Source organism: Muriicola sp. SD30, assembly GCF_041205185.1.
Taxonomy (GTDB): domain Bacteria; phylum Bacteroidota; class Bacteroidia; order Flavobacteriales; family Flavobacteriaceae; genus Muriicola.
Genome location: NZ_JBGEWB010000001.1, coordinates 115,344 through 173,014 on the forward strand (window position 1 = coordinate 115,344; position 57,671 = coordinate 173,014).

Annotated in this window: 52 protein-coding genes and 1 tRNA gene (2 of these 53 cut by a window edge); 24 read left to right on the plus strand and 29 right to left on the minus strand. The window is 41.9% G+C overall.

The features are described from left to right. Positions 1–1,524, minus strand: partial view of a tetratricopeptide repeat protein gene (locus tag AB8P51_RS00480; RefSeq protein ID WP_369746807.1) — the 5' portion only. The gene continues 342 nt to the left of window position 1, outside the view; 1,524 of the gene's 1,866 nt are visible here — the first part of the coding sequence; the start codon lies at positions 1,522–1,524; its stop codon lies off the left edge, out of view. 305 nt (positions 1,525–1,829) lie between these two features. Between AB8P51_RS00480 and AB8P51_RS00485 the strand changes: the two genes are divergently transcribed. Further along, on the plus strand, positions 1,830–3,407 hold the full coding sequence (locus AB8P51_RS00485; protein WP_369746808.1) for a thiol-activated cytolysin family protein: 1,578 nt from the start codon (positions 1,830–1,832) through the stop codon (positions 3,405–3,407). An 833-nt stretch (positions 3,408–4,240) separates the two neighbouring features. On the opposite strand, the gene AB8P51_RS00490 is transcribed toward AB8P51_RS00485, so the two are convergent. The 7 genes from AB8P51_RS00490 to AB8P51_RS00520 all read right to left on the minus strand — a co-directional run bounded on the left by AB8P51_RS00490 (position 4,241) and on the right by AB8P51_RS00520 (position 15,192). After that, the gene (locus AB8P51_RS00490) at positions 4,241–6,991 is read right to left on the minus strand and encodes a hypothetical protein (protein ID WP_369746809.1); all 2,751 of its coding nucleotides are present in this window, start codon (positions 6,989–6,991) and stop codon (positions 4,241–4,243) included. Between the two features lie 71 nt (positions 6,992–7,062). Then, positions 7,063–8,301, minus strand: coding sequence for a site-specific integrase (locus tag AB8P51_RS00495; RefSeq protein WP_369746810.1), 1,239 nt, complete (start codon positions 8,299–8,301; stop codon positions 7,063–7,065). 241 nt (positions 8,302–8,542) lie between these two features. Next, positions 8,543–8,616 (minus strand) — tRNA-Asp (locus AB8P51_RS00500). A 173-nt stretch (positions 8,617–8,789) separates the two neighbouring features. Continuing rightward, positions 8,790–9,719 carry a DUF58 domain-containing protein gene (locus AB8P51_RS00505; protein ID WP_369746811.1) on the minus strand — a complete coding sequence of 310 codons (930 nt, stop codon included), beginning with the start codon at positions 9,717–9,719 and terminating at the stop codon, positions 8,790–8,792. A 78-nt stretch (positions 9,720–9,797) separates the two neighbouring features. Next, complete coding sequence (gene trxA, locus AB8P51_RS00510) at positions 9,798–10,115, minus strand: thioredoxin (RefSeq protein ID WP_369746812.1); 318 nt, start codon at positions 10,113–10,115, stop codon at positions 9,798–9,800. Between the two features lie 98 nt (positions 10,116–10,213). Next, positions 10,214–14,596, minus strand: coding sequence for a DNA polymerase III subunit alpha (gene dnaE, locus AB8P51_RS00515; RefSeq protein ID WP_369746813.1), 4,383 nt, complete (start codon positions 14,594–14,596; stop codon positions 10,214–10,216). Between the two features lie 140 nt (positions 14,597–14,736). After that, the gene (locus tag AB8P51_RS00520) at positions 14,737–15,192 is read right to left on the minus strand and encodes a PA2169 family four-helix-bundle protein (protein WP_369746814.1); all 456 of its coding nucleotides are present in this window, start codon (positions 15,190–15,192) and stop codon (positions 14,737–14,739) included. Between the two features lie 280 nt (positions 15,193–15,472). Between AB8P51_RS00520 and AB8P51_RS00525 the strand changes: the two genes are divergently transcribed. From AB8P51_RS00525 to AB8P51_RS00545, 5 genes are all read left to right on the plus strand, one after another. Beyond that, complete coding sequence (locus AB8P51_RS00525) at positions 15,473–16,153, plus strand: 30S ribosomal protein S16 (protein ID WP_369746815.1); 681 nt, start codon at positions 15,473–15,475, stop codon at positions 16,151–16,153. 14 nt (positions 16,154–16,167) lie between these two features. After that, on the plus strand, positions 16,168–16,698 hold the full coding sequence (gene rimM, locus AB8P51_RS00530) for a ribosome maturation factor RimM (protein WP_369747677.1): 531 nt from the start codon (positions 16,168–16,170) through the stop codon (positions 16,696–16,698). Positions 16,699–16,732: 34 nt separating this feature from the next. Beyond that, positions 16,733–17,446, plus strand: a complete 714-nt coding sequence (locus AB8P51_RS00535) for a tRNA1(Val) (adenine(37)-N6)-methyltransferase (protein WP_369746816.1) — start codon at positions 16,733–16,735, stop codon at positions 17,444–17,446. Between the two features lie 135 nt (positions 17,447–17,581). Beyond that, positions 17,582–18,685, plus strand: coding sequence for an SRPBCC family protein (locus tag AB8P51_RS00540; protein ID WP_369746817.1), 1,104 nt, complete (start codon positions 17,582–17,584; stop codon positions 18,683–18,685). Between the two features lie 77 nt (positions 18,686–18,762). Continuing rightward, complete coding sequence (locus AB8P51_RS00545) at positions 18,763–19,941, plus strand: acyl-CoA dehydrogenase family protein (protein WP_369746818.1); 1,179 nt, start codon at positions 18,763–18,765, stop codon at positions 19,939–19,941. Between the two features lie 6 nt (positions 19,942–19,947). On the opposite strand, the gene AB8P51_RS00550 is transcribed toward AB8P51_RS00545, so the two are convergent. Continuing rightward, the gene (locus AB8P51_RS00550) at positions 19,948–21,000 is read right to left on the minus strand and encodes a phosphotransferase enzyme family protein (RefSeq protein ID WP_369746819.1); all 1,053 of its coding nucleotides are present in this window, start codon (positions 20,998–21,000) and stop codon (positions 19,948–19,950) included. A 20-nt stretch (positions 21,001–21,020) separates the two neighbouring features. Beyond that, positions 21,021–21,905 carry an NDP-sugar synthase gene (locus AB8P51_RS00555; RefSeq protein ID WP_369746820.1) on the minus strand — a complete coding sequence of 295 codons (885 nt, stop codon included), beginning with the start codon at positions 21,903–21,905 and terminating at the stop codon, positions 21,021–21,023. Positions 21,906–22,005: 100 nt separating this feature from the next. On the opposite strand from AB8P51_RS00555, the gene AB8P51_RS00560 reads away from it, so the two are divergent. From AB8P51_RS00560 to AB8P51_RS00570, 3 genes are all read left to right on the plus strand, one after another. Further along, positions 22,006–23,367, plus strand: a complete 1,362-nt coding sequence (locus AB8P51_RS00560; protein WP_369746821.1) for a Gfo/Idh/MocA family protein — start codon at positions 22,006–22,008, stop codon at positions 23,365–23,367. Positions 23,368–23,462: 95 nt separating this feature from the next. After that, positions 23,463–24,824 carry an oxygen-independent coproporphyrinogen III oxidase gene (gene hemN / locus AB8P51_RS00565; RefSeq protein WP_369746822.1) on the plus strand — a complete coding sequence of 454 codons (1,362 nt, stop codon included), beginning with the start codon at positions 23,463–23,465 and terminating at the stop codon, positions 24,822–24,824. Positions 24,825–24,842: 18 nt separating this feature from the next. Further along, positions 24,843–25,664, plus strand: a complete 822-nt coding sequence (locus AB8P51_RS00570) for a universal stress protein (protein ID WP_369746823.1) — start codon at positions 24,843–24,845, stop codon at positions 25,662–25,664. A 98-nt stretch (positions 25,665–25,762) separates the two neighbouring features. Here AB8P51_RS00570 and AB8P51_RS00575 read toward each other — a convergent pair whose 3' ends face one another. Continuing rightward, positions 25,763–26,212 carry an Rrf2 family transcriptional regulator gene (locus AB8P51_RS00575; protein WP_369746824.1) on the minus strand — a complete coding sequence of 150 codons (450 nt, stop codon included), beginning with the start codon at positions 26,210–26,212 and terminating at the stop codon, positions 25,763–25,765. Positions 26,213–26,326: 114 nt separating this feature from the next. Between AB8P51_RS00575 and AB8P51_RS00580 the strand changes: the two genes are divergently transcribed. The 10 genes from AB8P51_RS00580 (at position 26,327) to AB8P51_RS00625 (ending at position 34,973) form a co-directional block, all read left to right on the plus strand. Further along, positions 26,327–26,830 carry a cytochrome c gene (locus AB8P51_RS00580; protein WP_369746825.1) on the plus strand — a complete coding sequence of 168 codons (504 nt, stop codon included), beginning with the start codon at positions 26,327–26,329 and terminating at the stop codon, positions 26,828–26,830. Positions 26,831–26,841: 11 nt separating this feature from the next. After that, the gene (locus AB8P51_RS00585; protein WP_369746826.1) at positions 26,842–27,426 is read left to right on the plus strand and encodes a fasciclin domain-containing protein; all 585 of its coding nucleotides are present in this window, start codon (positions 26,842–26,844) and stop codon (positions 27,424–27,426) included. 35 nt (positions 27,427–27,461) lie between these two features. Next, a complete protein-coding gene (nosZ, locus tag AB8P51_RS00590) occupies positions 27,462–29,417 on the plus strand; it encodes a Sec-dependent nitrous-oxide reductase (RefSeq protein ID WP_369746827.1) in 1,956 nt (651 codons plus the stop codon). Positions 29,418–29,545: 128 nt separating this feature from the next. Continuing rightward, complete coding sequence (locus AB8P51_RS00595; RefSeq protein WP_369746828.1) at positions 29,546–30,190, plus strand: hypothetical protein; 645 nt, start codon at positions 29,546–29,548, stop codon at positions 30,188–30,190. Beyond that, positions 30,187–30,618, plus strand: coding sequence for a nitrous oxide reductase accessory protein NosL (locus AB8P51_RS00600; protein WP_369746829.1), 432 nt, complete (start codon positions 30,187–30,189; stop codon positions 30,616–30,618). Before AB8P51_RS00595 ends, AB8P51_RS00600 begins: the two co-directional genes overlap by 4 nt. Before the next feature lie 130 nt (positions 30,619–30,748). Next, positions 30,749–30,943, plus strand: a complete 195-nt coding sequence (locus tag AB8P51_RS00605; protein WP_369746830.1) for a hypothetical protein — start codon at positions 30,749–30,751, stop codon at positions 30,941–30,943. A 74-nt stretch (positions 30,944–31,017) separates the two neighbouring features. Then, entirely contained in the window at positions 31,018–32,253 is a 1,236-nt protein-coding gene (locus AB8P51_RS00610) for a nitrous oxide reductase family maturation protein NosD (RefSeq protein ID WP_369746831.1), read from the plus strand. Then, a complete protein-coding gene (locus AB8P51_RS00615) occupies positions 32,250–32,960 on the plus strand; it encodes an ABC transporter ATP-binding protein (protein WP_369746832.1) in 711 nt (236 codons plus the stop codon). The genes AB8P51_RS00610 and AB8P51_RS00615 overlap by 4 nt, the downstream gene beginning before the upstream one ends. Further along, on the plus strand, positions 32,953–33,735 hold the full coding sequence (locus tag AB8P51_RS00620; RefSeq protein ID WP_369746833.1) for an ABC transporter permease: 783 nt from the start codon (positions 32,953–32,955) through the stop codon (positions 33,733–33,735). The genes AB8P51_RS00615 and AB8P51_RS00620 overlap by 8 nt, the downstream gene beginning before the upstream one ends. A gap of 29 nt (positions 33,736–33,764) precedes the next feature. Next, on the plus strand, positions 33,765–34,973 hold the full coding sequence (locus tag AB8P51_RS00625; RefSeq protein WP_369746834.1) for a hypothetical protein: 1,209 nt from the start codon (positions 33,765–33,767) through the stop codon (positions 34,971–34,973). A gap of 175 nt (positions 34,974–35,148) precedes the next feature. On the opposite strand, the gene AB8P51_RS00630 is transcribed toward AB8P51_RS00625, so the two are convergent. Together AB8P51_RS00630 and ric are read right to left on the minus strand one after the other, a co-directional pair. Beyond that, positions 35,149–36,027: an alpha/beta hydrolase family protein gene (locus AB8P51_RS00630; RefSeq protein ID WP_369746835.1), complete on the minus strand. Its 879-nt coding sequence runs from the start codon at positions 36,025–36,027 to the stop codon at positions 35,149–35,151. A 69-nt stretch (positions 36,028–36,096) separates the two neighbouring features. Beyond that, positions 36,097–36,846, minus strand: a complete 750-nt coding sequence (gene ric, locus AB8P51_RS00635) for an iron-sulfur cluster repair di-iron protein (RefSeq protein WP_369746836.1) — start codon at positions 36,844–36,846, stop codon at positions 36,097–36,099. 659 nt (positions 36,847–37,505) lie between these two features. Here ric and nrdG point away from each other — a divergent pair. Both nrdG and nrdD read left to right on the plus strand, forming a co-directional pair. Next, positions 37,506–37,955, plus strand: coding sequence for an anaerobic ribonucleoside-triphosphate reductase activating protein (nrdG, locus tag AB8P51_RS00640; RefSeq protein WP_369746837.1), 450 nt, complete (start codon positions 37,506–37,508; stop codon positions 37,953–37,955). Positions 37,956–37,963: 8 nt separating this feature from the next. Further along, a complete protein-coding gene (gene nrdD / locus AB8P51_RS00645) occupies positions 37,964–39,856 on the plus strand; it encodes an anaerobic ribonucleoside-triphosphate reductase (RefSeq protein ID WP_369746838.1) in 1,893 nt (630 codons plus the stop codon). A 99-nt stretch (positions 39,857–39,955) separates the two neighbouring features. Here nrdD and AB8P51_RS00650 read toward each other — a convergent pair whose 3' ends face one another. The 13 genes from AB8P51_RS00650 to AB8P51_RS00710 all read right to left on the minus strand — a co-directional run bounded on the left by AB8P51_RS00650 (position 39,956) and on the right by AB8P51_RS00710 (position 52,444). Further along, positions 39,956–40,399 carry an Rrf2 family transcriptional regulator gene (locus tag AB8P51_RS00650; RefSeq protein ID WP_369746839.1) on the minus strand — a complete coding sequence of 148 codons (444 nt, stop codon included), beginning with the start codon at positions 40,397–40,399 and terminating at the stop codon, positions 39,956–39,958. A 184-nt stretch (positions 40,400–40,583) separates the two neighbouring features. Next, entirely contained in the window at positions 40,584–41,090 is a 507-nt protein-coding gene (locus AB8P51_RS00655) for a DUF1643 domain-containing protein (protein ID WP_369746840.1), read from the minus strand. A gap of 38 nt (positions 41,091–41,128) precedes the next feature. Then, positions 41,129–41,827, minus strand: a complete 699-nt coding sequence (gene deoD, locus AB8P51_RS00660) for a purine-nucleoside phosphorylase (RefSeq protein ID WP_369746841.1) — start codon at positions 41,825–41,827, stop codon at positions 41,129–41,131. 10 nt (positions 41,828–41,837) lie between these two features. Continuing rightward, positions 41,838–42,479, minus strand: a complete 642-nt coding sequence (gene deoC / locus AB8P51_RS00665; RefSeq protein ID WP_369746842.1) for a deoxyribose-phosphate aldolase — start codon at positions 42,477–42,479, stop codon at positions 41,838–41,840. Between the two features lie 12 nt (positions 42,480–42,491). Next, entirely contained in the window at positions 42,492–43,763 is a 1,272-nt protein-coding gene (locus tag AB8P51_RS00670; RefSeq protein WP_369746843.1) for an acetyl-CoA hydrolase/transferase family protein, read from the minus strand. 49 nt (positions 43,764–43,812) lie between these two features. Next, positions 43,813–44,520 carry a sulfite exporter TauE/SafE family protein gene (locus tag AB8P51_RS00675; RefSeq protein WP_369746844.1) on the minus strand — a complete coding sequence of 236 codons (708 nt, stop codon included), beginning with the start codon at positions 44,518–44,520 and terminating at the stop codon, positions 43,813–43,815. An 8-nt stretch (positions 44,521–44,528) separates the two neighbouring features. Then, positions 44,529–44,975: a FixH family protein gene (locus AB8P51_RS00680; protein ID WP_369746845.1), complete on the minus strand. Its 447-nt coding sequence runs from the start codon at positions 44,973–44,975 to the stop codon at positions 44,529–44,531. 31 nt (positions 44,976–45,006) lie between these two features. Next, positions 45,007–46,422: a cytochrome c oxidase accessory protein CcoG gene (ccoG, locus tag AB8P51_RS00685; RefSeq protein WP_369746846.1), complete on the minus strand. Its 1,416-nt coding sequence runs from the start codon at positions 46,420–46,422 to the stop codon at positions 45,007–45,009. 20 nt (positions 46,423–46,442) lie between these two features. After that, positions 46,443–47,387, minus strand: coding sequence for a cbb3-type cytochrome c oxidase N-terminal domain-containing protein (locus AB8P51_RS00690; protein WP_369746847.1), 945 nt, complete (start codon positions 47,385–47,387; stop codon positions 46,443–46,445). A 6-nt stretch (positions 47,388–47,393) separates the two neighbouring features. Further along, on the minus strand, positions 47,394–47,573 hold the full coding sequence (locus tag AB8P51_RS00695; RefSeq protein WP_369746848.1) for a CcoQ/FixQ family Cbb3-type cytochrome c oxidase assembly chaperone: 180 nt from the start codon (positions 47,571–47,573) through the stop codon (positions 47,394–47,396). Between the two features lie 3 nt (positions 47,574–47,576). After that, positions 47,577–49,778 (minus strand): cytochrome-c oxidase, cbb3-type subunit I, encoded by a 2,202-nt coding sequence (ccoN, locus tag AB8P51_RS00700; protein ID WP_369746849.1) that lies wholly within the window; start codon positions 49,776–49,778, stop codon positions 47,577–47,579. A 2-nt stretch (positions 49,779–49,780) separates the two neighbouring features. Beyond that, entirely contained in the window at positions 49,781–49,999 is a 219-nt protein-coding gene (ccoS, locus tag AB8P51_RS00705; RefSeq protein ID WP_369746850.1) for a cbb3-type cytochrome oxidase assembly protein CcoS, read from the minus strand. Between the two features lie 69 nt (positions 50,000–50,068). Continuing rightward, the gene (locus AB8P51_RS00710) at positions 50,069–52,444 is read right to left on the minus strand and encodes a heavy metal translocating P-type ATPase (RefSeq protein WP_369746851.1); all 2,376 of its coding nucleotides are present in this window, start codon (positions 52,442–52,444) and stop codon (positions 50,069–50,071) included. 181 nt (positions 52,445–52,625) lie between these two features. Here AB8P51_RS00710 and AB8P51_RS00715 point away from each other — a divergent pair, with 181 nt between their 5' ends. Both AB8P51_RS00715 and AB8P51_RS00720 read left to right on the plus strand, forming a co-directional pair. Next, complete coding sequence (locus tag AB8P51_RS00715) at positions 52,626–53,315, plus strand: Crp/Fnr family transcriptional regulator (RefSeq protein WP_369746852.1); 690 nt, start codon at positions 52,626–52,628, stop codon at positions 53,313–53,315. Between the two features lie 147 nt (positions 53,316–53,462). Continuing rightward, complete coding sequence (locus AB8P51_RS00720; RefSeq protein ID WP_369746853.1) at positions 53,463–54,365, plus strand: universal stress protein; 903 nt, start codon at positions 53,463–53,465, stop codon at positions 54,363–54,365. A gap of 1 nt (position 54,366) precedes the next feature. Here AB8P51_RS00720 and AB8P51_RS00725 read toward each other — a convergent pair whose 3' ends face one another. Together AB8P51_RS00725 and AB8P51_RS00730 are read right to left on the minus strand one after the other, a co-directional pair. Next, a complete protein-coding gene (locus AB8P51_RS00725; RefSeq protein WP_369746854.1) occupies positions 54,367–54,585 on the minus strand; it encodes a hypothetical protein in 219 nt (72 codons plus the stop codon). A gap of 77 nt (positions 54,586–54,662) precedes the next feature. Then, positions 54,663–55,862: a hypothetical protein gene (locus AB8P51_RS00730; protein ID WP_369746855.1), complete on the minus strand. Its 1,200-nt coding sequence runs from the start codon at positions 55,860–55,862 to the stop codon at positions 54,663–54,665. A 567-nt stretch (positions 55,863–56,429) separates the two neighbouring features. Between AB8P51_RS00730 and AB8P51_RS00735 the strand changes: the two genes are divergently transcribed. Continuing rightward, complete coding sequence (locus AB8P51_RS00735; RefSeq protein WP_369746856.1) at positions 56,430–57,587, plus strand: homogentisate 1,2-dioxygenase; 1,158 nt, start codon at positions 56,430–56,432, stop codon at positions 57,585–57,587. On the opposite strand, the gene hutG is transcribed toward AB8P51_RS00735, so the two are convergent. Beyond that, positions 57,579–57,671, minus strand: the 3' end of a protein-coding gene (gene hutG / locus AB8P51_RS00740) for a formimidoylglutamase (RefSeq protein WP_369746857.1). Its footprint extends 879 nt past the window's final position; 93 of the gene's 972 nt are visible here — the last part of the coding sequence; its start codon lies beyond the right edge, outside the window; the stop codon is at positions 57,579–57,581. The two genes, AB8P51_RS00735 and hutG, sit on opposite strands and share 9 nt — an antisense overlap.

Consider the following 57,671-nt stretch of genomic DNA (forward strand, 5'->3'; position numbering starts at 1 on the left):
AAGATTTTCTTTGATTTCCGCAATGAACTGACTTTTCTGAACTAGGTGTAAGGTCTGACTCGTCAATTCTTTTTGTTTATGTTCTAATTCCTTGGAAATTTTTTCTTTTTCAATGCGATTCTTTTTGATACGCTGTCGAAACCCAAAGACCAATAGCCCAGATAAGGTTAGAGCAGAGGCCATGCCACCAGCATAAAGTCCTTTTCTTAAATTATTTACCTTAGCTTTTTCATTTAAGGTTTTTATCTCTTCTTGCTGTAAAGCGATTTCCGCCTCTTTCTTTTCGGTATCGAATAGTATTCTCAGTTCTTCAATTTTTTTAAACTTTTCTGAATCTATTAGTGAATCATTGATTCTTTTGAATTGTTTATGTTGATTAAGTGCTAAACTGGTTTCTCCAATTTCCTCATTTGCCTTGCTACTAAGTTCGAGTGCAAATTTTAAAATTGATAGGTTTTCTGATTTCCTTGCATAATCGATGACCTCATGCAAAATAGCAATTGCCTCTTGCGACCTATTTAACAAAATATAAGCCTCAGCAAGTTTATTTTTTGCTGTGGCTACTCTTCTTAGGTGATTAATAGTTTCTCCTATTTTAATCGAATTATTCAAGAATTCAATACCCTGTAAAGGCTGCTTTAGTTGAATATAGGTAGAACCAATATTTGTTAAAGCAGCAACTTCTAGTGATTTTACATTTGCCTCTTGAGATTTCTTAATGCTTTTTTTAAAATATTCCAGAGCCTCCGATTCCCTTTTAAGGAGTTTTAACATGATACCAATATCATTAAGAGCTTGCGCTTGGTAATAGGTATCTTCATAATCTTCATAAATCGATAAAGATTTTATATTGTATTCTAAAGCCTTTTCATAGTTTTTTAAGTTATGTTCAAGTGTGGCCAAATGATTATAGCAATCAGCAATGCGTAATGAATCTCCAATTTTTTCAAAAAGATCAAGACTTTTAAGGACATATTTTAGTCCAATTTCGTAAAAGCCCATATTTTGATTTATGTTTCCCTTGAAATCATATGATAATGCAATTCCAACTGAATCTTTTAGTTTTAAAACATGTTCAAGATCTTTGTTGTTGATACTATCTGCATTTTTTAAATTGCCTTGTGCGAATTCTAATATGGCCAAGCCTCTATATGCTTTAGATATTTGTTTTCCATCATTGATTTTCTTCGCAATTTTAAGACTAGAGTTATAATAGAATTTTGCGGAATCAATTTTATCAAGATTGTTATAGACAATTCCTAATTGATAATTTGCCATCGAAAGCCCCAAATCATAATCTAGCTTATTAGATAATTCTAGTTCTTTTAAAGCAAAATGTTTTGCCTCTTCCGGATTTCGATACATATAATAATTAATTATGTTTTGAGCGGTATGGACTTTAAGGGTGTCAATTGGTTGTTCCTTAAAATGAGATAGCAAACTATCAATACTCATTTTGTTTTGTGCTGTTAAGCTAAAACTGCACATTAAAAATAGTATTAGGGCGTTTTCTACTGTTTTCATCTTTCGTTGTTTGTTTTGGTAAGATACTCATTATGTAAACTAACTAAACATGTTGTCTATTTATTCAAAAGCGACTGTCAATACAATGTCTAGAGATAAAATACACTTCGGTATTACTGAAATACTTGTCAGGTATTGTTTTTGTTGACCCTATGGGTTTTTAAATCTCTTGTGATATTTTGCTTGTTTATACTATAGTTAGTGGTCATGTTGATCATATGTCTAGTATTTGTCTAGCTCTGTTTTTAGGTTTCAGGTCTTTGTGCTTCTAGTTTTGGAGTGTTGAATCTTTAAAACAAGAAATTATGAAAACAAATCAATCACCGTTAAAAAGTATGTTAAGGCTAGTACCATTGGTTCTGCTATTTATTGTGTATGCATGTAGTAAAGATGAAGCTGGTGGCTCAGATGATGACGTATCTCAGGAAGAAGAGAGTATTAGCGAAGTTATTGCTAATTTATCTTACAACCCTGAAGAACTTTTAGGAGTAGTAGGTTCTGGAAGTACGAGTAGTGTAAAAACCGAAGTTAGTTCAGAAGATTCTCCACCTGAATTTTCTAATAATGTGACTAAGAATTGTACCACCACCACTTATAACCTTGAGACAAATTTTGAAGATGTAGCCATTCTTAAGCCAAATGCTGGAATTATATGGCCAGGCGCATTAGTTAAAATTGACAATACACTACGCGGTGGACTACCAACACCGGTCACTATTGAAAGAGCTCCGGTGAGTTTAAGAGTAGATTTACCAGGTATAGGTGAGAATGGAAACATTGATATTGATAATCCAAGCTTTAATTCAGTAGATGCTGGTATTGATAATTCACTAGAATGGTGGAATGCCAATGCTTATCAAGATGGCTATGTAAATGAAGCAAGTTCTTTTTCTGAGGCTAAAACTTCATATAGCTCAAAACAAGTCAGTCTAGAATTAGGGGTAAATGTTGAATGGGCATCAACGGATTTTAGCTCACAACTTAATTTTGAAAGCACTAAGGAAAAGAGGGTTGCAAACATGGTGTTCAAGCAGGTTTTTTATACCGTTTCAATGGCACCGCCCTCCGCAGCTACTGCTGTGTTTGGAGAAGGTTTAAGTGCTGCAGAGGTGGAATCTACTTTTAGCTCTAGTTCACCTCCGGGTTATATTCAATCGGTGAGTTACGGAAGGATTATCATGTTTAGATTAGAAACCACTTATGAATCTACAGATTTTGAACTTGAAGCTGCACTAAAATATGCTGCAGGTAAAAATAACAGTATCTCTCTTGATACTGAAAATACAGTTAAAAATATTTTAGCGACTTCAAGTATTACAACTGTTATTATTGGAGGAAATGCAGAAGTTGCAGCAGAGGCAGTAACTGCAAGAAATTTTGGTGATTTAGCTCCAATTATCCAAGGTCCAAATGCCGTTTATAGCAGGGATAATCCTGGAGCACCTATTTCTTATGTAGTTAGGTTTCTAAAAGATAATACCATTGCAAAAATGGGCTATACTGATAGCTACGAGGCGGAAAATTGCAGTAGCACAGGAGTTCAACATAGAACAATAGATTTCATCAATGATACAAATAGAGACTTCAGGGTCGGAATTACGTATAAAAATAACCTTCCCGGAGGTGGTGGTAGTATATCTAAAGCTGAACTGGACACTGATGTAGAAAGGGGATGGAAATCTGTGACAACAAGCGGCAGTATAACAGAGCTTCAACCCCCAAATGGTGCTTACGATATCAGATTATATGTACAGGACGATGATAATGCAGATGTTTACCAATATAACATCGGTAATACAACCAGTGATAGTAATAGTTGTCATCGTGCAACAACAAACTTTATTGGTCTAAACTTAGAGATACAAAGAGTAAACTGTCGATAAAAATTTCTTTGAATACAGTCGGCACCTTAAGTTGTGATTCAACAGCTTGGTGTCGGCTGTTGTTTTTATTGCTACTTTCGATAGTATCTGGTTTTATTGATAGTAACCTAATTCTTGTTTTATAAAAAGGCCGATTTTTAGAACCAATTTCCCATTTCAAAAAATCTATTGTCACTCAGTCCTATTTGTGGTCTCTTTTAGTATTCCCGTTAATTGCCCTTTTATGAAACTCAAAATTTTCATAGAAAGCTAGGATTTAAATATAAAAAGCGAGCGAAACGAAGTTTCGTGCTGCAAGTCCCAAAAACTTACACAAACTAATACTATGCAATGCCTATGCGTACAAAGCATTTATTTTTGTTTATTACTAAATTTTCACGAAAAAATTTTCCAATTTATAGGGTCTCAAGGGATTTTTCACGAAAAAATTACTAAAAATATAAATTGACGGATATTTTAATTATATGATTTTCAAATAATTAAGTATTCATAACACCGCGCAGCGTGTTATCCTCTTGCTTCTCATTCATTCTTTTGCGGAGCAAAACAATTCTGAGAACATATTGCATTTTTTTTAAAAAGCAGGTTGCGCCCTATCAGATTTTTTCTAAACGCTTATCTACCGGAACACTAAAAAAATCAAACAGGAACCAAGCGCAAAAGTTAGGGGTAAGAATTTGGGACTTACCTCCTTATATTGACTTTAGAAAGTATTCTATGTCGTTTTAAACCTTTGTTTTCTACAAACCTAAAAATATCCATTTAATTCGCTGAGGTATGTTGTCCAGAAGCAAGTGCTACAAAACCAAAACTCTTTGGTAAGTTTGATCTGGTTAGGGACTATCAACTTCATAAAACAGTTCCGAATACCCTACTTTACCATTTGAAGTAATTCCCTCACAAATAAGCACCATTTTCCCGGTAAGATCACTATTGAAGAAAGTTGCCTTTGCTTGACCTCTTCTATCAGTAACAATATTCGGCTCCCAATACAGAAGTGTGCGCCTGTCTGGAATACTCCAATCTATTTTTGAGGGTTCATGATATTCGGGAACATAATATTCACGTATTGGAGAATATTGGGGGGCCATATCGGTAACAAGATTCGTTCTTCTAGTTTTGGGGAAAGCACCATACAGACCCTTTCCCGAATAAGTATAAATAGCAAGTATAGCGGGAAAAGCAGGAGGAGGACATATTGGCGCACAATCAAAAACTTTATTGTGATAAGTATTGGCTGTGTATGTATTTCGGATAATCTCGACACTCTTAACAGCACTTACCGGAATATTTCCAATTAGCCTGTAGTCTTCCGAATGTACAGGAATACCGTCTATAACCACATAAGTCCATTCGGCACCATGAACATAGGCGATTTGAAATCCCGCTGCATTACCCACCCGTTGAACACGTATCGAGTTTGGGTAATTGAAAAGCAACCATCTATACAGGCCTCTGGTCCAATTCCTTTGTTTATTTATCAACTCAGCATTGTCAATGACAACATCAGGTATCCCATGTAACTCTACCATTTCAGCACGCTCTGGTGTAACTCTATAATCGCTCACTTCAACTTCATTTAGGGCTATGGTATTTGGTAATAGAAAAGGATCTAACCTGATATCCTCTTCTATTTTTTGAATCATTTTCTTTTCGATGATACTATCTACTGGGACAATGATTTTTTCCAATTCATAGGCTATTTCAGGGACTTCGTACTCTATGATATTAACCTTTAAGTCACCCCTTTTGTTGCTTGCATCCGAGGGCTGTATCACAAACTTTTTATCTGGGCCATAGCTATCGCCCAACACAAACCTAAAATACCCCGTACTGTCAGTCTCTTGGGTGTAAGCTTCCATGGGTTCACCCATTAGGAGCAGATCTAGCTCATATCTGTTGTTCTTTGGTCCATGCCTTTTTCTTACTTTTTCAATGTCATCAACAGTACCGTTTATTTCCAAACCTTTTTCAGCACTTAATAGTCTTGGCTTTTTCTTCTCTTTGTATTTATAATTGGTCCAGCCTTGAGTCAGCATTAAATAATCCAGTTCGGCCAAGTTTTTGTTATTTTCAAAATAGTACGATGGGTTTTCGACCGTTCCCTTTATATCGGATTGCAATAAAAAATAGGAGACAATAGTGCTCCTATCCGGATTGGTGCTATAGAAATAACTGGAATCAACAGCCATAACAGAGACCAATGCCGGTACGGACTTGCCATTAAGCCTAGTCGATAAGAAAACTTGAATGCTGTCCCGTACAGAATAGCGATCCTTATCCGTTTCTATTGTTAATTCGAGGTTTTCCTCTTTTGGTTTATTAAAAAAATGACGCTCCACCACAGGTCTAAAATTTTTATCGAAAACTGTAAGTCCAATGACGCCATGGGGCAGATCTTTAGGCTGAATTCTATGTGAAAACATCCCATCTCTAAATCTCGCTTTAATAAAGAAAAGGTTCTTTCCCCTATGGAACAGTTTGATAAACAAACTATCCCTATTCTTTTCTTTATTCCAAATTCTTAATTCCTTATCCGATCCTTTGTCGATTAAACTTAAAACCTGACCCCTCTTTTTTGCTTTTGGCAATTCATACTTAAAGGTATTGCCGCTTTTTGTAGTCAAAACTCCATAATAAGTTTGATCTGCTTCCGGTGTCAGGATCACCTTCCCCATCCCCAAAGCATTGCTTTTAAAATCAGCTACTTTAGTATTGTTCATATCTTCTATCGTTCCCTGGATTTCTGCGCCCTTTCCCCTATAATCCAAATACTTGAATCCAATCACACTTTGTATACCCTCTACCAAAGAACCTCCCTCAGGAAAAAACTGCAATGAACCGTATTCATCATCTAGGACTATCGATTTTGTGAATACCTCATTTTTAGTCTGTAACCGATAACTAATTACTGGTACGTTTATTGGAATCCTATGTTGCACATTGATACTGGGTTTCTTTTTTGTTGGTTTTACTAGAATAGAGTCTTTGCCACCTTTCCACTGCATATATAACATAGCGTCATCAGTATCAAGACTGTCCAATTCCTTTACAGTAATGGTAGACGATAAAGAAAAAGTACTAGAAGTGAGGTCTTTTGTAAAGGTTATATCTTGAATAGGATTGGGTTTGCTCTCAACATTTTGAAGTGGATATATACTTATGGGTATCGAGCTAATAAAATCTGAGCTAAAATTTTTGTTCCATTCTGTATATGCCCTAATAATATATTTTCCTTCTCTATAACTTGAATGCAATTGAAAAAATCCATTTGAGACACCATCACTTATCTTTAGAAGATTTTTGTCAACTATCCGGCTGTCTAATGGATCAATTAATTCTACATGAAGTACCCTACTTTTTGTTGTAGGCGTATGATTAAGTACATGTGTTACTATGGCTTTGAACCAAATGGTTTCCGATGAATTAAACGTGGTTCCAGAAAGTTGTAAGTATATTTTTTCAGCATCTGTAGCGTTTGCAACCACTTCCGCTTCCTTTTGCAAAGGGTTTTGTGCACGACCATTTTGTGCAAACAAAAAGACATAAATAATAGCGACAGTGTAAATGAAGGTCTTAGTCATGAATACCGCAAGTCTTATCTAAAGATAAAAATTTGGGTTTATTGGGACACATTCTGTTTTCAATGGTGTTTTCATCTTTGGAAAAAGGTAACCTCTTTTGTTTTAATCTTGTCTTTTAATCGGTCCATTTCTTCTGCTATTTTACTATCCAATACCTTAGCATAGATTTGAGTGGTTTTTAAGGAGCGATGCCCCAACATTTTACTTACAGTAGAAATAGACACTCCATTAGATAGTGTAACAGTGGTGGCAAATGTATGCCTGGCCAAATGTGTGGTGAGATTTTTGTTGATGCCACATACATCGGCAATCTCCTTTAGGTAGGCATTCGATTTTTGATTGGTCAGCACGGGTAAAACACCTTTCCCATCCAAGACAAAGGGGTGTTCCTTATACTTAAGGATAATCTCCTCAGCAGGAGGAAGCAATGGGATACTACTCATGGCCTTCGTTTTCTTTCTTGGCATCTTAATCCATCTATCCCCATTGACCCCAATTATAAGGTGCTCTTGTTTTAATTGCTTTACGTCCGAGTAGGCCAAACCGGTATAACAGCAGAAAACAAAAATATCCCGGACTAAATCCAGACGTGGTAAAAAGGATTTCTTCTCTTTGAGGATATCCAGTTCAGTTTGGGTCAAATATTGCTTTTCCTTTGTTTTCCATGACGCTTTCCAGTGAAAGAACGGATCTTTAGTAATCCATTCATTGGCCAGGGCAATCCGCATAATCTTTTTGAAGTTTACCACATATTTAATGGCCGTGTTATGTTCGCAGTTTCGTTGTGACTTTAAGAAGAATTCCAGTCCCGTAATGAACTTATGGTCTACCCTACGAACGGGAATATCGTTTCTGTGATAGTTTTGTTGGATGTAAGCTGAAACATGCTTGTAGGCAGCCTTATAACGTTGCAAGGTCCCTTTAGTGAATCCCTTACCTATCAGTTTTTCGATTTCATCATTATGCTCTTGGAAGATTTCGAGAATCATATACTCATTACCCGCTTTCCCTAGATAGATATTCTTGATGATACTGGCTGAAATATCCTCTTTTTCTTTCAGAAGTGTATCGTAAATGTCGTAAAGTCTGTTTCTGACGTTGTCCAAAAATCGATTGAAATTCGAAACTTCCGCAGTAGTCCCTCTCAGCTTTCCACCCCGGGATTCCCATCTTTGTTCATCAACTCGACGCCCCAGACTAAATTCGGCTCGTTTGCCATTTATGGTAATACGAGCATAGAGCATGACCATTCCGTCATCATTTCTTTCTGATTTTTTCGGGTAAAAAAGGATATTCATTCTGCCATACATAGGTGCGGGTTTTAAATCCTCACCAGAAGGTACGAAAAACAAATGTTAAAATTTCTCTGTAAAGTTTTCTTTAACAGTCAATTACAGCGATTTAGGTGCGGGTTTTTTGAGGTGTAAAATACGCACCGAATTCCGCACTTTTTATATGGTTTTAAATGGTATTTTTTGGTACCAAATAAAATGAAAAAGCCTGTAAATCATTGATTTACAGGCTTTATGCTGAAATTTAATAAATTTCCAGCGGTCTGGACGGGACTCGAACCCGCGACCCCCTGCGTGACAGGCAGGTATTCTAACCAACTGAACTACCAGACCAATGATTTTATCCCGACTTAAGCGAAACTCTGACGACAGTCAGATTCAAATCTTGCTACAACTGCTTTAAAAAAGCGAGTTTGTTCAACCCTGCACCTAAGTGGTGCGTAGGCGGATGCAAATATACGTTGCTTCTTTAATTACACAAACAATTTTTTTAAAATAAAAATGGCCTATCCAAATGCCTGCCTTTCAATCATAAAAGTATTCAGGACTTTGGAAAATTGCTCCCTGATATCCACCGGGACATACTTGATCTTATACTTGGCACAGGTAAGTTTTAATTCATCCATAAAGGCATGGACCTCTTTTTCATAGGCCTCTTTTATCGTATCGGCAAAAAGATCAACATGAACCCCTGTTTCTACGTCCTTAAATCGCTTTGGTGTATTATCAAAATTAAAGGATAATTCGGTTTCCATATCCAGTAGATGAAATACAACCACCTCGTGTTTATTGTATTTCAGATGCCGGAGTGCATCAAATAACTGCTCATCCTCTGCTTCGGTCTGGAACATATCGGTAAACAAAAATACCAGGCTACGTCGCTTTAATTTTTCTGCGATCTGGTGTAAATAGGTATAGGTTTTTGTTCCTCCTCCTTTTTTCCCACTCTCACCTACTTCGTTTAATCGGGCCAGCAACATCTGATGATGTCGTTCACTACCTTTTTCCGGCGAATAATGAGAGTAGACATCAGAATAAATACTCAGGCCCACGGCGTCGCGCTGCTTTTTCAGGATGTTCATCAGGGCAGCAATGGCCAGGACACCAAATCCTATTTTGTTGAGGTTGTTTAGATTCAGCTCTTTTACTTCCGGATAGTACATAGAAGCCGAGTTGTCGAGGATCATATGGCATCTGAGGTTAGTTTCCTCCTCATATCTCTTGGTGTAAAGCTTATCTGTCTTACCGTATAACTTCCAGTCGATATGCTTGGTGCTCTCCCCGGTATTGTAAATTTTATGCTCTGCAAATTCCGCTGAAAATCCGTGAAACGGACTTTTGTGTATCCCACTTATAAATCCTTCCACTACCTGTTTGGCAAGCAATTCCAGGTTTTGAAATAGTCCGCTTTGTTCCAGATGTTGTTGCAGATCCATTGTCCGAAGATACGGATATGAGAACAAAAAAAGCCCGGATTTTCATCCGGGCCTTTCGTATATATGGTTAAAAAAATCTTATAATGCAGCATCTATAGCATCGGTGTACACCTTTTTAGGCGATACCCCTACTTGTCTGCTCACAATCTCACCGTTTTTAAAAACAAGTACAGTTGGAATATTTCTGACACCAAATTTAGCAGCGTATTCCTGATTGCTGTCTACATCCACTTTTCCAACAACGGCCTTACCGTCGTATTCATTACTGACTTCGTCAATGATAGGTCCTACCATTCTGCAGGGTCCGCACCAGGCCGCCCAGAAGTCGACCACTACAGGCTTATCACTTTTTAAAACTACTTCGTCAAAAGTAGCATCTGTTATTTCTAATGCCATTTGATTTTAATTTTGATTATGCAAAGTTAGACAAATATTTTCCTAAATCCTTACGCCGGAAAGATACGTTTTGCCTATGATACCATTATCGCAGGCTATCAATTTAACTTGTAATGGACTTCCTTGTCTTTGAGGGTTGCCAGAAGTTCGCTGCTGATTTGTACTTTTTGTTTTCTGCTGGAGAGGGTTACTTTGATCTCTTCCTGCATCTCATATACTGTAAATTGAAGTGGGTGTTTTCCCTTGTGCGATCTCAAAGTGTCTTTCAAATCGAGAATTTTTTCTTCCTTCAGCTGGTCAATATCTAGCTTAATGGTGAGTTTTCTGGCGTAATTCTCCATGACTTCCTGCAGAAGCATAAATTGATTGAATTGCATCCTGGGACCTCCCTTTTTTCCGGTTTCCCGATTTACCCATCCTTCCCTTACAAATACTTTGATAAAGACAAAGGAATTGATCATCAGAAAATGCCTGAATTTAAGATATTCCTCCCCAAAAATCCTGAATTCGAATGAATCGGTATAGTCCTCAAGGGTGAAAAGTGCCCATCCCTTTCCATTACGGGAAACCCGGTGCTGTACGTCGGTGATCACTCCCGCAAAACTCAGTTCCCTGTTGATCTGATCTTCGAGATTATGGAAGAAGGAAACATTGGCATTGGCAAAGGCAGTTATCTCGGCATTGAAATCGTCAAGAGGATGCCCTGAGATATAAATGCCTACCACTTCTTTTTCTTTTCTTAACTTTTCCATGGTTCCCCATTCCACACAGGGGGGAACTACGGGCTCGGGTATCTGAACCTCACTGGCTTCACCGAACAGACTTACCTGAGCAGAATTTTCATTTTCCTGAAATTTTGCGCCATAGCGGATCACCTTCTCCAGGAAGGTTACTCCCTCGCCTTCCAGATGAAAGTATTGTGCCCGGTGGGTATCTCCAAAGGAATCGAATCCACCTGCCAGAGCAAGATTCTCAAAAGCCTTTTTATTTGCCGCCCTGAGGTCAATTCTTTTGGCCAGATCGAAAACCGATTTAAACGGACCATTGGCCTTTCGTTCTTCTACTATGGTTTTAACGGCAGACTGACCAACACCTTTTATCGCTCCCATCCCAAATCTAACGGCTCCTTCCTGATTGACCGCAAATTTGTAGTAAGATTCATTAACATCAGGACCCAAAACCTCCAGCCCCATTCGCTTACATTCTTCCATAAAGAAGGTCACCTGCTTGATGTCGTTCATATTGTTAGACAATACGGCTGCCATATATTCAGCTGGGTAGTGGGCCTTCAGGTACGCCGTCTGATAAGCGATATAGGCATAGCAGGTAGAATGACTCTTATTAAAGGCATAGGAGGCGAAGGCTTCCCAGTCTTTCCATATTTTTTCAAGGACTTCTCTCGGATGGCCATTTTTTTCTCCTCCGTCGAGAAATTGAGGCTTAAGTTTTTGCAGCAGGGCAAATATCTTTTTCCCCATCGCCTTTCTCAGAATATCGGCCTCACCTTTTGAAAAACCAGCGAGTTTCTGAGAGAGAAGCATCACCTGTTCCTGGTATACTGTGATTCCGTAAGTGTCTTTCAGATATTCTTCCATTTCAGGAAGGTCATAGGTGATCTCTTCCTGCCCGTGCTTACGCGCGATAAAACTTGGAATGTATTCCATAGGCCCGGGCCTGTAAAGGGCATTCATGGCGATTAGATCGTCGAAAACAGAAGGTTTGAGTTCTTTCAGGTGTTTCTGCATTCCCGGGGATTCATATTGGAAGATCCCAACCGTATCCCCTCTTTGGAAAAGCTCGTAGGTCTTTTCATCGTCTAAGGGGAAATCATCCGGAACCAGGTCTATACCGTGTTTGGCTTTTACAATCTTAACAGTATCCTTTATTAATGTCAGGGTCTTGAGTCCGAGGAAGTCCATTTTCAGCAGCCCTGCGCTTTCCACCACCGAGTTATCGAACTGAGTGACATAGAGGTCAGAATCCTTAGCGGTCGCTACAGGAACGAAATTGGTGATATCATCCGGGGTGATGATCACTCCACAGGCATGGATCCCGGTATTTCTTAGGGAACCTTCCAGGACCCTGGCCATGTTTACCGTTTGTGCCTCCAGGTCATCCCCTTCAGAGATGTTCAGGAGTTGATGAACATTATCAAGGTCATCCGACCTGAATTTCTTACGAAGCTCTTCCTCAGGAACTTCAAAGATTTTCCCGAGTTTCCCCATGGTTGGAATTAGCTTGGCGATCCGGTCTGCATCGGGGAGGGGCAGGTCTAACACTCTCGCCGTATCCCGTATGGAGGATTTTGCCGCCATGGTACCGTAGGTGATAATCTGCGCCACCTGATTGGCTCCGTATTTTTGGATGACATAATCCATAACTTTTCCCCTGCCTTCATCGTCAAAATCAATATCGATATCGGGCATGGAAACCCTGTCGGGGTTGAGGAAACGCTCAAAAAGGAGATTGTATTTCAGGGGATCAATATTGGTGATCTTAAGGCAGTAAGCTACAACCGACCCTGCAGCAGATCCTCTGCCGGGACCTACGGAAACTCCCATATTACGGGCCTCCCTAATAAAATCTTCCACGATAAGGAAGTATCCAGGATAACCTGAATTCTCTATGGTCTTAAGTTCAAAGTCGATCCGCTCCTCAATCTCCGGAGTTATTTCTTTATATCGCTCCCTGGCCCCTTCGTATGTGATATGTTTCAAATAGGCATTTTCACCTCGTTTTCCGCCATCAGATTCATCTTCTTCAACTCTGAACCCCTGTGGAATTCCAAATTGCGGTAACAATACTTCCCGGGCCAGATCGAAGGGTTCAATTTTAGAAACTACCTCCTGAACATTCAGGATGGCTTCGGGAATATCTTTGAAGAGTGCCTTCATCTCTTCTGAGGATTTGAAGTAATACTCTTGGTTGGGCAGGCCGTATCGGTAACCCCTTCCCCGGCCGATGGGCGTAGCCTGTTTTTCCCCATCTTTCACACAAAGCAGGATATCATGAGCTTCGGCATCCTCTTTTTTACAGTAATAGGTATTGTTTGTTGCTACTACTTTTATTCCCATTTTACGGGCCATTGACACTAAGACCGGGTTGGCCCTGTTTTCGTCTTCCTGCTCGTGGCGCATCAGTTCCACATAGAGATCGTCCCCGAACATGGATTGCCACCAAAGCAGGGCTTCTTCAGCTTGTTTCTCCCCTGTATTCAGGATTTTTGATGCGATTTCACCGTAGAGATTTCCCGTTAAGACAATGAGATCATCCTTGAATTGTTCAACAATTTTTCGATCGATCCTGGGGACGTAATAGAATCCATCCGTATAGGCCAGGGAAGCCATTTTAGCCAGGTTGTGGTATCCATTTTTATTCTTGGCCAGAAAAACCATCTGGAAACCATAGTCTTTCTGATTCTTGTTGAGGTGATCTTCACATACGAAAAATTCGCAGCCCAAAATGGGCAGAATAGGCTGCTCGTCAAATTCTTCCCCAGCTTCCTCTGCCTTCTCTTTTCGGGTTTTTATTCCTGCATTGTGAGCTTTTACTTCCTTCACAAAATGAAAGGCACCCATCATATTGGCATGGTCAGTTAGGGCTACCGCCGGCATTTTATGCTTTGCGGTGATGGCTACAAGATCCTTGATCTTAATAGTTGATTGGAGAACCGAAAATTGAGAATGGTTGTGAAGGTGTACAAAGGGAACATCTTCAAGGCTTTCCAGGTTAGCTTTGATCTCCTCCCGCGAAATCTCAGGTTCACTTACTTCTTCTTCAGACTGAAGGGCCGCAGAAGCCTCCTTTAAATTTCGATGCTTAAGTCCGAGGAGTTGTATTTTATCAGGGTTTACTTCAGTAAATCGCGAAAAATAATCGGCCTCTACTTGAAGTTCCTGCGCAGAGAAGGATTTGCTGCGAATGAGTTCAAAGAAACACCTGCTGGTAGCCTCCACATCGGCTGCAGCATTATGGGCCTCGGAAAATGGTTCCTGAAATAGATGTTCGTGTAATTCTGTGAGGGTGGGGAGCTTAAATTTCCCCCCTCTGCCTCCCGGGATCTGGCAAAGCTGAGCCGTGTCCTCCGTACAGGTATCGAGCACGGGCAGGTTTAAAAGCGCAGTTTCAACACCAGCTCTGTGGTATTCTGCCCCTGTAATATTAATATCAAAACCTACATTCTGCCCGACAAGAAAACGCGTCTTACCCAGGGCGGTATTGAATAACTCCAGTGCTTCCGAGAGAGGAATACCCTCTTTTTCTGCCAATAGAGTAGAAATCCCATGTATCTGTTCTGCATCATAAGGGATGTCAAAACCTTCCGGTTTAATCAGATAGTCGTGTTGCTCCAGAAGATTGCCCATTTCATCGTGGAGTTGCCAGGCGAGTTGCACACATCTTGGCCAGTTGTCCACATCTGTAACTGGTGCATTCCAGCGTTTGGGTAATCCGGTGGTTTCGGTATCAAAAATTAAATACATAGGGGTGTTTTAAATGCAGAAAACTAAGGGGTTAAAAATATGGATTTAAGAATGCTTAAAAAAACCTTCTTTTTAGGAGTTATTAACCAATAAAAAAATCCGGCCCATGCCGGATTTTGTTTTTATGATATTACAGTTTTCTAGGAGACTACTTCTTCATACATTCTGGAGGTCTCCAGTGCTTTTTCAATTGCGTCCCGCTGTTTGCTCAGAAGATCACGAGTGGAGTTGGGCAAGATCCATTCTTTGTTTTCCAGCAAGTCTTTGTAAGCACTGAGGATCTTTTTTTCTCCTCGTTCTACTTCATCCAGCAATTTCTCGGTCTCATTGGAGCTTACTGTTGATATGAATTTCATCCATGCTCGGTGGAAATCTCCTTTAATACTTCCGCTGTCTTCCGGGAGATTGCCATAAGTGAGGATTTCGGATTTGAGTTCTTGCCCGAAGTTAAACCTCTGGTTGGCTTTGTCTTCCAGGAAACTTTTTACGGCCGGATTTTCGACTTTCTCAGCGGCAAGGGAGTATCCCCGTTTTGCATCATATGTAAGAATTAATAAATCGTTTAGCTTATTTGAAATTTTTTCTGAATACTTCATTAATCAATCTTCATTTTTAATTATTCCGTTGTTGACTCTCAACAACTGTATATAAGATACAAGAAAATCTTGCTTATCCAAGTAAATACGGGACTTTATAAGGCTTTTAACGATTTTTCATAAGAAGTGTTAAATGCTCATTCGGTATAATATTCAGGTAAAAAGTAGTTTGAGAATAATTGTGGAATTAATCATAAAGTGTATATTTGCACGCTCTTTCTAAACAGGGGAGAGTAGAATTAATAACCGAGGGTCGGGTACCCTACAAAATTAATGTGATATGCCAGTTAGAATCAGACTTCAAAGACACGGAAAAAAAGGTAAGCCATTTTATTGGATCGTAGCTGCCGATGGCCGTGCAAAAAGAGATGGAAAATTCCTTGAAAAATTAGGGATCTACAATCCGAACACCAATCCTGCGACTATCGAAGTAAATGTTGACGACTCAGTAAAATGGTTGTTTAACGGAGCACAGCCTTCAGATACGGCAAGACGTATTTTATCATATAAAGGAGTTCTTTTAAAGCACCACCTTATGGCCGGTGTTCGCAAGGGAGCCCTTACCGAAGAAGAAGCTGAAAAGAAATTCCAGGCCTGGTTGGAGGAAAAATCCAAAGCAGTAGCCAAGAAAGAGGAAAACCTCAGTAAGGCTCAGCAGGAAGCAAGGAAAAAAGCACTGGAAGCAGAAAGAGAAGTTTCTGAAAAAAGAGCACAGGCGGCTGCAGAAGCAGAATTACCTGAAACTCCGGAAGCAGTTTCTGCTGAAGAGGAAGTGGAAGCTCTTGAAACTGCTCCCGCTCCAGAGGAATCTGTAGCACAGGAAACCGAAGCAGAAGCAGCTCCTGAAGCCAAAGCAGAAGAAGCAGCTCCTGAAGTCAAAACAGAAGAAGCAGCTCCAGAGGCTAAGGCCGAAGAAGCCCCTGCAAAAGAAGATCCTAAACCCGCTGCAGATAAGGAATAATGGGACATCGATCGATGCGGAAGGAAGAATGCTTCTACCTGGGCAAGATCGTTTCTAAATACAGCTTTAAAGGGGAGGTGCTCATAAAACTAGACACCGATGAACCTGAATTATACGATAATCTGGAATCAGTACTTATTTCCCTGGGAAATAGTCTGGTTCCTTTTTTTATTGAAAAGAGTCAGCTTCACAGATCCAACCTACTACGGGTAAGATTTGAAGAGGTTAATGATGAACCTGATGCTGACCGTATCCTGGGGTCTGAAATCTACCTTCCGCTTGAACTTCTCCCAAAATTAAGCGGGAAGAAATTTTATTACCACGAAGTCATTGGTTTTACTTTGATAGATAAGAACTACGGCAATATTGGGACCCTGGTTTCGATAAATGACGCTGCCTCTCAGGCATTGTTTGTGGCCGAAAAAGAGGGCAAACAGCTCCTGATCCCTATTAATGACGATATAATAACAAGTATTGATCGGGAAGAAAAGACCATTTTCGTTGAAACCCCGGAAGGTCTGGTTTCCCTTTATTTAAATGATTAGGGGATAGCCCATAATTAAAACAGACCAGCAAGCTTTGAACAAGCCGTTTCGATTTAAGCAATTTGAGGTCCATCAGGATCGATGTGCGATGAAAATAGGAACAGATGGGGTGCTCCTGGGAGCCTGGACACCTATTGTGCATAGGCCAATAAATATTCTTGACATAGGTGCTGGAACGGGCCTGATCGCCCTGATGCTCGCACAACGCAGTAATGCAGAATCTATCGACGCCATCGAAATTGAGGAGGCAGCTTATGAACAATGCGTAGAAAATTTTGAAGCTTCACCCTGGGCAGACCGATTGTTTTGTTACCATGCGGGTTTAGACGAAATGGTTGAAGAGATGGAAGAAACTTATGAGCTGATTGTATCTAACCCACCCTTTCATGTAGAAGGGGTCTCAAGTGGAGATAAATCGCGTGACTTAGCCAGACAAAACGACTCCCTCCCTTTTGATGAGCTGCTATGCAGCGTAGATAAGCTTCTGTCACCCGAGGGCACTTTTTCCACTATTGTTCCCTTTCAGCAGGAAGTAACTTTTATTGATTTGGCAAGGAAAGCCAACTTACATATTTTTAAAATTACCAGGGTAAAAGGAAATGCTCAATCGGAAATAAAAAGAAGCCTACTCGCATTCTCACGCAGTAGTCAAACCGTTATTGAAGATGAACTGGTCATCGAAAAAGAACGACATTTATATACTGAGTATTATCAAAATCTCTGTCGAGATTTTTATCTGAAGATGTAAGAGTTAGACTTTTAGCTTCAATTTTAAACTGCTTCCACCCCTACAACAAGGCTTTACATTCTCATTATAAACTCCCATAGCGCAGGTTTATCAAAAAGAAATCCATATTTTTAAAATGGACTAACTGTACTCTGCGTGGCTTCAAAATTCTATATCGATCCGGATATTTCCAGAGCAAAAACCTTGCCTTCCTCTTTTTACGGCGACCCTGAAACATTTGAAGCACTAAAACAGAAAGTATTCTATGGTTCCTGGCAGTGGGTTGGGGACATCCTGGATCTGGAGAAAGAAGGATCTGTTTCTCCCTTTATACTCCTCCCGGAATTCCTCAGCGAACCGATGGTCCTTTCCAGGGATAAGAATAGAAAGGTTAATTGCCTGAGTAATGTATGCACGCACAGGGGAAATATCGTTGTTGAAGAAGCAGGGCAACAAAGGAAATTAACTTGCCGCTATCACGGAAGGAGGTTTGGTCTCGATGGGAAGTTTGAATTTATGCCGGAGTTTAATGAGGCACGTAATTTTCCCGGAAGTTGTGATAATTTGCACGCATTTCCTTTGAAAAAATGGGGTTCATTTTTCTTTGCCGGATTAAGTCCGGTTTTCGACTTTCAGAAGGTGATTGATTTTATGGACCAGCGGATAGGGTTTTTACCCCTTGACGATTTTACCAGATCAAAGGAACTCGATAAGGATTACGAGATCAAGGCACACTGGGCTTTATATTGCGACAACTATCTGGAAGGATTTCATATCCCTTTTGTCCACAATGATCTGAACGAAGTATTAGATTACGGTAATTATGAAACGGTTTTATCAGATTATTGCAATCTTCAAATCGGTTACGCAGAAGGGACTGATGAGGTATTTAAGCTTCCTGAGGATCATATCGATTATGGGAAAGATGTCGCAGCCTACTATTTCTGGGTGTTTCCCAACATGATGTTCAATTTTTATCCCTGGGGGGTTTCTGTTAATCTAGTCCAGCCCTTATCGATTTCCCAAACGAAAGTTTCCTTTATCACCTATGTATATGATGCTTCCAAATTGAATAAAGGTGCAGGGTCCGGTCTCGACAAGGTTGAGATGGAAGACGAAGCAGTGGTAGAAAGCGTGAATAAGGGAATCCGATCTCATTATTACAAGGCCGGAAGATTTTCCCCCACCCGTGAAAGAGGAGTGCACCATTTTCATTCTTTGCTTGCGAGGTTCCTGAACGGGGAAGTTGAACATTCCTAAATGAATCTTGCTAATATCTATTTCCATCCATTGGTTTGTTATGCGACTTTAAATACCTTTGGAAAAACTATTTTACTATGAGGCCCGACCTATTTGAAGCCCCCGATTATTATCAATTGGATGATCTGCTTACCGAAGAACATCTGCTGGTTCGTGATGCTGCCAGGCAGTGGGTAAAACGAGATGTGTCTCCCATCATCGAAGAATACGCTCAGAAAGCTGAATTCCCAACTCAGATACTAAAGGGATTGGCTGACATAGGGGCATTCGGACCATATATCCCAGAGGAATACGGAGGTGCGGGATTAGATCAGATCAGTTACGGCCTGATCATGCAGGAAATTGAAAGAGGGGATAGCGGAGTAAGATCTACTGCATCGGTTCAATCCTCCCTGGTTATGTATCCTATTTTTGCGTACGGGTCTGAAGAACAAAAGAAGAAATACCTGCCAAAGCTCGCTACCGGGGAATTTATGGGGTGCTTTGGCCTTACAGAGCCTGATCATGGATCTAATCCCGGCGGGATGACCACCAATTTTAAAGATAAAGGCGATCATTACTTGCTCAATGGCGCTAAGCTCTGGATCTCAAATTCTCCTTTTGCAGACATTGCCATCGTCTGGGCGAAGAACGAGGAAGGGCGTATACACGGCCTGATCGTTGAGAGGGGTATGGAAGGTTTCTCCACCCCGGAAACACATAATAAGTGGTCATTGAGGGCCTCAGCCACTGGTGAATTAATCTTTGATAATGTGAAAGTGCCCAAGGAAAATCTGTTACCAGGGAAGAACGGATTAGGAGCTCCACTGGGATGTCTCGACTCTGCACGATACGGAATTGCATGGGGGGCTATCGGAGCTGCTATGGATTGCTATGATACTGCGCTGCGATACGCCAAAGAAAGAGTTCAGTTTGGAAAACCTATAGCGGCATTCCAACTGCAACAAAAGAAACTGGCCGAAATGGTCACAGAGATTACCAAGGCCCAATTGCTTGCCTTCCGTTTGGGGCAATTAAAGAATGAAGGAAGGGCCACTACGGCCCAGATTTCCATGGCCAAAAGGAATAATGTTGAAATGGCGATCACTATTGCCAGAGAAGCAAGACAAATACTTGGGGGAATGGGGATTACGGGAGAATATCCTGTTATGAGACATATGATGAATCTCGAATCTGTTCTCACCTACGAAGGTACCCATGATATTCATCTCCTGATCACAGGGGCAGATATCACAGGACATCAGGCGTTTAAATAAAGAGGGTTATTTACCAAGGACCGATTCAACAAGTTTTGAAATATCGTCTTTTTTTTCAAAGACTAATCGGGTGAAATAAAACAAATTCCGGCATCGATCCAGGTTTTGACCGGCATATGAAATCTGGTAATATACATCGTTGTTGAGGTAGTCTGTTAGTGCCCTCAGACCATGGAGGTAAGGCATAAGTGCCACTCCGGAGGGAATTGCCTGTTTCTCTGAATCGCTAAGCTTCAGTTTACTTTTCTCAATTCCCCTCAGAAATGCAGAGACCATTTCCAGGTCGAAGCTGATCTTTTTCAGATCTGTTTCATCCTCAGAGACCGGATTGGCCAGGGTCCTTATTGCATCCCCAAGATCATAAATTATATAACCCGGCATGACTGTGTCCAGGTCAATCATACAGAGCGCCTTACTGGTTTCTTTTGAGAAAAGTATATTGTTGAGCTTGGTATCGTTGTGGCATATGCGAACAGGCAGGTTTTCAAATCCTGCATCTAATTTGGAAAATGCTTTTTCCGCAAAATCGATTTCTTTCGAAGCAGACTTCAACCTTTGAGAATTAGCCTGCTTTAGGGTAAGAAGATATTCTTCTCTCCTTAAGCTGATATCGTGAAAACCGGGTAGCACCTCTCTGAAACTAGCAGCTGGTATATTCTCCAGGCAACTGTGAAAAACTCCCAGTATCCTTCCTGCCTCAAAAGCAATATCCGACTCATTCGTAAAATCAAAAGCTACACTGTTCGGAACATAGGTGAGCAGTCGCCAGAAGGCTCCTTCTTCATCTTTATAATACGGCAGCCGGGCCTTGGAAGGCATAAATGAGATAGGATGGTAATCCTCGGCTGTAAGCAGAGGTAAAACTGTCCGAAGGTTTTCCATCAAAGCCGGAACATCCGGGAAAACCTTGTTGTTGATACATTGTAAGATGTAAACGATACGGTTCCCTTCTAGAACCTGGTAGGTGGAATTGATGTACCCCTGACCTACAGAGTGAATCTTATAATCTCTCTGTTCAATGACAAAATGCTTCAGCGCCTTTGCTGCTGCCACCTCCATTTTTCAGGGGTTTTAAAAAATTAATTCCAAAGCGGGGAACGGTACTGCCCCTGGCTGGTCATATTCTTCAGATGGGACATTGCTGTTTCTTTGTCATTGGCATAGGTAACGCCAAACCACATGCTCTCAGAAGGAATAACCTCCACTTGAGTTGTCCCCTGTTTTAGCATGGCCTGAATAACAAATGGGAGGTAAACCTCTCCCTTTTCCAAATTTCCCTCTTCTTTAAAGAAATTCCGGATATCCTCTTCTATCTGATCGAAAATAACCGGTTTACAAACCCAGAAATTCATGCTTACCAACTCCTCGCCGGAGAATTTCAGTCCGGAATCAGCATCCGAAATTCCATTTTCTCCTTCTTCTATTTTTGTTCGTTCTTCTACGGAGATCAATGAATTCCCATCCTGTTTGCATACTCCCCGGGATACAGAGCCATATGGCGACAAGGTATCTTTCAGGGTATAAGCAACCAAGCCAAAGGAGTTGGGATCAGCTTCCCGGGATACAAATTTAGCTGCATTTTCAAAGGCTTGCTTCCCGTAGTAATCATCTGCATTGATCACAGAAAACGGTCCGTCAATAACCTTCCTGGCCGACCATACAGCATGGGCAGTACCCCATGGTTTTGTGCGCTCTCCCGAATAGGTAATTCCATCGGGAAGATCTGATACTTGTTGTGAAACTACATCGAGCTTAACGCCCTTGGGTATTCTTTTTGAGAGGTATTTCTCAAGAAAGTTCACATTGTCTTTCTGCGTTATCACAACGATGTGGTCGAATCCGTTTTCAAGAGCGTCGTAAATACTGAACTCCATCAGAAACTCTTCCTGAGGGCCAAGCCCATCGAATTGCTTGAGGGCTCCATACCTGCTACCCCTTCCGGCAGCCATTAGTAATAAGGTCATAAAATGCGAATTTGCGAGCAAAAATAAGTTTTTAGGGAACAATATGGAGAAGGACCTGGAGAATTTCATAAATTGATAACATCTAAAACCATAAAAAACCATGACCAGCAGAAGGCAATTTATCCGCAATACGGCCATAGCAGGAGCAGGTATGAGTATTGTTCCTCATTGGGTGTCGGCGACCCAAAAACCACATAATAAACTTGAAGAATTAAAAGTGGGACTCATTGGAGTCGGACTCCGAGGGACCAATCATTTACAGAATCTGATTTTGCGAGATGATGTTCGGGTTACTGCCATTTGTGATATTGATGCCGATCGCATTGCCTTATGCAGGAATTTGATCAAAGAAGCAGGAAAAAACGCTCCCCTTATCTTTGAGGGAGGCCCTTATGACTACCTCAATCTTCTCGATTCCAAGGAGGTTGATGCGGTGATTATTGCAACCCCCTGGCTCTGGCATACCCGGATGACCTTAGATGCGATGAAGGCAGGGAAATACGCCGGAGTAGAGGTTTCTGCTGCCAATACCCTCGAAGAGTGTTGGGATCTGGTAAATACACATGAAGCCACCGGCACCCATATGATGATCCTTGAGAATGTAAATTACAGACGCGATGTACTGGCCGTGTTAAACATGGTTAAACAGGAAGTATTTGGCGAATTGGTGCATTTCCGGTGCGGGTATCAGCACGATCTCAGACATGTTAAATTCAATAATGGAAAACAGCCATATGGCGGAGGTGTCGAATTTGGAGAGAAGGCTATTTCAGAGGCTCGCTGGCGTACCCTGCATTCGGTTAAAAGAAATGCAGACGTGTATCCCACTCACGGGCTTGGCCCTGTAGCCGTGATGGCAGATATCAACAGGGGCAACAGGTTTTTGTCGCTCACATCTCATGCGAGTAAATCGATAGGGTTGCACAATTATATTGTCAAGAATGGAGGTGAGGATCATCCCAATGCCGATGTAAAGTTTAAGCAGGGCGATGTGATAACGACCACTATTGATACCGCCCGGGGAGAAACAATCATCATTACACACGATTGTAATTTGCCCAGGCCCTATTCCCTGGGATTCAGAGTGCAGGGAGCTAACGGACTATGGGAAGTTGACGGGAATCGAATCTATATCGAAGGTAAATCAGAGCCCCATAAATGGGATGTTGCCAGTGACTGGCTTGCAAGGTACGATCATCCGCTCTGGAAAAAATACGGGGAATACGCGGCCGGTGCCGGCCACGGAGGCATGGATTTCTTCGTGCTACACGCCTTTGTGGAATCGGCCAAAGCCAATATTGCTCCCCCGCTGGATGCCTATGACGCGGCGGCCTGGAGTGCAGTGACCCCCTTGTCTGAGGCTTCAATACACCAAAAGGGGGAACCACAAAATTTTCCTGATTTTACGCGTGGACTCTGGATCAAACGAGAACCTTATTCCTGGATAAAGGATACCTACTAATTCGATATGCCGTAAGCGTTTTACGCAAAATGTAGATGATTTTTATCATATTTTTCTGTCTAAAGCCTCTGTATTTTTGATAGAAATCAATTAGTATGCTGAATCTTATCCAGAAGTATAACGTACAGGGTCCCCGCTATACAAGTTACCCAACGGTTCCTTATTGGGACATAAGTTCTTTTTCTGGCAAGGCCTGGAAGGAATCCCTTCAAAAAAGCTTTGTGGAAAGTAATGAAAAAGACGGGGTAAGTATTTACATACATTTGCCGTTTTGTGAAAGTATGTGCACATTTTGTGGGTGCCATAAGCGAATTACAAAGAGGCATGAGGTAGAGATTCCTTATATAAGTTCAGTTCTGAAGGAGTGGGCACTGTATTGTGATCTTTTCCAGGAAAAGCCTAAGATTAAGGAGCTGCATCTCGGAGGAGGAACTCCTACGTTTTTTTCCCCTCAACATCTGGAAATACTGCTAAAGGGGATTTTTAAACGGGCTGAGATTGCAGAAGAGCATGAATTCAGTTTTGAAGGCCATCCCAACAATACAACACGCGAACATCTACAGACATTGTATGATCTGGGGTTCAGGAGAGTGAGTTTCGGGGTTCAGGATTACAGCGATAAAGTACAACGTGCCATACACAGGGTACAACCCTTTGAAAATGTAAAAAACGTAACGGAATGGTCCAGGGAAATCGGATATACCTCTGTTGGGCATGACCTTATTTTTGGATTACCGCATCAGCGGATGGAAGATATAGAAGTGACCATTTCAAAGACCAGGGAATTATTGCCAGACCGACTTGCATTTTACAGCTATGCACATGTTCCCTGGATAAAAGGTATTGGGCAAAGGGGATTTAAAGATGAAGATCTCCCGACCCCCTCGGAAAAAAGAGAGCAATACGAATTTGGGAAGAAGTTGCTCACTGAGGCCGGTTATTTCGAAATTGGGATGGACCATTTTGCCCTGAAGAGTGATAGTTTGTATAAATCCTATGAAACCCAGAACCTGCACAGGAATTTTATGGGCTACACTTCCTCCCGAACACAGCTCATGATCGGGCTGGGGGCATCGAGTATCAGCGATAGCTGGTACAGCTTTGCACAAAATGTAAAAAGTATAGAAGAATATCAGCATTTGGTAGAAAACGATATTATCCCAATTTACAGAGGTCATATCCTTTCTGAGGAGGATTTGGTCATACGCCGTCATATCCTTAACTTGATGTGCAGGCTGGAAACATCCTGGGAAGATCCTTCCCTGAAATTTGATGATCTCGATCTGGTCCTGGACCATTTGAAAGAAATGGAAATAGACGGACTTGTAGATACTAATTATAATCAGCTGAGCGTTACAGAAGCAGGAAGGCCTTTCGTCAGAAATGTATGTATGGCTTTTGATCTTCTGATGCATAGGAAAGCTCCGGAAAAAAGAGTATTTTCAATGACTATTTAACCCTTTTAAAATCAAGCCATGAAAACAATTATCGTCCCAGTAGATTTCTCTGAACAATCCGAATATGCACTTAAGGTAGCCGCATCGCTGGCGCATAAGCAAAAAGCTGAGATTCTGGTACTGCATATGCTCGAATTGAATGAGGCAATGATAACTTCTACGGAAGGATTCCATCCCGAACAGACGGTATTCCTTCTCAAAGTCGCAGAAAAGAGACTGAATGAATTTTTGGATAAAGACTATTTAAAAGGAATTAAAATCACACCTGTCATAAAACACTTCAAGGTTTTTGGCGAGGTGAACGAGATTGCTGAGAAGCACAATGCCGCGCTGGTTGTTATGGGGTCTCACGGAACTGATGGACTCAAAGAGATCTTTATTGGATCAAATGCGGAAAAAGTGGTTCGATTCTCAGAAGTACCGGTTCTTGTTGTAAAAAATGAACTTCCCGACTTCAAAATCGACGATTTTGTCTTTGCCTGTAATTTTAAGAGTGAAAGTCTGGGAGCGTTTCAAAAAGCCAGGGATTTTGCATCCAGGGTAGGGGCTAAATTACATATGGTCTATATCAATACCCCGGGGGACAACTTCCTGAGCAACAACGATGCACATGAAAAGATCAACAAGTATCTTGAAATGGCAGGGGCAGGACAGGAAGTCACCATCTACAATGACTACAGTGTGGAAAAAGGAGTACTTAATTTCAGTGAGAGCATGAATGCAGATCTAATTGGGATTCCTACTCACGGACGAAAGGGACTTTCACATTTCTTTATGGGAAGTATTGGGGAGGACATCGCAAATCATTCAAAAATCCCCGTGATGACCTTTAAGATTTAAGAGCCTTCTTAATACAAATTAAAGTATTTATAACGCCGTGATGAGGGTCGGACCAGTGTATTATTTTGGGTAAGTATTGTGCCCTGGGAGAACATTTATCAGGAGAGAAATGAATAGCCTTTATCAAGCTTATTGGCAAGCTCTCCAATGGTCATCTTTTTCAATGTATTTAACAAGACTGCTCGCGTTGGATTTACATACTCATGAAGGGGACAGGGATGTTCAGCATTACAATCTTCTATACCTAAGACACAGGCTTCCAGTCTATGGTTTCCATCAATAATTTCGATCACTCTGTAAACCGTCTGCTCTCGGTTTACATCGGTAACATAATATCCACCCTTAGGTCCTTTCATAGATGAAATAATCTGATGTTTAGAAAGTTGCTGTAAAAGCTTGGCTAAATATGCCTCAGGAACATTAATCGTATCATATATGTCTCTGACCATAATTTTTTGGTCTTCATTAGAATGGTTGGCCAGGTGGAGTACACCTTTAATTGCATATTTAGAAGAATTGCTGAGCATGCGTAATTTATCTGACTTCAAAGATTAAAAGATATTTTTATCCTAAATATGACAAATATCATATTTGCCGCCCTGCTACCCCCCTAAATTTGTGCATTATTAAGTTTAATTTAAAAACAATAACCATTGAAGATTATGAAAACAATCCAAAGTAGTTTTTCAGTCTTATTTGCCCTAATGCTTTTGGGCTGTGGGGGTAAGGAGGAAAAGAAAGAAGGGTTTAGCGTAGATCGTGCCAAATCTACCACGAAAACAGAGCAAACCCAGGAAGTATCTGATGAGGTACCTGCTTCTCAACGAATTACATTAGACAACAAGGGTGTTGGGCAAATCAAGTCCCTTCCGCTTGATCCCGAAATTGATCAGGGAATGGCTGAAGAAGGAGCCGCCATCTTCAAAACCAATTGTACCGCCTGCCATAAAATTGACAAGCGATTTATTGGCCCTTCACCGACAGGTATCATGGAAAGGAGGAGCCCCGAATGGATTATGAATATGATTCTGGATCCTCAGCTCATGACTGAACAGGACCGCTGTGCTAAAGATCTGTTGGTTGAATTTAATGGAGCTGCCATGGCCAATCAGAATATGACTGTGGAACAAGCCCGTGCAATTCTAGAATATTTCAGAACCTTATAATTAAACCAAATATGAAAACAATAACTAAACTGGGTTTTTCTTTCCTCACTGCACTATTAATGATTGTTGCGGTAGGATGTAAGAACGAAGCCAAAAACACAAATGCAAGTAACACAGACAACACAACTACTTCAGAGGCAAAAGAACAAGGGCAGGCCTTTATTGAAGATGATGAATCTCAGCCAACAGTGCTGGATATTGCCATAGGATCGCCAGATCACTCTACCCTTGTAGCTGCAGTACAGGCTGCTGATCTGGAAAACGTACTGGTAAATGCAGGGCCATTAATGGTCTTTGCCCCAACCAATGAGGCATTTGATGCCCTTCCGGCAGGGACGGTGGAGGATCTTTTAAAACCCGAAAATAAGGGCGCGTTGGCAAATATCCTGAAACATCATGTTACCCCCGGTAATTACTCCAAGGATTTCCTGAAGAAGTTTAAAAAACTTGGCCAGGCCAACGATCAGAATACAACTGTGGAAGTCAAAGGCGATGACGTCTTTGTAGGTGGCGCAAAAATTGTTGCCAGCGTTGAAGCAGGTAATGGAATTGTGCATGTGGTAGACAAAGTAATTTTACCTCCTTCCGAAGAATAATCTAACTATAGAAATAAATACTAAAAACAACTACAATGAAAAAACTAAGATATTCCTTGCTGACATTTTTAGGGTTGGCGCTGGTGATAACCGGATGTAATGACTCCGGAAAATCCTCTAATGGCGCCCTGTCGTCCAACGCAGCAGAAAAAGTATACGTAGCTCCGGGAGAACAGGACGAATTCTACGCCTTCCTTTCAGGAGGTTATAGTGGCAACCTTACCGTTTACGGACTTCCTTCAGGGCGTATGTTTAAAGAGATCCCTGTTTTCTCGCAATTTCCTACCTCCGGGTATGGATATTCTGAAGAAACCAAACCCATGCTGAATACTTCCTTTGGCTTTGTTCCTTGGGATGATCTTCACCATCCGGATATTTCACAAACTAATGGCGAACTCGATGGCCGGTGGATTTTTGTCAATGGAAACAATACCCCCAGGATAGCACGGGTAAGTCTCAGCACTTTCGAGACCGAGGAGATCATTGAGATACCCAATAGTGCAGGAAATCACAGTTCCTCCTTCATTACGGAAAACACCGAGTATGTAATCGCCGGAACACGTTTTTCAGTACCTGTCCCACAGAGGGATATGCCAATTAACGAGTATAAAGGCAATTTTAAAGGGGCATTAAGTTTTATCAGTGTTGATCCTGAAACTGGCAGGCTTGATATTAAATTCCAGGTGATGATGCCCGGATTTAACTATGACCTTTCTCACCCTGGGCGAGGAGCTTCCCATGGATGGCATTTCTTCAGCACTTATAATACGGAAGAAGCCAACTCTTTGATGGAAGTCAATTCTTCTCAAAATGACAAGGATTTTATCGCAGCCATTAACTGGAAGAAGATCGAAGAATATGTGAACAACGGCGGTGGAACCAAGATGGCCGCAAATTATGCCCACAATGTCTACGACGAGGAAACCCATATGGGAACCACTACTATGAAAAAAGAGGTGCTAACCGTAGATCCTACCGAAGTACCTGGAGCGGTATTCTTCCTTCCTACTCCTAAATCACCTCACGGATGTGATGTGGACCCCACCGGGGAATATATAATTGGCGCGGGTAAACTATCTGCTGATATTACTGTTCACTCCTTCACTAATATGCTTGCTGCTATTGAGCAGCAAAAATTTGACGGTGAAGCTTACGGCATTCCGATTCTCAAGTTTGAGGACGTGATGGCTGGAGTAGTAAAAAGTGGGGGCCTTGGTCCGTTACATACTGAATTTGACGATAAAGGAAATGCATATACTACCTTCTTTATTTCTTCTGAAGTCGTTAAATGGAATGTAGGGTCCTGGGAAGTTATTGACAGAAAACCTACGTATTATTCTGTAGGTCACCTAATGATTCCCGGAGGAAATTCCAGAAAACCATTTGGCAAGTATGTCGTCGCAATGAATAAAATCACAAAAGATAGATACCTGCCTACCGGACCTGAAATGGAGCACTCTGCCCAGATCTATGATATTTCCGGAGAGAAAATGGAGTTGATATACGACTTTCCGACACACGGTGAGCCTCATTATGCGGCCGGATGCCCGGCTGATTTACTTCGTGCAAACTCCAAAAAGATCTATCGCCTCGATGAGAATAAGCATCCTTATGCAGTCACTTCACCCGATCAGGCAAGGGTAGAGCGGAATGGGAATGAAGTTCATATCTATATGTCAACAATCAGAAGTCATTTCACACCCGACAATATTGAAGGTGTAAAGGTTGGGGATAAGGTTTTCTTCCATATCACAAATCATGAACAGGATTTTGACGTACCTCATGGATTCTCTATGATAGGACAAAATACTTCTGAATTGTTGGTTATGCCAGGGCAGACTAAAACCTCGGTATGGGAACCTAAAAAGGTAGGAGTATGGCCTTTCTACTGTACCGATTTTTGTTCGGCATTGCATCAGGAAATGCAAGGCTATGTTCGAGTATCACCGGCCAGTTCAAATATTGAACTCAGCTGGACCCTGGGAGAGTAAGGTTTAATTGGTTTTTTTCTGAATGAAAGCGGGCAGCGTTATTATTGACCTGCTCGCTTTCTTCTTTCCTAAACGAATAAATTAATAAAAGCAGGACTTTATTGAATCTGCACTAATTGATGAATGAAATGAAAAAGGCAAGTATACTGATGATTATAGGCCCCTTATTTCTCTTAGGACTATATGTTTTTCCATTGTGGACGATCATGCTTGGTGCTCCGCAATATCCGGATCCTCTTGGTATGAATATTCATATAAATGGGATCAGGGATGTCAACGAATTTGATATCCAGAATATCGATGGACTAAATCATTACATTGGTATGAAAACCCTTCCCAAACCTGAGGAAATGTGGGAGTTTAGTACTTTCCCAATTGTTATAGGGATAATGATTGGTCTTGGAGTACTTGTGGGGATTCTCGGGTATTTAAAAAAAGTCGATTTTCGATGGTTTTTAGGCTGGTTTGTTTTGATGTCTGTTCTCGGGGTGCTGGGGATGTACGACTTCAACGAATGGATGGTAGACTATGGCACGAATCTAGATCCTAATGCTATTATGAAACTGGCCAATCCTGACGGTACACCTATGTCTTATAAACCACCTCTGTTCGGATATGCCAAGATGCTCAACTTTGAAGTGTCATCCCTCCCATCAACAGGCGCCTGGATGATGTTTACCGGAATGATGCTTACTCTGGTTGCTTCCTACATGGGTTGGAAAAGCAAAAAAATATCGAACGTCAGAAAGACAAAACCTTTAGCTGCCTCATGAAAAAAGTATGGCTTTTGATTACATTCCTGATCATTGGATACGGATGCTCTAGGGGACCAAAACCCATTGATTATGGTTCGGATGGTTGTCATTATTGCAGGATGACCATTGTTGACCGGCAGCATGCGGCTGAGATTGTTACCCAAAAAGGAAGGGTGTATAAATTCGATGCCACTGAATGTATGCTCAATCAATTGAAGGATTTTGAAGAGGTAGAGCTGGAATTGTTTCTGGTCAATGATTATGATAGCCCGGGCACACTGATAGATGCCACCAAAGCGACATTTTTGATCAGTAAAAATATTCCCAGCCCTATGGGGGAATTTCTGACAGCTTTCAAAACTCCTGAGAATGCTCAGGAGGCAAAAAATGTAAATGGAGGCGAGCTCTACACCTGGGATGAATTAAAAGTAAGATTTGAAAACTAAAAAAAATGATTATCAAGGTTCAGCGGTTTTTCCCTGCCAAAAGAAACAGACAATAATTGGGCCCGAAGCCAAATCCTGAACCAAACACCACCCGAAGATTAACCTTATCACATAAAATATCAATACCAGCATGAAACGCTTAAGAATAGTTTTCTCAGGATTCCTATGCCTTTTTATTACCCATGTTCTCGCTCATTCATATGACCACTGTGCACATTGTTCCATGGATATCAGAAATGACAGGTTCAGAGCAAAGGCTGTGACCAATGACGGCAACACGCTTACCCTGATGCAGAATTTGGACCCCCATGTATCAAAACTATAATGGTATCTTTATGGACTTAGATTATACGGTGAACGCTTCGATCATGCACACAGTATTGTAAGGAAAATGAATAGATGAATCTAAATAAAGTAATTTCGGTCTTGTTCCTGATGTTCTGTTGGTCTGCCCAGGCCCGGACCGTTGAGGTCTGTGAGTCCTGCCCCGTTAAGACTATTCGCGAGGGAGTTGCCCTGGCCTCGGATTATGACACACTTCTGGTCCTTGAAGGAACCTACAGGGAATTCAATATCCTGGTAGACAAACCCCTAACCATCTTAGGACGGGGATACCCGGTCATCGATGGAGAGGAACAAGGGGAGATCATCAGGATTGCCTCAGACCATGTTACTGTTGACGGCCTTTATATTATTAATGTGGGGACAAGTTATACTTCAGATTATGCGGCAATCAGGGTGGTAAAAAGCACTGATTTCCTGATCCAGAATGTTGTACTTGAAAATCTTTTCTTTGGGATCTATATTGAGAAATCGGAACGTGGCAGGATCTATCACAACAAGATCATCGGGGATGCCAGGGATGAGTATAATTCAGGCAACGGGATCCAGCTTTGGTATTCCAAACACGTGGAGGTGGAACGAAACATTGTCAGTGGCACACGGGATGGGATCTATCTGGAGTTCTCTGACTATATTACCATAAGGGATAACCATAGCCTGGATAATCTCCGGTATGGCCTTCACTTTATGTTTTCCAATGATGACATGTATACTGATAATACCTTTGAGCGGAATGGGGCAGGAGTGGCCGTAATGTTCTCCAAAAGGATAAAGATGTATGGAAATACCTTTCGAAAAAACTGGGGTGCGGCAGCCTACGGGATGCTCCTGAAGGAGATCAATGATGCCGAAATTAAAGGGAATACCTTTGAAGAGAACACCGTTGGAATCAACATCGAGGGCTCCAACCGCATCGTATATGAGGGAAATGATTTCAGGAATAACGGATGGGCAATAAAGGTTTTAGGGGCATGTTATTCCAATACCTTTACCCGAAATAATTTTCTTTATAATTCCTTTGACATTTCCTATAACAGCCGATTGAATGACAATGTGTTCGACAGAAATTACTGGAGTAACTATACAGGATACGACCTGGACAAGAACGGTGTGGGAGATGTCCCCTACAGACCCGTAAAACTGTTTTCCTATATTGTGAACCGAACACCAGAAACGATTATTCTTCTAAGAAGTCTGTTTATGGATATCATCGATTTCTCGGAAAAAGTATCCCCCGTATTTACACCAGACAATCTGTTTGACGCTAACCCTTTAATGAAAAAGAACCCATGATCCACATAAAAGATCTCCATAAGAAATTTGGAAAGAACGAGGTGCTCCGCGGCATTGATCTGGAAATCAGTTCCAGAGGAATAGTCGCTATCCTGGGGCCAAACGGTTCCGGAAAGACCACACTTATCAAATCTATCCTGGGCATGGTACTGCCTGATAAGGGATCTATTTCGATTTCCGGAAAAAACATCAGAAACCAATGGCGATACCGCAAGGAAATCGAATATCTGCCTCAGATCGCGAATTTCCCGGGCAACCTGAAGGTAAAAGAACTCATAGAAATGATAAAGGACCTCCACCAGACCACGACTAATGAAGAACAGCTTATCGATCTGTTCGGGCTGCAACCTTTTCTCGACAAAAAACTGGGAACGCTATCAGGCGGAACCAAGCAAAAAGTGAATATTGTACTCACCTTTATGTTTGACAAGCCCTTGATCATCCTGGACGAACCTACAACAGGCCTGGACCCCAATGCCCTGATCCGGCTTAAGGAACTGATCCGTTACGAAAGGACCAATGGGAAGACCATTTTACTGACCTCGCATATCATGCACTTTGTGGAAGAAATGGCCGATGAGATTATTTACCTGCTTGAAGGCCAGATCTATTTCAAAGGAAGTGTGGAAGAACTGAAAAAACAGACCAAACAGAACGATGTTGAACATGCCATAGCGGCCATTGCAAACAAATCAGCCCATGTTTAAAATCCTTAAATACAGTTTTTTTGACCTGATGAGGAGCAGTTGGAGCTATTTCTATTTTTTATTCTACCTGGCATTGGGCTTTGTCCTGCTTTTTTTGAATAACGATGTATCTAAAGCGATAATTACCCTAATGAATATCATCATTGTGCTGGTCCCGCTTATTGGGACCATTTTCGGAATCATGTATTATTACAATTCCAGAGAGTTTACAGAACTATTGTTGGCCCAGCCAATAAAAAGATCTTCGATCTTTTTGGGACAATACCTCGGGGTAGCCCTCTCACTAACCTTGAGCTTGCTGTTGGGACTGGGAATACCTTTCGTAGCATATGGATTATTAAAAAGCACCGTAATCTTTGATTTTTCCCTCTTGCTGATGAACGGAACATTTCTGACCCTGATTTTCACCGCACTGTCCTTTAACCTCGCACTGATGCATGAAAACAGGATCAAGGGTTTTGGGTATGCCATCCTGGTCTGGTTGTTCCTGGCCGTTATCTACGATGGTTTGTTCCTCATGTCCCTCATTGTTTTTGAGGAATATCCCCTGGACACTTTCTCCCTTGTCGCTACCATGTTCAATCCTGTTGATCTCTCCAGGACACTGATCCTGCTCAAACTAGACATTTCTGCCCTATTGGGCTATACGGGGGCCGTCTTTAAAAATTTCTTTGGCACCAATCTGGGTTTCATAATTTCCATGACCGCCCTTCTGCTTTGGACCATTCTGCCTGTTTGGCGCCTTAGTTATTTGTCAAAACGCAAGGATTTTTAAGCTAAAAGAATGCTCAGGGAACGGCTGTCATGAATCTAAGGAACCATATCCATACAGCGCTGTTCTATTTTGCCATAGCGGCTATACTGGGAGTCGTCCTAAGGTCGTTCGGGCTCTTTGGCTGGGCAGTTGAATACAAGTACATTGTACATACCCATTCGCACATCGCCCTCCTTGGTTGGGTTTATCTTGCATTGACCACCATTTTGGTTAAGACTTTCCTGAACCCTGAAGGGCAGAGTACGAACTATCGCTATCTTTTCTGGTTTACCCAGCTTACCCTTTGCGGGATGCTGCTGACATTCCCTATTCAGGGCTATGGCGCATTTTCTATTGCATTTTCTACCCTGTTCCTCTTTGCATCCTACTGGTTCTTCTGGTTTTTTTCAAAACATGTTAAAAAGGAACTTAAGGAACGATATAGCTATAAATTCATCAAGGCCTCCCTCTGGTATATGGTGCTTTCCAGTGCGGGTCCCTGGGCCCTGGGAGGGATAATCGCAACTTTGGGCCCCGCGTCCATCTGGTATCGTATGGCTATCTATTTTTATCTGCATTTCCAATACAATGGGTGGATGATTTTATCCTTGGTTGGGTTAGTGTTATTCATTCTGGAGCAAAGACAAACGCAGTTCCCGAATATAATCCTCAGGCCACTCTACTGGTTATTAAACATCGGGGTTATCCTTACACTGCTTTTGTCTGCGCTATGGGTAGAACCGCCGCTGATTTTCAACTATTTAGGGGCCTTGGGGGCAATACTTCAGCTTGCTGCTGTCTTTTTGTTTTTGAAGATGTGCTGGGACTTTGCCCGCAAGTCTCAGATTCCCGTCTTCAGAAGAAGACTTATGAGAATCATGGGTCTGATCGTATTTTTCAAACTCATTTTGCAGGGAATAGGTGCAATTCCCTACTTCTCAGCTTTGGCAGTACGTATATTGGATTTTACCATCGGATACCTTCATTTAACATTTCTGGGCCTCATTACCCTGGGTATATTCCTGGTGCTGGAATATTGGAAGATGATAAAAATACCCCGCGGGTTGTACATTATGTACTTATCGGGCTTTGCTTTAACGGAAGGACTGATCTTTTACCGGGCGATGGCGAGCTGGCTCAATTTTCCGGTTTTCGGGAATTTCTCCATGGCACTATCCCTGGCCAGTTTATTTCTTGCTTTGGGCATTGTTAGTATTTTGGTATCTAATATACGATCTGGCATTTTCGGAAACAGATGATTTCCATCGGCAGCCGGCAACCGACCAAATACCTGCATTGAGAGTAATGGGGAACTATAGAAGTGAGAAAAATTTATTCCGATCTCTGGAAACCCTGTCTTTGTTGGAAACATGACATAAATGGGTTCTGACCTATCTTGATTTAAATACAATTGTGAGGGTTTCAGCAGGGTATTCACCTGGACTTCGAGTACATGATCCAGTCATATAGGTCATGCATCAGTTGGCCAGACACATTTTTATAGGAGTGATTGGTCTGGTAGATGAGACACCTTATATTTTGAGATTTGTTCTTTTTTAGCTGCCGGTATAGAGGAAGAATATGGTCCTCCATGCTCACCGTAGAATCATCAAGGCCACCGACCATCAGAATATCCACATCGGCCAATTTTGCGGATTGGTTGTAAATATCAAAATGTTCCCGATTTAGAAGTAGTTCCTTGATAGGCACCTCAAATTCAAAATCTACCGGACCATCTGGCTTTTCGATTTCCCTGAAATACCCGGAATAGGCTATTTGCAGATCCTGGCTGGCATCCAGTTGTTGAGCAAATATCCCTAAATCTCCTCCTGAGATACTAATAACCCTTTTTATACTCGGATCGTTCACCGCCTGGATCATGGACATATGCCCCCCAAAACTGTAGCCTCCAACGACAAGTCGGGTAGTATCTAAAGGGTATTTTGCAGCGAGGTCATCTGATTTTATGAAGCTCAATGCTGCGCCAATATCTTCCAGGGAGTTTGAAAGGCTTTGCTTTCCGCCACTCTCAAAACATCCCCTGAAATCGAAGGTAAACACATTGATCCCCTTTGCTGACAAGGTTTTCCCGATATTCCAAATATCCCCTGTTTCCATGAAACCCTGGCTAAAGATCAGGGTAGGGGAAGCCGGAGTACCTGATTTGTAGAAATATCCTCTGATCTCATACCCATGGCTATCAAAGTAAAGGGTATCACATGGCGATTGTCCATAGGAAAGGGCCATTGAGGCAAGAACCGCAACTAAAGTGGCAAGAATTCCTGTCTTTCTCTTGTTGAATGATGTTCTCATTTTCAAGAATATGTTATTTCCTTTTGTAACGAGAATAAGCAAAATACTGCTAACTAGTCAACTAAATAATCATATGGCTTGATTTCTGGGCATTTTTAGCACCATCTCCCGCTCCAACTTCTCAGCCTTTGGAAAAAGGATATTATTTTCCAGGTGGACATGCAGATGTAAATCCTCTTCAAACTCCTTTAGCATTAAAAAGGCTACTTTGTATGTGCTGCATGCATCCGACGGAGGGGTATAGGAATGGGTAAGACTGGATATTTTACTGAAAATATCTCCGGCGCTTTCATGTTCGTCCCGCATGGTCTGAATGGGGTTGGTAACGGTGAGGAATCTGGGTGATTCTACAGCTTCATTATGCTTTAAGGAAAGGACCATTTTCCGGATAAAGGGAAACAGGACGAGCTCTTCCTTTTTCATGTGCATGGTGAGTTCGCCAGCACACTCTGAGAACAACCTGTAAATTTCCTTTAATTCAGGATGCCTTTCACCATGTACTGTATTGATCTTGTGCAGATATTGCTTTAATATTGGAATTCGTTCCTCTACATAGCGATGATGTTTTTGCTCAATGTGATCTGCCAAGACATTGAGGGGCAATGTGTTGAAATTGTCCCCCTGCTTTTCGCCATCGCTTGTCAAGGCTTCAATCTCTTTCACCACTATTTCCACCTCTACTTTCTTTTTGCTGCACACCTCGTAAAGGTTACGATTTCCATTACAACAAAAATCAATACCATATTTGCTGAAAACTGCCGCGCTCCTGTAGTCCTCTGCTACTATTTGACCAACTTCTTTATCTAATAAACTATTCATAATGATTGACCTATAAATTATTTAGAGCAAATATAAATAATAAAATATAAAAAGGTCATATTATAGTTATTTAAATGAAAATTTTTTTCTTTGATGGTGTAAATCTATTCCGAATCCAAATAATAACTAAAAAGGAATGATTGAAATCATGGTTGCATATTCATAAATCAAATAATTGAAGGTATACACAAAATGAAAGTTCAAAAAATGGATACTGCCACTAATGGCATCAAAAAAACATTGATTATTGAATGAATACTAAAAATCTGTGGCAGCCCCTACTGTTTTTTTATTTGTCTAGCAGGAGTGTGAATGATCGGTTTTTAGACCTATGACGATGCCTTGTCAGTGATCAGTTATGAAACGGAATACTTACCTGAACTTTCCTTGATAAAACAATAGTCCTGTTACCCACCTACCTGTTTTCACAGGCCTGGGTAGAGGACAGCATGGGTATTAGGAAATAACCAAGTACCAAAATCTTCATCTCAATCCCAGGCGGCGGCATATCCGACAGTGTTAATGTCTGACCCACAGGGTAATATTCCCAGTCTCAAGCATTGTTAAAAACCTTTTAATAACTCAATAGGATAACACCAAATTTTATAACTTTTGAAATTAATTTTAAAAAAGATAAAATAATCATTTAATCCTGTATTATGTATTGTTATGATTTTCACGTTGTTCTCCAGGAAGTTCCTGGGGAGATAAGTCTCTGTTTTACCATATCGGGTTGTCCCCTGCGCTGCGAAGGATGCCATTCCCCTTTCTTGTGGAAAAAAAGGAATGGAGAAAAAATAACCTCCCGAACCTATAAACAGATACTGAAGCGATATTTTGGTTTTGCCACGTGTGTCGTGTTCATGGGAGGGGAATGGCATAGGAATGAACTGATCAAGAAACTGAAGTATGCTCGTAACCAGGGATATAAAACATGTCTCTATTCCGGTGCAGAGGATGTGGATGAAAAAATCCTGGAACACTTAACCTGGGTGAAGACTGGTAGGTGGGATAAAAATAGGGGTGGTCTCAACAGCAAAACGACAAATCAGGTTTTTCGGGAGGTAAAAAGCAACAAAGTACTAAACTCTTTATTCATCACTAATTAAATATAGATATGATACGACTCACAGAAGAACAGATTACAAACAAAATCGAATTTATTACCCATTATCTGCATTCAGATAATGCAGCAGATGGTTCCAAGGTAGATGCCAACGCTAACGTTACTTCAAAAAACATCGCCACCATGGAAGCCGAATTGAACAAGGATATCAATATTCAGGTAAACAGGATATTGGTAAAACAAAAGATCTCTTCCCTGTTCGGGCCTGAGCTGGCGGAAGAATATATAAGGCAGATCGAGTCGCACGAAATCTATGTACATGATGAAACCTCATTAAAACCCTACTGTGCCTCCATCAGTATGTACCCCTTCCTGCTGGATGGCCTCACCAAACTAGGGGGAGAAAGCCAGGCACCCAAGCACCTGGAGAGCTTCTGTGGAGAGTTTGTCAACCTTGTATTTGCTGTAAGCTCCCAATTCGCCGGCGCATTGGCGACCGTAGAATTCCTGATGTACTTCGACCATTTTGCAGCCAAGGACTATGGAAAAAACTATCTGGAAACCCATGAGAAACTTATTGCCAACCATTTGCAACATGTGATATACGCCATCAACCAGCCCGCTGCCGCCAGGGGGTACCAATCTGTATTTTGGAATATTTCCCTATATGACAGGCCTTATTTTGAGAGTATGTTCGGCGATTTTGTATTTCCGGATATGGTGCGTCCCCAATGGGAAAGCGTCAAAAACCTTCAGGCTTATTTCATGAAATGGTTCAACGAGGAACGCACGAAGGCTGTTCTGACCTTCCCTGTGGTGACAGCGGCTATGCTGGTTAAGGACGGGAACCCTGCAGATAGTGAATTCTCCGAGATGTGTGCAAAAGAACTCAGTGAGGGAAATTCCTTTTTTATCTATCAGTCTGAAAATGCGGATAGCCTTGCATCCTGCTGCAGGCTGCGTAATGAAATCAGTGACAAAACATTCAGTTATTCATTGGGTGCGGGGGGCGTGGCCACGGGCTCTATCAATGTTATTACCTTAAACATGAATAGGCTTATACAGCAAAATGCGGATATAACAGAGGAGGTCAGAAAGGTACATAAATACCAGGTCGCTTTCAGAAAGCTAATTGATGAATACAATACAGCAGGCATGCTACCGGTTTACCGATCGGGGTTTATCTCCCTCGATAAACAATTTCTTACTATTGGAATCAATGGCATGGTGGAAGCCGCGGAAAGCAGAGGAATCGAGGTAGGAAACAATGCATCGTACAAAAATTTCGTCAATACATATCTGAAAGCGATCTATCAGGAAAACAGGATAGCCAAAGAGCAATATGGATACATGTTCAACACGGAGTTCGTGCCTGCAGAGAATCTGGGGGTAAAAAATGCCAAGTGGGACAGGGAGGATGGATTGTTTGTGCCCAGGGATTGCTATAACTCTTACTTTTATGTCGTGGAGGATGATAATACAAATTCACTGGATAAGATCATTCTGCATGGAAAAGAGATCATTCAGTATCTGGATGGTGGTTCCGCATTACACCTGAACCTGGAGGAAACGCCTAACAAGGAAGGGTTTTTAAAACTTATCCACGCCACGGCCAGGGCCGGGTGTAATTACTTCTGTTTTAATATCAGAATTACGATCTGTAATGATTGTTCACATATCGACAAGAGGACCATATGGCAATGTAGTGGCTGCGGATCGTCTAATATTGATCATGCTACCCGGGTGATCGGGTATCTGAAACGTATTTCAAATTATAGTTCGGGCAGGCAGAAAGAACATCAGCTCCGGCATTATCACACCCAGAATAAAAGTAGCCTTGCCAATAACAGGAGGGAAGAGCTCCAACAAAGTTTAAGGGCCCATAAAGTTGGGGATAAGAATGGAGCAATTACGGAGGAGGTGAATATGGCAGACAGACGATAGGTAGATCGACAGGAGGACTATGTCATGCCAAAAGGATATCCCTGACGAATTTATTTGTCGGGGATCGTCTTTTCCAATATTTAATGGGGTTCCTGAAGTTTAAATAATTCCTTTTAAGGAAATTATAGTCCCGTCCTTTTTCATTTCCTCGACCAGAGTAACAATGCTCTTCTCCTTAAAATGGGCCAATAAATTTTCTTTGAAAGGGGAGACGATATGGTGTACCGGGCAGGGATTGACGTTGTTGCATTTGACCAGGCCCAAAAAACAATCGTCAAACTTGAATTCCCCGTCAATAGAAACGATGATATCCCACAACGTATTGGACAGGTTATCCTCGTTGAGAAAAAATCCACCTCCGGGCCCCTTGGAAGATGAGACCAGATGATCAACAGTTAGCTTTCTTAGCAATTGCGCCAAAAAAGGCTGTGGAACTTCCAACTCCTCTGCAATAGTCTGAGCTTTCAGTTTGTTCTGTTCACTGCTCTTCATTCCGAGGTAGATTACTGCTCTAATGGCATATTTACAAGCGTTTGTCAGCAAAATTAATACAGGATTAAGTAAACAATAAAAAGGTATTATGATCTAAAAATAAGGAATTATGCTGATTCCTGATTAGAACGATCGGGATTTCCAAAAATACAGACCACCCTCAGTTCAGAAATAGCCCTATCTCAATTCCTGTATGTACATGTTGGAAAGGTTATCTACTTAAGTCATATGGCTCTCAATGGATCTCAAAGGGCTCTATGAAATCAGTATACCTTCCTCTGGAAGGATGCTTCCTCGTCATCAAAATTTCTTTCTTTCCGAATTTTTTGAGCATATTGTGGCTCATCTGCTGGCGCTCAGAAAACGGATTCCTTTTCCCCCAGGCAAGAAGGACTATATCGGCATCACGGATAGCTCTTTCAAGATAGATGTCATTTTGTTTCCCAATATCCTCTTTCTTTCCCTCAAAGTCCCGGGTTTGAATACGGGCAAACTGATTGACAATAATACATTGGTTTACCTCTCTGAATTCTGGTAATTCCTTTTCAAAAATGAGTTTTTCCAGAAATTGAACCGACTTGTCAGCGATGTCTTCATCAGCCACACTTGGATTTTGCATGATAACACAGACGGTTTTGCCAGGTTTCCTGCGGAGATCTTTTATTGTCAGTAAATATCGAAATCGCCTGCAGTCCGAAAAATATGCTTTTGCCTCAATTTGTGGTAGATGCCTGTATGTCATTTTTCCGAAAATAAAGCACTTACTTAGCTCAGAACCTATTAAGCGATATTCAAGGCGATTTCCGCCATGTCATTAAAGCTACTTTCTCGTTCTTCCGGACTTGTAGCTACACCGGTTACAAGGGAATCTGAAATGGTCAGGATAGCCAGAGCTTTTACTTTGTGCTTGGCTGCAATTGTATAGAGTCCGGCTGTTTCCATCTCCACACATAAGACTCCGTAATCAGCCCACTTCTTATAATCGTCTAAATCATCTTCATAATAGAGGTCATGTGTAAGGATGTTCCCTGCTTTAATTGAAATATTGTTGGCCTTAGCATAGGTTTGTGCTTTCTCGAAGAGTTCGAAATTCGCAGTGGGGGCAAAATGACCCCCGTTAAATCGCTGATCATTGATGGAAGATGTTGTGGAGGCAGACATGGCAAGGATCACATCCCTAATACCAATCTCTTTCTGATAGCTGCCAGCCGTCCCAACCCTGATGAGATTTTTAGCCCCGTACATATTTATCAGCTCGTGGTAATAGATCATAGCCGACGGGATCCCCATACCACTTCCCTGAACAGAAACTCGCTTCCCATTGTAAAATCCGGTATATCCCAGCATCCCGCGAACCTGATTGTAGCAAACAGCCTTATCCAGGTAGGTTTCTGCTATCCATTTAGCCCTCAGCGGATCTCCCGGTAGTAATACGGTTTCAGCAACATCACCTTTTTTCGCATTGATATGTGTACTCATAACGTGTATTTTATTCCTTCATCATTTTCACCCCTGATGATGTGCCGATTCTTGTTGCTCCTGCCTTGATGTACTCCAGGGCAGTTTCCCGGTCCCGGATGCCTCCTGAGGCTTTAATCCCGACTTTATCCCCAACGCTTTCTTTCATGATGTTAACTGCATTTAGGGTTGCACCTTCGGGTCCGAAACCCGTTGAGGTTTTAACCATGTCTGCACCCCCTTCGAGGCATAATTCACAAGCCGTCCGGATTTCTTCATCTGAAAGATAGCAAGTTTCAAGGATCACTTTGAGTACCCCTTTTTGAATTGCACTTTTAATACTCTTAATTTCGGTGATTATTTGTTGATGTCGACCTGATTTAAACCATCCAAGGTTGAGGACCATATCAATTTCGTTTGCTCCGTGTTTAATACAGTATTTCGCTTCACTGATCTTGGCCTCTGTTGCCATTGCGCCCAGTGGAAATCCTATAACAGCAGCCAGTTTAACTTCTGATGTACCGAGTATTTCCCGAGCAAGTGGAAGGTAACAACTATTGACACAGGCCGCATAAAAATTATGGTGTACTGCCTCTTCACATAGGGCCTTAATATCGTCTTCTGTGGCCGTAGGTTTTAGCAGGGTATGGTCTATGTATTGATTCAAGTGCATTTTATGTTTTCTTTAGTCACGTTCAAATCTTTCATAGGCAGCTTTGGAAAGCTCCTCTCTATGGTTGGGATGGGCGATGGAGATCAAAGCCTTAGCCCTTTGGTGCAGGTTCTTACCGAAAAGGTTGACCACACCAAATTCTGTTGCCACATAATGTACATGGGCCCTTGTAGTGGTAACACCTGCCCCGTGCTTTAAAGTAGGTGTAATCTTAGATAATCCATTTTTAGTCTGGGAAGTGAAAGCAAAAATGGGTTTACCTCCTTCAGAAAGGGAGGCAGCACGGATAAAGTCCATCTGTCCGCCCACCCCGGAGATTTGTCGGGTACCCACACTATCGGCGCAGATCTGTCCGGTAAGGTCGATTTCAACTGCACTGTTAATCGCAGTAACTTTTGGATTTTGCAGAATAACATTCGTGTCATTTGTATAGGCAGCTTCTTTGAAGTTGACAATGGGGTTATCATCTACAAAGTCGTATAAATCCTGTGAGCCAGCCGCAAAACAGGTAACGATACGTCCCGATTTTAATGTTTTTTCTTCCCCGGTGATCACCCCTTTTTCTACCAAGGGAAGTAAACCGTCGGAAAACATCTCGGTATGTACGCCCAGTCTTTTGTGATTATCCAGATTGGTGAGCACGGCATTGGGAATATTACCTATTCCCAACTGCAGAGTGGCACCATCTTCGATCAACTCAGCCACATGCCGTCCGATCTGATGTTCGATGTCTGATATGGCACCCATGGGATGAACATGCAGGGGGGCATCCACTTCTATGGCAGCATCAATCTCACTGAAATGAATGATGCCATCTCCGTGTGTTCTGGGTACACAGGGATTAATTTGCGCAATAACGAGTTTGGCTGTTTGAATTGCCGGAAGGGTAACGTCTACCGAAACTCCCAAAGAACAATATCCGTGTTTGTCTGGGGGGGAAACCTGGATCAATGCCACATCAAGAGGAAGTATATTCCTTCTGAAGAGCAGATGGATTTCACTCAGAAATATGGGGATATAATCCCCCTTATTGGTATTGACGGCCTTTCTGACATTTCCCCCAACAAAACAACTATTGATTCTAAATGCTTTGTTGTAAGGAGGGGTGGCATAGTGCACGCTGCCTTCCGTATGAATGGAGATGATTTCCACATCCGATAAGTGTTCATATCGGTCGCATATGGCATTCATAAGGGTATTTGGAGTCATGGCGGCTCCCTGCAGGAATACCCGGTCGCCCGATTTGATCAGGGCGGCGGCTTCCGTTTTCGAAACAATTTTCATTCTTTAATAAGTTAAGGTCCTGTAGTTTCCCCGGATTAGAGGAGAGGGTTCAGGGTTGATGACATTCTATTTGCGTTGTTATTTGAGGCGATGCAGGTTTAGGGGACAAATATGGGATTCCCAGACCCATTCCGCGTAATATAAAAAGGATACCGATCACCAGGACGAAGATAGGGATTAGTCTTCGGATTTTTTGCCGTATCTGTGGTTGTAAAAGGCCTCCAATATATGCAGCTGTGGTCATCAGGGGGATTGTTCCCAAACCAAACAGGCCCATATACATAGCTCCACTATATGGTGATGCCATTGCAATTGAGGCAAATAAGGCCATATAGACAAGGCCACAGGGTAAAAAACCATTGAGGAAGCCTATGGTGAGAAAGGTATCCGGAGTTCTCTTTTTCAGCGCTTCACCTAAAGCTGATTTAACCCTCGATACACCTGTGTATATCGGGCGGGAAAAACTGAATTTTCTCATATATTTCTCCGGAATCACAATGGCCAGGATGATTATGGCCCCAATAATGATCGACAGGTTTTGTTGTGCCCCGAAGAGATACAAGCCTTTGCCAAAGAAACCAAAGGCCAGACCCATTATACTATAAGTAAGTATCCTGCCAAAATGATAGAGAAAGAGCTGGCCGAACATCCTGGTCTTGTTATCTCTGCTCAGAGGCAACATAAAGGCTATAGGTCCGCACATTCCAACACAGTGAAGACTACCGAGCAATCCCAATAAAAAAGCGGTATAAACCATTTTCTCAGTTAATAGGTAAAACTTTTTCTGAACAGATAAGTTTCACCTTCATATTCCCAGCTAACATCAATGTCCCAGCGACCATCCAACAAACGTTTGTCAGGTATGAGCAAATGTGTATTGGATAAACTTATTGGAAAGTCAAAATCCAAGTGTTTATTGGACGGCCTGTAAAGGGACACTTTTCCTTTTATTTCGGAGGGTACCATATCTTCAGGAAACCGGACTGTCATTCCGGAGTCGGTTCTGATCAGTTGTGGAGGATAGGGTAATTTACTTACCATTTCCATGGCGTCAATCTCCTTCTGGTACGACAGTTCCTTTTTGTAATAATCCTCTGTAACCAGATCGTGATTAGCCCTGTCGTCCATACTCATCCTGATAACAAAGAAGAGGATAAAGGCAATAAAGCCTATAAACGACAACACAATTCCCGTACCCCAGTTAATTTTCATATTTCTTTTCTTTTCTTTTCTTTTCTGTATTCTAGTAATAACTTCTCGGCCCCAGAAAACGTGTTGTTGCAGTTTCCATTAAGGTTTCGTCGCTGTAAACACCAATTTTAAGTTTGTCCTTATCGCTGCCCAGATCCCCGGCATCGATTTCAATAAAGAGGGTGCCTTCTGTAAGCTGTTCTGCGGGCACGTCAAAATTTTTGTGTGTTACCACTTCTATTTTCCCGTCATGGGATAAGAGTTTAAAACTCACGTTTTCCACATTTTTTGTCGTCTTATTGATCAGTTTAAAGGTGTAGACGTTACTTATTATATTGCCTTCTTTACGTTCGTACATTTGCCCTGGTAATCGTAGCACGGTAGCTTCCAGATCATTCCTGAGGAAAAGCATCCCTATAAGTACTCCTATGAGAACCACCAGTACCGAGGAATAACCCTTCATCCTTGGGGTAAAAGAAAATTTGGTTTTTTTCTCTATGTTGTCTTCACTTGCATAACGGATCAGACCCTTGGGAAGGTTCACCTTTTCCATAATGGTGTCGCATTCGTCAATACAGGCTGTACAGTTAACACATTCGAGCTGTGTTCCATTTCTTATGTCGATCCCTGTTGGACAAACATGAACACACTGAAAGCAATCGATACAGTCGCCATGCCCAAGAGCCTGGCGATCTTCTCCTTTTCGGAACTTCTTTCTTCCTTTTTCTCCCTCGCCCCTTTTATGATCATAGGCTACTACAATCGACTTGTTGTCGAGTAGTACGCCTTGCAACCTTCCATACGGGCAGGCAATGATACACACCTGCTCCCTGAACCAGGCGAAGACAAAATAAAAGACCCCGGTAAAAATAAGCAGGGATATCAGGGTGCTGACATGCTGCAACGGTCCGTCGATGATATATCGAATAAGAGTATCGCTGCCAATCAAATATGCGAGAAAAACATTGGCAATGAGGAAGGAGATCAGAAAAAATATACTCCATTTTATCAGGCGTTTTCTGATTTTCTGTGCATTCCAGGGCTGCCTGTCGAGCCTCATTTGTGCTCCGCGATCTCCATCAATCCAATATTCAATTCTTCGGAAAACCATTTCCATAAAAATAGTCTGGGGGCACATCCAGCCGCAGAAAATTCGTCCGAATGCCACTGTAAAAAGAGCGATGAATATAACCCCGGTGATCATCGAGATCACAAAAAGGTGAAAATCCTGAGGCCAGAAAGGATAGCCAAAGATGTTGAATCGCCTTTCAAGCACATTAAACATCAGAAACTGATTCCCGTTGATTTTTACAAATGGTGCTGCAATGAGAAATAACAACAGTCCGTAGCTGACCCACTTGCGGTATTTATAAAATTTACCGGATGGTTTTTTAGGGAATACCCATGCTCTTTTGCCTTCTTCATTGATGGTCCCTATTGAATCACGGAAACGTTCATCGTTTGCCACACTGGTAAATCTTAAGTGAGTTATTCATTCATGGCCACTGTAGTGGTATCAGAGGCCATCTCTTCAGGGGCCTCTTTCTCTTCGGCAGCATTCTCATCAATCCACAGCTCTCCTTCTGCATCTTTTGGATTAGCAGATGTTTTACCCTGAAAACTGAGGACATAACTAGCTACCTGAGCCATTTCTGAAGGTTTGAGGGTTTGCTTCCAGGCTATCATCCCTTTCCCGTCGCGTCCTCCTTCGGAAATCGTTTTAAATACATTTTTAATACCTCCACCCAGTATCCAGTAAGGATCGGTGAGGTTAGGACCTATGCCTCCACCGCCGTCGGCCATATGACAGACTGCACAATTGGTATCAAAGATCACCTGTCCTGCCTTTAGGTCTGAGGCATCGGTGAGCAAGGTAACCGTATTGACATCCACCAGATCTTTGGCTGTTTTGCGGTATTCTTCAATGGCAGCCTGAGCCTCCGCCACTTCCATTTCATATTCGAGGTCCTGATCGTAGCCATTAAATACATGAAAGCGGGCGAGATAAACAACACCGAATAGAATAGTAGCGTAGAACAGATATACCCACCAAGGTGGAAGTTTGTTGTCCAATTCTTTTATCCCGTCATAATTGTGGTCGAGGATAATTTCTGCCTCTTCTTCTATAGGTTTGCTCCCGAGTAATTTCTTATATATCCTGCTGGCCCAGGCCCATTCCCACTTTTTCGCCTGCGCATTCAGGTACCTTTCTTTGGCATCTTCCGGCAGGGTCTGGAACATTACATTTTCCACAGATTTCACAATGAGTTCAATGGCGATAAGGATCAATAAGATCATCACCAGGAACAATTGTACCATTGGATATTCTATAAAGGCAGGCTTATCGCCTGAATCGATATAAAATTCGGTGAGGCCGAAAATAAGAAAGAAAAAAAACGGGATCCGGATCCACCAGGGTGATGTATTTTTCATGGGATATTATTTTGGTTGATTATCTTCTAAGGGAATTTCACTTACTTCTTTGATGTGTTCTTTGGAGGCGGTAAATACCCACCAGAATAAAAGGGCAAAGAATACAAAAAAGATGAGCAATGAGATCATGGGATAGGTGGCTATCCCCTCGATACTTTCCATATGATTTTTGACAAATTTCAGCATGATCTATTTATTTTCTGATAACAGTTGATCCGTGTCTTTTACTTTTATGTCGGTCCCAAGGCGCTGTAAATAGGCGATGAGAGCGATTATTTCACGGTCTTTCATTTCAACAAATTCCTGCCCGCTGGCAAGGGCCCTGGATTTGTCTTCTTCGTAGGTCTTCGCAAAATCGGGATCTGAATAGAGGCTTTCCTCGATCTGTTTTGCCTGTTCTTCCATAGACATGTCGGCATTGCTAATGTCCTCTTCAGTATAGGGTACCCCCAGGGTGACCATAGCCCGCATTTTGTCCTGAACATCAGAACGATCGTGTTTATCTCTTACCAGCCACTGATAGGCAGGCATAATGGAACCTGAGGACATACTTTGAGGATCATACATATGATTCAGGTGCCAACTGTCAGAATACTTTCCGCCTACCCGCAGCAAGTCGGGTCCTGTACGTTTACTTCCCCAGAGGAAGGGGTGATCGTAAACGAACTCTCCTGCTTTCGCGTATTCCCCGTATCGCTCCACTTCACTCCTGAAGGGGCGAACCATTTGGGAATGGCAGCCTACACAGCCTTCGCGGATGTACAGATCACGTCCTTCCAGTTCCAGTGGAGTATAGGGCTTGACACTTGTAATGGTGGGGATATTCGATTTAACCAGCAGAGTAGGTACGATCTGAATAACACCTCCAATGAGGATAGCAATGGTGGCCAGGATAGTAAGTTGTATGGGCTTTCTTTCCAGCCAGGTGTGATAGGTTTCTCCAAGGGTACGTCTTGACGATACCCTGGTTAGGGCTGGCGCTTCAGCCTGCTCATCTGTCACCGCGCTTCCCGAACGAACAGTTACCACGATATTGTACAGCATTACGATAAAACCAATTATATAAAGCGATCCTCCGATGGCACGCATCCAGTACATCGGCATTATCTCATTAACGGTTTCGAGGAAATTCCCGTAGACCAGGCTGCCATCAGGATTGAAGTCTTTCCACATAAGCGCTTGGGTAAATCCGGCCACATACATAGGAAGGGCATACAAAATGATACCCAGCGTACCTATCCAAAAATGGAAATTGGCCATGGGTGTTGAATGGAGTCTGGTTTTAAACATTTTGGGTACGAGCCAGTAGATCATCCCGAAGGTGAGGAAGCCGTTCCAGGCCAGGGCACCTACGTGGACGTGAGCAATAATCCAGTCGCTGAAATGGGCGATGGCATTTACATTCTTGAGGGAAAGCATAGGACCTTCAAAGGTTGCCATCCCATAACCGGTAATTGCTACCACCATAAATTTCAGAGTTGGATCAACCCGAACCTTATCCCAGGCTCCCCTGAGGGTTAAAAGTCCGTTGATCATCCCACCCCAGGAAGGTGCAATCAGCATTACGGAGAAAGCCACACCCAGATTCTGTGCCCAGTCGGGTAGGGAAGAATACAACAGGTGGTGAGGTCCGGCCCAGATATAGATAAAGATCAAAGACCAGAAATGCACAATAGACAGGCGATAGGAATACACAGGTCTGTTGGCGGCTTTAGGGACGAAGTAATACATCAGCCCGAGGAAAGGAGTGGTAAGGAAGAAGGCTACGGCGTTATGGCCGTACCACCACTGCACCAGGGCATCCTGTACTCCTGCATATACCGAATAGCTCTTTAGTGCACTTACGGGTAATTCCAGGCTGTTAAAGATGTGTAAAACGGCTACTGTAACGAAAGTGGCCAGGTAAAACCAAATGGCGACGTATAAATGCCTTTGTCTTCTTTTGAGCATGGTACCGATCAGGTTCCAGCCAAAGGCTACCCAGATTACTGCAATAGCCAGGTCGATAGGCCATTCCAGTTCGGCGTATTCCTTGGAAGTTGTGTATCCCAGAGGCAGGGTGATAGCGGCGGCCACAATAATAGCTTGCCATCCCCAGAAGTTCAGCTTACTGAGAAAGTCGCTGAACATCCTTGCCTTCAAAAGCCGTTGAGTTGAGTAATACACGCCGGCAAAAATCGCATTCCCGACAAAGGCAAAAATAACGGCATTGGTATGCAGCGGGCGCAACCTACCAAAACTTAGCCAGGATATGCCATCTGTAACATTGGGAAATAAAAACATAAAGGCGAGTAGCAGACCCACCAGCATCCCAATGATCCCCCAGAAAAGGGTGGCATAGATAAATTTCTTTACGATCTGATTGTCGTAACTAAATTGCTGTACTTCCATAATTAAATTTGTTTGCTTTTTGTACTGGTTTTACTGGATATTGGTACGGATTGATCTGAAGTATTTTTTTTGGGCCTGATCAACTCATCTTCAAAGAGAATACGGACAGATGGGGTATAGGAATCCTCATACTGTCCACTCCTTACAGAATGAATAAAGGCAACAAAAAATATTACGGCTACCACAATACTAATGGTCAGCAGCACATAAATTACACTCATACCTACCTGAATTCTGATGCAAAACTAGGTTTGCTGTTATCCCTAAAAAATGACATAAGTCAGGTTTTATTATCTAATTTTTCTTCCAATCCAATTCGTTGTGACCGTTGTGAAGGCGACTATACTTATGGAACTGAGGGGCATAAGGATGGCGGCTATCACCGGTTGTAATTGGCCCGTTACTGCAAAATATAAGCCTACAAGGTTATAAAGCAGAGACAAAACAAAACTCAGTCTGATAATCCCCATAGCCTTTTTAGAAGCGTGGAGATAGGAACTGAGATATTTAAATTTACTCGCATCAAGTATGCCGTCACAGGCCGGAGAAAATACGTTGATATCTTCCGCCAGGGCAATTCCAACATCACTTTGGGCCAATGCCCCTGCATCGTTAAGACCATCACCAACCATCATTACCCGCTTTCCTGAGTCCTGTAATTCTTTCACAAAAAACAGTTTGTCTTCCGGACTTTGATCGAAGTACATAGGGGTTAGGCCGGGAAGCAGTGCTTCAAGCCTTTTTCTTTCCCCGTCGTGGTCGCCGGATAGAACGGCCACATCCAACTCCTTCGTCAGTTCGGACATCAACTGAGATATACCATGGCGATACTGACTTTCGAGAACAAAGCGTCCTTTGTACTCCGCATTTGTACTTAAATGAACTTCGGCTGTACCGGGGTAATTTTTATTACAGTTATCAACGAAACTGGCTGCTCCAATTTTAATATTAGCATCTCCTTTACTGCCATAGAGACCCTGACCAATAAATTCCTCATATTGATCCAGGCTCAAAATATTGTGTTCCTTCAGCAAGTTGTAAAGTGACCTGCTCAAAGGGTGGTTAGATGCCCTGAGGGTACTCTTCAGCAGTGATTTTTCCTCAGTAGTCAGTTGGCTTCCTTCATAAAGGATCTGGTCGTGTTTTCGAGTGGTGAGCGTTCCGGTTTTGTCAAAAATTGCCGTATTGATCCCTGCCATTTTCTCAATGACAGAAACATCTTTGAGGTAGAATTTTTTTCTGCCGAAAATCCTGAGCATATTCCCCAGCGTAAATGGTGCGGCCAGGGCTATAGCACAAGGACAGGCTATGATAAGCACCGCCGTGAAAACATTCCAGACCTTTTCAGGATCTGTAAACATCCAGTACAGAGATGCAATCATTGCGATAGTCAAAACAGCATAGGTAAAGCGTTTGCCAATACTATCGGTAAGCGATTTAAACTTACTATCTGAATTTTCACCAAAAACTGAATGGCTCCATAATTGTGTTAGGTAGCTCTGAGAAACTTTTTTATCGGCAACCATTTCAAACGGACCTCCGAGTTGTTTCCCACCTGCAAAGATTTTTCCCCCTAATTCCACATGTACAGGTCTGGCTTCCCCCGTAACAAAGCTATAATCTATCTCTGCTGCCCCACCTTTTAAAACACCGTCAACAGGAATCAGTTCTCCATGGCGTATAAGCAGTCGGTCACCTTTTTTCACGTCATTAACCTGAGCCACTTCCTCTTTTCCATCCTGGAGAATACGCGTTACCGCCACTGGGAAATAGGACTTGTAATCCCTTTCAAAAGAAAGGAAGGAATAGGTTCGCTTTTGAAAATATTTACCCAATAACAGGAAGAAAATAAGACCGCTGAGGCTATCGAAAAACCCACTTCCCCAATTAAAAGAAATTTCAAGGGTACTGCGGAGAAATAGGACCAGTATTCCCAAAGCAATGGGTACATCTATATTGAGAAAACGACTCCGGATCCCTTTGTATGCTGATATTAGGTAGTCTTTTCCGGCATAAAAGACTACAGGTACGGAAAAGGCGAACATAAGCCATCTGAACAGGAATTTGTACTGTTCTAACCAATACTCATTAACATCAAAATATTCGGGAAATGAGAGGAACATTATATTGCCGAAACCAAATCCCGCTACGCCCAGCTGATAGATGATTTTTTTATCATCTCTGTTCTTTTTTATATCTGAATCGGCCAGGGAGATAGTAGGTTCGTATCCGATTTTTGCGAGGAGTTCAGCGATCTCCTTCAGGGAAATAACCGTAGCATCGAAAGATACCCTTACGGTCTTTTGGGGAAAGTCGACTTGCGACTGCACCACTCCAGGAGCCAATTTGTGGAGGTTTTCAAGAACCCAGATACAAGAACTACAATGTATGGTGGGGATGAACAGGTTGATGATCTGATGTTTCCCGTCGTTAAATTCGATCAGTTGCTCTGCGATCTCTGTATTTTCCAGGAAGTCGAATTTCCCGGGCAACAGCTTTGGCGTACTCCCTGCAGCAGACTGCAGATCGTAGTAATACTTGAGATCATTCGAGTCGAAGATCTCATAGACCGTTTTACATCCGTTGCAACAGAAAGCTTTGTCCTGAAATAAAATTGTGTCGTCATCACAGGGATCCCCGCAATGATAACAATTCCTGTTATCCATACACTTGTCAAATACCCGGGAGCAAAGATGCGACCTCAGTTGTTGGCAAAAAATGACATTAATCAGTTTTAAAAATACGAAAGTTACATATACCGTGTCTGACTAAGTGGGGAAAAATCCTAAAAGTACTATGGTGACCTTTATAAATTATCTTACCTTAGAGGGATGAAATTCGTACCTCATGAAGAACAGATGTGAGAACTGTATTGTCAGACAATTCAACTCTTTGCGAGCAATGAGCAAGGAGGAATTGAAACGGGTTTCCGATTCCAAGATTACGAAGACGATCAAGAAAGGACAAGCTATTTTTGAAGAAGGTGAAAAACTCAATGGCGTCTTTTGTGTTCGTGACGGGGTATCAAAACTTTCCAAGCTCAGTGCCAATGGCAAGGACCAGATCGTAAAACTTGCCAGCAAAGGGGAAGTTATGGGTCAGAGATCGGTAATTGCTGAGGAATCAACAAATCTTAGCGCCGTTGCCGTAAGCGATATGGAGGTTTGCTTTATTCCTAAGGAAGGAATTGTGGATGCACTGCATAAGAATCCTAATTTCACGGTAGAGGTATTGCGTCATATGGCCCACGATTTACGTGAAGCCGATGATGTAATAGTAAATATGTCTCAAAAGACAGTAAAACAGCGTATCGCTGAAGCTTTTTTATACCTCAGAGACAATTTTGGTGCTGATAAAGAAGGCTTCCTAAACGTAACCCTGTCTCGTGAAGATATTGCAAATGTGGTAGGTACGGCAACCGAGTCTTGCATCAGGATTATTTCAGAATTCAAGAAAAAGGAATACATCAAAACTTCCGGAAAAAAGATAGGTGTAGTGGATGAAAAGAAGCTACGGGACCTGGTCGATGGGTTCTAAGTAATACCATTTTTTTCAAGAGTAATTTCCCTCCCCGGGACATCAATTATTTACTTATCCCTTGCAACCTCCTGTAAACCTGACAAAAGTCATTGTTTCAGCGGAATGTCATTTCTACTTTTACCCCTGTTACTTTAGAAAATTCCTATGAAGCATATCTTATTACCTACGGATTTTTCGAAGAATTCATGGAATGCCATTGCGTATATCCTTGAATTATTAGAGAAGGAGGAATGTACATTTCATTTACTGAATACCTATACTCCTGTCATACCCAATAGTCGGTTTATGGCATCCAGTTTTCAGGGGAAGGCATTGGAAGATGGCAGTAAAGAGAACTCCTTAAAAGGCTTAAAAGATTTCCTCGAAAGAATCAGGAAAACTTACAGCAATAAATACCACACTTTTAAGATCAGATCATCTTTTAATCTCCTTGTGGAGGAGATCAGAAATATGATTGAGGAAGAAGGCATCGATCTCATCGTTACCGGAACAAAAGGAGCTTCGGGTATTGAGGAGGTATTTCTCGGAAGCAATACTGTTAGGATTATCAAGGCCATCAAGGAGTGTCCAATCCTCACTATTCCGAGGAATTTTAAATATGTTAAGCCTCAGGAAATCGTATTTGCAACTGATTTTAAGCGATATTACAGCAACTCAGAAGTGGCGCCCCTTGTAGAACTGGCCAAAAGTTTTAAGGCGACAATCCGCATAGTTTATGTGCAAGATCAAATCAAAGCCTTAACTGAAATACAGCAGTTTAATCTCAATATCCTCAGGAAGTATTTTAAAGGTATAGATCACTATGTGCATACGGTGTCTGAGTTAAACACCGTTTCCAAAACTCTTGAGGTCTTCGCTGATGAATTGGATATACACCTGTTGGCCATGTTAAATTATCAGCACAGTTATATGGAGCGAATGACCAGGGAGCCTGTTGTAAAATCCATGGCTTTCCATACTCAGGTGCCCCTGCTGGTGATTCCTGAACTCGGGATGAACGGGCCTAAACATTCCAGATCAAAAAAAGAATTACAACTGGCGAAATAAACTACTCATTGATAGGGTAGTCCTCGTAGAAATCCTTAAAGGTTTTGGAAGTGGTGTAGTTATCCGTGAGGACTTTGTAGACCATAAAGACAATCATAATCTGCCCGATTACAGTTACATAGAATACCCAATTAAAGGGGAAATTCATCGCGGCCATAATTGTCACAGTCAATAAAACGAGGGTGGTTGCACCAACCCAGAACATTGCGGAATCTTTCATAGCTTTTTTATGTAAAAATACTTGATATGTCGGAGACCGGCTGTTAAGGAATTTGCAAAAAAATTGATCCTGCAATATTAATTTACCCCGGAATCAGTCCAGAATTTTAACTCCTCAGGGATATTTTTTTCTTTTTCCAGCTGAAATGGATTAAAATCGTTTTTAACAAAGAGGTACCAGGCGCTTGATGAAATGGTTGGTGTAATATCGGTATGCTCCCAAAGTTGGTTAGCTCCAAAATTTGTCCCAAAATTAGCAGTGTAAGGGAGTCCGGCCGTGGAAGCATTAGAAGTACTTGAGATAAAGGCTTCCTCCAGATTTAAAATGGTATTTTGCGCATTCCCTTCCTGATCAGCTTCATTGAAGGCCATAGCCATCTGTGCAGTACCTTCTAACCATACAACATCTTTATCATCGTCAAAACAGTATCCGCTGATTAGCTTTTCATGAGTTGTGGAATTCTGAGAATTGTAGAATCGATGGGCTTTGTTCAATACTTCTTCGGGGAAATCTTCGAGAATCATATACCCCAGAGTGTAAAGGTCTAAAGCGTGATTATAAGCAGGATTTTCGGTGTCCGTTATCAATACCTTTTCGTTTACATCCCAGCGCTGTTGCTGTAGAAATAAGAGGATATTTCTATGGAAATCGTCAAAACCCTTTACGGCATTAAAAGCTGTAATTATACCTTCTGTCACTTTAGGGATTGAGGTTCCGTCTTCATTAATACCCCCTTTCAATCCGCCATCTTCCTCCTGCAATGAACGCAACCAGGTTTCAAGTTCCTGGGCTAGGTTTTCATATCGGTTAGACTGTGTCTTATCATGGTAATGATTTACAGCGAGCAGTAACCAGGCATTATCTCCCATCCAGATTCGCGAACCCTGCTCACCTGAAGTATCACGATATTGGAAAAATCCGCCATTATTTGCATTGAATTCTGTCTGCAAACGATTATCGAAATAGTCGAGTATCTGTTCTGCACCGGAGAGGTTTCCATCTGCTGTAAAAGCCAGTGCAGCCAGCGCATTATCGTAGAGGGAAACAAAATTGGTGAATTCTGCACTTTCTACCAGGCCATTAGTACCTTGCATGTGGTTCATCCACTCATTTACTTTTTCAGGGCTTGCAGTGGTAGCAGCAGGGGTATGTTCTTCCTTAGGGATATCTGCAACCAGAACTTCGGGTAAAGGCTGTTCATAGATGGTAGTAACATCCTCCATGCAAGAAACAAGCGTGAGAGATAGTCCCCATAATATTATGTTTTGCGTTTTCATTGTAGGTTAAGTTTTCAGATCCGGACCGAGGTTCAAATCTTTTAGTAAATAACTGCAAAGTCGAATGAAGAATACCAGTTCCCGACTAACGGCCCAAGATTTTCGTCAAATTTTTGCGCAATGTGCAACTCATCCTGTATTTGTGTTTGTCATCTGTTTCCTACAGAATAGCCAAAAAGGTCTTTTGTGCATTTCACCGATGATTTACCATGGATATTTACTTTAATATCAGGGGGTAGGCTTATTTTTAATCGGATTTTTCTGCGATTTGACTCCAGCTCAGATACATTTATCAAGGCTGAATACTTTCAAAATCAAAAAGCTTTGTTATCTTTGGGCTGTTGTGTTGGACTTCATTTCGGTGAAGTCGGTGTTGTAAACTAAGAAGTTAGTTACAGCCAATGAAAGGCTTTCCAAGTTGGGAGGCTTTTTTCTTTTCAGGCCAGTGGAAATCCTCATCTTACTTTTTTCATTTCCAAGTATAATTACTCCTGCTTCTTTTGCTTTGAAATTTTCAGGTCCCTTTAAATTATCGTATTTTTAATCTGATTTTAATGCGATGTATTTATGCCACTTTATCACACTTTAGGGAAGATTCCACATAAAAGACATACCGTCTTCAAAAAGCCTGACGGCAGCCTGTATTACGAGCAATTATTCGGCACCATCGGTTTTGATGGAATGTCCTCCCTTATGTATCATATACACAGACCAACGCAGGTTAAAGAGATCGGAAAATCTCTGGATATCAGCCCGAAGGCTGCTGTTCAGTATCATGTGCAATCGCGTTTGTTGAAAGGCCTCGAACTTCCTCCTGAAGATGATTACCTGTTCAGTAGAAAGGTGATTCTCTTCAACGGAGATGCCCATATTGGGCTTGCCGCTCCCAGGAAGTCGATGACCGATTATTTCTATAAAAATGCGGATGCCGATGAATTGTTGTTTATACACAAGGGTTCAGGTACTCTGAAAACCATGCTGGGAGAAATTCCGTTCGGATATGGGGATTATATTCTGATACCGAGGGGAATGATCTATCAGATTCACTTCGACACTGAAGACAACAGATTGTTGATTACCGAGTCGTACCACCCTATTTATACTCCAAAGCGATACCGAAACTGGTTCGGTCAGCATCTCGAGCACTCTCCATTTTGTGAGCGCGACTTCAGGTTACCCCAGAATTTAGCAAGTCATGATGAGAAAGGGGATTTTTTAATAAAAGTAAAGAAGCAAGGGCATTTGCATCAACTGGTCTATGCCACACACCCCTTCGACGTAGTAGGGTGGGACGGATATAATTATCCCTATGCTTTTTCCATACACGATTTTGAACCCATTACCGGACGGGTGCATCAACCCCCGCCAGTACATCAGACGTTTGAGACCAGTGCTTTTGTGGTCTGTTCTTTCTGCCCGAGGTTATACGACTATCATCCTGAAGCCATTCCGGCACCCTATAACCATTCCAACATCGATTCTGATGAGGTGCTTTATTATGTGGATGGGGATTTTATGAGCAGAAAAGGGATAGACAAGGGGTATATTTCACTGCATCCGGCTGGAATTCCTCATGGGCCGCATCCCGGAACATACGAAGCGAGTATAGGGAAGAAGGGAACAGAAGAACTAGCGGTAATGATAGACACCTTCAGGCCTCTTCAGCTTACCCAGGAGGCACTAAACCTCGATGATGGCAAGTATTTCAAATCCTGGCTAGAGTAAGGCATGTTCATGAATTATATAATGTATCATGCCCGCAGCTAATTTTGCAGTCTGGTGGTCAAGGTCGAATGCAGGATTCGTTTC

Coding starts and splice junctions, on each gene's coding strand:
- AB8P51_RS00485 (WP_369746808.1), top strand. CDS start 1,830: ATGAAAACAAATCAATCACCGTTAAAAAGTATGTTAAGGCTAGTACCA.
- AB8P51_RS00490 (WP_369746809.1), bottom strand. CDS start 6,991: ATGACTAAGACCTTCATTTACACTGTCGCTATTATTTATGTCTTTTTG.
- AB8P51_RS00495 (WP_369746810.1), bottom strand. CDS start 8,301: ATGTATGGCAGAATGAATATCCTTTTTTACCCGAAAAAATCAGAAAGA.
- AB8P51_RS00505 (WP_369746811.1), bottom strand. CDS start 9,719: ATGGATCTGCAACAACATCTGGAACAAAGCGGACTATTTCAAAACCTG.
- trxA (WP_369746812.1), bottom strand. CDS start 10,115: ATGGCATTAGAAATAACAGATGCTACTTTTGACGAAGTAGTTTTAAAA.
- dnaE (WP_369746813.1), bottom strand. CDS start 14,596: ATGTATTTAATTTTTGATACCGAAACCACCGGATTACCCAAACGCTGG.
- AB8P51_RS00520 (WP_369746814.1), bottom strand. CDS start 15,192: ATGAAGTATTCAGAAAAAATTTCAAATAAGCTAAACGATTTATTAATT.
- AB8P51_RS00525 (WP_369746815.1), top strand. CDS start 15,473: ATGCCAGTTAGAATCAGACTTCAAAGACACGGAAAAAAAGGTAAGCCA.
- rimM (WP_369747677.1), top strand. CDS start 16,168: ATGCGGAAGGAAGAATGCTTCTACCTGGGCAAGATCGTTTCTAAATAC.
- AB8P51_RS00545 (WP_369746818.1), top strand. CDS start 18,763: ATGAGGCCCGACCTATTTGAAGCCCCCGATTATTATCAATTGGATGAT.
- AB8P51_RS00550 (WP_369746819.1), bottom strand. CDS start 21,000: ATGGAGGTGGCAGCAGCAAAGGCGCTGAAGCATTTTGTCATTGAACAG.
- AB8P51_RS00555 (WP_369746820.1), bottom strand. CDS start 21,905: ATGACCTTATTACTAATGGCTGCCGGAAGGGGTAGCAGGTATGGAGCC.
- AB8P51_RS00560 (WP_369746821.1), top strand. CDS start 22,006: ATGACCAGCAGAAGGCAATTTATCCGCAATACGGCCATAGCAGGAGCA.
- hemN (WP_369746822.1), top strand. CDS start 23,463: ATGCTGAATCTTATCCAGAAGTATAACGTACAGGGTCCCCGCTATACA.
- AB8P51_RS00570 (WP_369746823.1), top strand. CDS start 24,843: ATGAAAACAATTATCGTCCCAGTAGATTTCTCTGAACAATCCGAATAT.
- AB8P51_RS00580 (WP_369746825.1), top strand. CDS start 26,327: ATGAAAACAATCCAAAGTAGTTTTTCAGTCTTATTTGCCCTAATGCTT.
- AB8P51_RS00585 (WP_369746826.1), top strand. CDS start 26,842: ATGAAAACAATAACTAAACTGGGTTTTTCTTTCCTCACTGCACTATTA.
- nosZ (WP_369746827.1), top strand. CDS start 27,462: ATGAAAAAACTAAGATATTCCTTGCTGACATTTTTAGGGTTGGCGCTG.
- AB8P51_RS00595 (WP_369746828.1), top strand. CDS start 29,546: ATGAAAAAGGCAAGTATACTGATGATTATAGGCCCCTTATTTCTCTTA.
- AB8P51_RS00600 (WP_369746829.1), top strand. CDS start 30,187: ATGAAAAAAGTATGGCTTTTGATTACATTCCTGATCATTGGATACGGA.
- AB8P51_RS00605 (WP_369746830.1), top strand. CDS start 30,749: ATGAAACGCTTAAGAATAGTTTTCTCAGGATTCCTATGCCTTTTTATT.
- AB8P51_RS00610 (WP_369746831.1), top strand. CDS start 31,018: ATGAATCTAAATAAAGTAATTTCGGTCTTGTTCCTGATGTTCTGTTGG.
- AB8P51_RS00615 (WP_369746832.1), top strand. CDS start 32,250: ATGATCCACATAAAAGATCTCCATAAGAAATTTGGAAAGAACGAGGTG.
- AB8P51_RS00620 (WP_369746833.1), top strand. CDS start 32,953: ATGTTTAAAATCCTTAAATACAGTTTTTTTGACCTGATGAGGAGCAGT.
- AB8P51_RS00625 (WP_369746834.1), top strand. CDS start 33,765: ATGAATCTAAGGAACCATATCCATACAGCGCTGTTCTATTTTGCCATA.
- AB8P51_RS00630 (WP_369746835.1), bottom strand. CDS start 36,027: ATGAGAACATCATTCAACAAGAGAAAGACAGGAATTCTTGCCACTTTA.
- ric (WP_369746836.1), bottom strand. CDS start 36,846: ATGAATAGTTTATTAGATAAAGAAGTTGGTCAAATAGTAGCAGAGGAC.
- nrdG (WP_369746837.1), top strand. CDS start 37,506: ATGTATTGTTATGATTTTCACGTTGTTCTCCAGGAAGTTCCTGGGGAG.
- nrdD (WP_369746838.1), top strand. CDS start 37,964: ATGATACGACTCACAGAAGAACAGATTACAAACAAAATCGAATTTATT.
- AB8P51_RS00655 (WP_369746840.1), bottom strand. CDS start 41,090: ATGACATACAGGCATCTACCACAAATTGAGGCAAAAGCATATTTTTCG.
- deoD (WP_369746841.1), bottom strand. CDS start 41,827: ATGAGTACACATATCAATGCGAAAAAAGGTGATGTTGCTGAAACCGTA.
- deoC (WP_369746842.1), bottom strand. CDS start 42,479: ATGCACTTGAATCAATACATAGACCATACCCTGCTAAAACCTACGGCC.
- AB8P51_RS00670 (WP_369746843.1), bottom strand. CDS start 43,763: ATGAAAATTGTTTCGAAAACGGAAGCCGCCGCCCTGATCAAATCGGGC.
- AB8P51_RS00675 (WP_369746844.1), bottom strand. CDS start 44,520: ATGGTTTATACCGCTTTTTTATTGGGATTGCTCGGTAGTCTTCACTGT.
- AB8P51_RS00680 (WP_369746845.1), bottom strand. CDS start 44,975: ATGAAAATTAACTGGGGTACGGGAATTGTGTTGTCGTTTATAGGCTTT.
- AB8P51_RS00690 (WP_369746847.1), bottom strand. CDS start 47,387: ATGAAAAATACATCACCCTGGTGGATCCGGATCCCGTTTTTTTTCTTT.
- AB8P51_RS00695 (WP_369746848.1), bottom strand. CDS start 47,573: ATGCTGAAATTTGTCAAAAATCATATGGAAAGTATCGAGGGGATAGCC.
- ccoN (WP_369746849.1), bottom strand. CDS start 49,778: ATGGAAGTACAGCAATTTAGTTACGACAATCAGATCGTAAAGAAATTT.
- ccoS (WP_369746850.1), bottom strand. CDS start 49,999: ATGAGTGTAATTTATGTGCTGCTGACCATTAGTATTGTGGTAGCCGTA.
- AB8P51_RS00710 (WP_369746851.1), bottom strand. CDS start 52,444: ATGGATAACAGGAATTGTTATCATTGCGGGGATCCCTGTGATGACGAC.
- AB8P51_RS00715 (WP_369746852.1), top strand. CDS start 52,626: ATGAAGAACAGATGTGAGAACTGTATTGTCAGACAATTCAACTCTTTG.
- AB8P51_RS00720 (WP_369746853.1), top strand. CDS start 53,463: ATGAAGCATATCTTATTACCTACGGATTTTTCGAAGAATTCATGGAAT.
- AB8P51_RS00725 (WP_369746854.1), bottom strand. CDS start 54,585: ATGAAAGATTCCGCAATGTTCTGGGTTGGTGCAACCACCCTCGTTTTA.
- AB8P51_RS00730 (WP_369746855.1), bottom strand. CDS start 55,862: ATGAAAACGCAAAACATAATATTATGGGGACTATCTCTCACGCTTGTT.
- AB8P51_RS00735 (WP_369746856.1), top strand. CDS start 56,430: ATGCCACTTTATCACACTTTAGGGAAGATTCCACATAAAAGACATACC.